This window comes from Nocardioides sp. Soil_C_8, assembly GCF_057656315.1.
Genome location: NZ_JBDGKQ010000001.1, coordinates 167,477 through 222,139, shown reverse-complemented (window position 1 = coordinate 222,139; position 54,663 = coordinate 167,477). Strand labels below are relative to the sequence as shown.

General features: G+C 71.3%; 58 protein-coding genes and 1 tRNA gene (2 of these 59 only partly in view). 27 read left to right on the top strand and 32 right to left on the bottom strand.

From position 1 onward, the window contains the following. Both AC3A3L_RS01125 and AC3A3L_RS01120 read right to left on the bottom strand, forming a co-directional pair. On the bottom strand, window positions 1-281 hold the 5' portion of the coding sequence (locus tag AC3A3L_RS01125) for a hypothetical protein (RefSeq protein WP_487638189.1). 379 nt of this gene lie to the left of the window's left edge; the window shows 281 of its 660 coding nt (coding positions 1-281); its start codon is at window positions 279-281; its stop codon lies beyond the left edge, outside the window. A gap of 25 nt (window positions 282-306) precedes the next feature. Next, a complete protein-coding gene (locus AC3A3L_RS01120) occupies window positions 307-1,494 on the bottom strand; it encodes a phospholipase D-like domain-containing protein (RefSeq protein WP_487638188.1) in 1,188 nt (395 codons plus the stop codon). A 19-nt stretch (window positions 1,495-1,513) separates the two neighbouring features. Here AC3A3L_RS01120 and AC3A3L_RS01115 point away from each other — a divergent pair, with 19 nt between their 5' ends. Continuing rightward, window positions 1,514-1,768, top strand: a complete 255-nt coding sequence (locus AC3A3L_RS01115) for an RNA-binding S4 domain-containing protein (RefSeq protein WP_487638187.1) — start codon at window positions 1,514-1,516, stop codon at window positions 1,766-1,768. Between the two features lie 33 nt (window positions 1,769-1,801). Here the strand turns inward: AC3A3L_RS01115 and AC3A3L_RS01110 are convergent, their stop codons facing one another. Continuing rightward, the gene (locus tag AC3A3L_RS01110; RefSeq protein WP_487638186.1) at window positions 1,802-2,614 is read right to left on the bottom strand and encodes a hypothetical protein; all 813 of its coding nucleotides are present in this window, start codon (window positions 2,612-2,614) and stop codon (window positions 1,802-1,804) included. Next, entirely contained in the window at window positions 2,611-3,507 is an 897-nt protein-coding gene (locus tag AC3A3L_RS01105; RefSeq protein WP_487638185.1) for an ABC transporter ATP-binding protein, read from the bottom strand. Before AC3A3L_RS01105 ends, AC3A3L_RS01110 begins: the two co-directional genes overlap by 4 nt. A 139-nt stretch (window positions 3,508-3,646) precedes the next feature. Between AC3A3L_RS01105 and AC3A3L_RS01100 the strand changes: the two genes are divergently transcribed. Next, window positions 3,647-4,810 carry a sensor histidine kinase gene (locus AC3A3L_RS01100; protein WP_487638184.1) on the top strand — a complete coding sequence of 388 codons (1,164 nt, stop codon included), beginning with the start codon at window positions 3,647-3,649 and terminating at the stop codon, window positions 4,808-4,810. Next, window positions 4,807-5,490, top strand: coding sequence for a response regulator transcription factor (locus tag AC3A3L_RS01095; protein ID WP_487638183.1), 684 nt, complete (start codon window positions 4,807-4,809; stop codon window positions 5,488-5,490). The genes AC3A3L_RS01100 and AC3A3L_RS01095 overlap by 4 nt, the downstream gene beginning before the upstream one ends. 15 nt (window positions 5,491-5,505) lie before the next feature. Here the strand turns inward: AC3A3L_RS01095 and AC3A3L_RS01090 are convergent, their stop codons facing one another. The 3 genes from AC3A3L_RS01090 to AC3A3L_RS01080 all read right to left on the bottom strand — a co-directional run bounded on the left by AC3A3L_RS01090 (window position 5,506) and on the right by AC3A3L_RS01080 (window position 7,307). Beyond that, window positions 5,506-5,847 (bottom strand): FKBP-type peptidyl-prolyl cis-trans isomerase, encoded by a 342-nt coding sequence (locus AC3A3L_RS01090; protein WP_268110693.1) that lies wholly within the window; start codon window positions 5,845-5,847, stop codon window positions 5,506-5,508. A 53-nt stretch (window positions 5,848-5,900) separates the two neighbouring features. Next, entirely contained in the window at window positions 5,901-6,332 is a 432-nt protein-coding gene (locus AC3A3L_RS01085) for a CBS domain-containing protein (protein WP_487638182.1), read from the bottom strand. Between the two features lie 84 nt (window positions 6,333-6,416). Next, window positions 6,417-7,307 (bottom strand): inositol monophosphatase family protein, encoded by an 891-nt coding sequence (locus AC3A3L_RS01080; RefSeq protein ID WP_487638181.1) that lies wholly within the window; start codon window positions 7,305-7,307, stop codon window positions 6,417-6,419. A 41-nt stretch (window positions 7,308-7,348) separates the two neighbouring features. Here AC3A3L_RS01080 and AC3A3L_RS01075 point away from each other — a divergent pair, with 41 nt between their 5' ends. Continuing rightward, window positions 7,349-7,810, top strand: coding sequence for a DUF2231 domain-containing protein (locus AC3A3L_RS01075; protein WP_487638180.1), 462 nt, complete (start codon window positions 7,349-7,351; stop codon window positions 7,808-7,810). A 13-nt stretch (window positions 7,811-7,823) separates the two neighbouring features. Here AC3A3L_RS01075 and rsgA read toward each other — a convergent pair whose 3' ends face one another. Genes rsgA through AC3A3L_RS01055 form a run of 4 tightly spaced genes read right to left on the bottom strand, consistent with a single transcriptional unit; the run spans window position 7,824 to window position 12,470 of the window. Further along, window positions 7,824-8,840 (bottom strand): ribosome small subunit-dependent GTPase A, encoded by a 1,017-nt coding sequence (rsgA, locus tag AC3A3L_RS01070; protein ID WP_487638179.1) that lies wholly within the window; start codon window positions 8,838-8,840, stop codon window positions 7,824-7,826. After that, window positions 8,837-10,126, bottom strand: coding sequence for a 3-phosphoshikimate 1-carboxyvinyltransferase (aroA, locus tag AC3A3L_RS01065; protein WP_487638178.1), 1,290 nt, complete (start codon window positions 10,124-10,126; stop codon window positions 8,837-8,839). The genes rsgA and aroA overlap by 4 nt, the downstream gene beginning before the upstream one ends. A gap of 18 nt (window positions 10,127-10,144) precedes the next feature. Then, window positions 10,145-10,675 (bottom strand): DoxX family membrane protein, encoded by a 531-nt coding sequence (locus AC3A3L_RS01060; protein ID WP_487638177.1) that lies wholly within the window; start codon window positions 10,673-10,675, stop codon window positions 10,145-10,147. 58 nt (window positions 10,676-10,733) lie between these two features. After that, window positions 10,734-12,470: a sigma-70 family RNA polymerase sigma factor gene (locus AC3A3L_RS01055; RefSeq protein ID WP_487638176.1), complete on the bottom strand. Its 1,737-nt coding sequence runs from the start codon at window positions 12,468-12,470 to the stop codon at window positions 10,734-10,736. A 259-nt stretch (window positions 12,471-12,729) separates the two neighbouring features. On the opposite strand from AC3A3L_RS01055, the gene AC3A3L_RS01050 reads away from it, so the two are divergent. The 6 genes from AC3A3L_RS01050 to AC3A3L_RS01025 all read left to right on the top strand — a co-directional run bounded on the left by AC3A3L_RS01050 (window position 12,730) and on the right by AC3A3L_RS01025 (window position 16,041). Then, window positions 12,730-13,434: a hypothetical protein gene (locus AC3A3L_RS01050; protein ID WP_487638175.1), complete on the top strand. Its 705-nt coding sequence runs from the start codon at window positions 12,730-12,732 to the stop codon at window positions 13,432-13,434. Window positions 13,435-13,473: 39 nt separating this feature from the next. Beyond that, window positions 13,474-14,226, top strand: coding sequence for an SOS response-associated peptidase (locus AC3A3L_RS01045; RefSeq protein ID WP_487638174.1), 753 nt, complete (start codon window positions 13,474-13,476; stop codon window positions 14,224-14,226). Then, complete coding sequence (locus tag AC3A3L_RS01040; protein ID WP_487638173.1) at window positions 14,223-14,885, top strand: alpha/beta hydrolase family protein; 663 nt, start codon at window positions 14,223-14,225, stop codon at window positions 14,883-14,885. Before AC3A3L_RS01045 ends, AC3A3L_RS01040 begins: the two co-directional genes overlap by 4 nt. 63 nt (window positions 14,886-14,948) lie before the next feature. After that, window positions 14,949-15,608, top strand: a complete 660-nt coding sequence (locus AC3A3L_RS01035) for a sigma-70 family RNA polymerase sigma factor (RefSeq protein ID WP_487638172.1) — start codon at window positions 14,949-14,951, stop codon at window positions 15,606-15,608. Then, window positions 15,605-15,889, top strand: a complete 285-nt coding sequence (rsrA, locus tag AC3A3L_RS01030; RefSeq protein WP_487638171.1) for a mycothiol system anti-sigma-R factor — start codon at window positions 15,605-15,607, stop codon at window positions 15,887-15,889. The genes AC3A3L_RS01035 and rsrA overlap by 4 nt, the downstream gene beginning before the upstream one ends. A 77-nt stretch (window positions 15,890-15,966) precedes the next feature. Then, on the top strand, window positions 15,967-16,041 hold the full coding sequence (locus tag AC3A3L_RS01025; RefSeq protein ID WP_369759046.1) for a 50S ribosomal protein bL37: 75 nt from the start codon (window positions 15,967-15,969) through the stop codon (window positions 16,039-16,041). Between the two features lie 69 nt (window positions 16,042-16,110). Here the strand turns inward: AC3A3L_RS01025 and AC3A3L_RS01020 are convergent, their stop codons facing one another. Next, window positions 16,111-17,385: a hypothetical protein gene (locus tag AC3A3L_RS01020; RefSeq protein WP_487638170.1), complete on the bottom strand. Its 1,275-nt coding sequence runs from the start codon at window positions 17,383-17,385 to the stop codon at window positions 16,111-16,113. A 531-nt stretch (window positions 17,386-17,916) separates the two neighbouring features. On the opposite strand from AC3A3L_RS01020, the gene AC3A3L_RS01015 reads away from it, so the two are divergent. Then, window positions 17,917-19,047, top strand: coding sequence for an AbiH family protein (locus AC3A3L_RS01015; RefSeq protein WP_487638169.1), 1,131 nt, complete (start codon window positions 17,917-17,919; stop codon window positions 19,045-19,047). Window positions 19,048-19,159: 112 nt separating this feature from the next. Here AC3A3L_RS01015 and AC3A3L_RS01010 read toward each other — a convergent pair whose 3' ends face one another. From AC3A3L_RS01010 to AC3A3L_RS01000, 3 genes are all read right to left on the bottom strand, one after another. Then, window positions 19,160-19,873: a hypothetical protein gene (locus tag AC3A3L_RS01010; RefSeq protein ID WP_487638168.1), complete on the bottom strand. Its 714-nt coding sequence runs from the start codon at window positions 19,871-19,873 to the stop codon at window positions 19,160-19,162. A gap of 150 nt (window positions 19,874-20,023) precedes the next feature. After that, a complete protein-coding gene (locus tag AC3A3L_RS01005; RefSeq protein ID WP_487638167.1) occupies window positions 20,024-21,472 on the bottom strand; it encodes a Fic family protein in 1,449 nt (482 codons plus the stop codon). Window positions 21,473-21,906: 434 nt separating this feature from the next. Further along, window positions 21,907-22,284, bottom strand: coding sequence for a thioesterase family protein (locus AC3A3L_RS01000; RefSeq protein ID WP_487638166.1), 378 nt, complete (start codon window positions 22,282-22,284; stop codon window positions 21,907-21,909). Window positions 22,285-22,396: 112 nt separating this feature from the next. On the opposite strand from AC3A3L_RS01000, the gene AC3A3L_RS00995 reads away from it, so the two are divergent. After that, window positions 22,397-22,897, top strand: a complete 501-nt coding sequence (locus AC3A3L_RS00995; protein WP_487638165.1) for a SigE family RNA polymerase sigma factor — start codon at window positions 22,397-22,399, stop codon at window positions 22,895-22,897. Continuing rightward, window positions 22,894-24,306, top strand: coding sequence for a hypothetical protein (locus tag AC3A3L_RS00990; RefSeq protein WP_487638164.1), 1,413 nt, complete (start codon window positions 22,894-22,896; stop codon window positions 24,304-24,306). Before AC3A3L_RS00995 ends, AC3A3L_RS00990 begins: the two co-directional genes overlap by 4 nt. Before the next feature lie 10 nt (window positions 24,307-24,316). Here the strand turns inward: AC3A3L_RS00990 and AC3A3L_RS00985 are convergent, their stop codons facing one another. From AC3A3L_RS00985 to AC3A3L_RS00975, 3 genes are read right to left on the bottom strand one after another with little or no spacing between them, the layout of a single operon-like run. Beyond that, a complete protein-coding gene (locus AC3A3L_RS00985) occupies window positions 24,317-24,796 on the bottom strand; it encodes a GNAT family N-acetyltransferase (protein WP_487638163.1) in 480 nt (159 codons plus the stop codon). Between the two features lie 11 nt (window positions 24,797-24,807). Beyond that, window positions 24,808-26,484: an acetolactate synthase gene (locus AC3A3L_RS00980; RefSeq protein WP_487638162.1), complete on the bottom strand. Its 1,677-nt coding sequence runs from the start codon at window positions 26,482-26,484 to the stop codon at window positions 24,808-24,810. A gap of 10 nt (window positions 26,485-26,494) precedes the next feature. Continuing rightward, complete coding sequence (locus AC3A3L_RS00975; RefSeq protein WP_487638161.1) at window positions 26,495-27,349, bottom strand: DUF2785 domain-containing protein; 855 nt, start codon at window positions 27,347-27,349, stop codon at window positions 26,495-26,497. Between the two features lie 69 nt (window positions 27,350-27,418). Here AC3A3L_RS00975 and AC3A3L_RS00970 point away from each other — a divergent pair, with 69 nt between their 5' ends. Next, the gene (locus AC3A3L_RS00970; protein ID WP_487638160.1) at window positions 27,419-28,897 is read left to right on the top strand and encodes a sensor histidine kinase; all 1,479 of its coding nucleotides are present in this window, start codon (window positions 27,419-27,421) and stop codon (window positions 28,895-28,897) included. Between the two features lie 2 nt (window positions 28,898-28,899). Here AC3A3L_RS00970 and AC3A3L_RS00965 read toward each other — a convergent pair whose 3' ends face one another. Further along, window positions 28,900-29,151: a WhiB family transcriptional regulator gene (locus tag AC3A3L_RS00965; protein WP_056601527.1), complete on the bottom strand. Its 252-nt coding sequence runs from the start codon at window positions 29,149-29,151 to the stop codon at window positions 28,900-28,902. 156 nt (window positions 29,152-29,307) lie between these two features. Between AC3A3L_RS00965 and AC3A3L_RS00960 the strand changes: the two genes are divergently transcribed. Further along, window positions 29,308-29,727 (top strand): hypothetical protein, encoded by a 420-nt coding sequence (locus tag AC3A3L_RS00960; protein WP_487638159.1) that lies wholly within the window; start codon window positions 29,308-29,310, stop codon window positions 29,725-29,727. On the opposite strand, the gene AC3A3L_RS00955 is transcribed toward AC3A3L_RS00960, so the two are convergent. The 4 genes from AC3A3L_RS00955 to sodN all read right to left on the bottom strand — a co-directional run bounded on the left by AC3A3L_RS00955 (window position 29,724) and on the right by sodN (window position 32,223). Continuing rightward, the gene (locus tag AC3A3L_RS00955; RefSeq protein WP_487638158.1) at window positions 29,724-30,542 is read right to left on the bottom strand and encodes an RNA polymerase sigma factor SigF; all 819 of its coding nucleotides are present in this window, start codon (window positions 30,540-30,542) and stop codon (window positions 29,724-29,726) included. The two genes, AC3A3L_RS00960 and AC3A3L_RS00955, sit on opposite strands and share 4 nt — an antisense overlap. 1 nt (window position 30,543) lies before the next feature. Further along, a complete protein-coding gene (locus tag AC3A3L_RS00950; protein ID WP_487638157.1) occupies window positions 30,544-30,960 on the bottom strand; it encodes an anti-sigma factor in 417 nt (138 codons plus the stop codon). A gap of 55 nt (window positions 30,961-31,015) precedes the next feature. Further along, window positions 31,016-31,648: an N-acetyltransferase family protein gene (locus AC3A3L_RS00945; protein WP_487638156.1), complete on the bottom strand. Its 633-nt coding sequence runs from the start codon at window positions 31,646-31,648 to the stop codon at window positions 31,016-31,018. A 173-nt stretch (window positions 31,649-31,821) separates the two neighbouring features. Continuing rightward, window positions 31,822-32,223 carry a superoxide dismutase, Ni gene (gene sodN / locus AC3A3L_RS00940; RefSeq protein WP_179620218.1) on the bottom strand — a complete coding sequence of 134 codons (402 nt, stop codon included), beginning with the start codon at window positions 32,221-32,223 and terminating at the stop codon, window positions 31,822-31,824. 50 nt (window positions 32,224-32,273) lie between these two features. On the opposite strand from sodN, the gene AC3A3L_RS00935 reads away from it, so the two are divergent. Together AC3A3L_RS00935 and AC3A3L_RS00930 are read left to right on the top strand one after the other, a co-directional pair. Then, entirely contained in the window at window positions 32,274-32,654 is a 381-nt protein-coding gene (locus AC3A3L_RS00935; protein ID WP_487638155.1) for a S24/S26 family peptidase, read from the top strand. 20 nt (window positions 32,655-32,674) lie between these two features. Then, window positions 32,675-33,847: an NAD(P)-dependent malic enzyme gene (locus tag AC3A3L_RS00930; protein ID WP_487638154.1), complete on the top strand. Its 1,173-nt coding sequence runs from the start codon at window positions 32,675-32,677 to the stop codon at window positions 33,845-33,847. Between the two features lie 21 nt (window positions 33,848-33,868). Here the strand turns inward: AC3A3L_RS00930 and AC3A3L_RS00925 are convergent, their stop codons facing one another. Next, window positions 33,869-35,080 carry a D-arabinono-1,4-lactone oxidase gene (locus AC3A3L_RS00925; RefSeq protein ID WP_487638153.1) on the bottom strand — a complete coding sequence of 404 codons (1,212 nt, stop codon included), beginning with the start codon at window positions 35,078-35,080 and terminating at the stop codon, window positions 33,869-33,871. A 43-nt stretch (window positions 35,081-35,123) separates the two neighbouring features. Continuing rightward, a complete protein-coding gene (locus AC3A3L_RS00920; protein ID WP_487638152.1) occupies window positions 35,124-36,365 on the bottom strand; it encodes a GNAT family N-acetyltransferase in 1,242 nt (413 codons plus the stop codon). A gap of 70 nt (window positions 36,366-36,435) precedes the next feature. On the opposite strand from AC3A3L_RS00920, the gene AC3A3L_RS00915 reads away from it, so the two are divergent. Together AC3A3L_RS00915 and AC3A3L_RS00910 are read left to right on the top strand one after the other, a co-directional pair. Continuing rightward, window positions 36,436-37,404 carry a zinc-binding dehydrogenase gene (locus AC3A3L_RS00915; protein WP_487638151.1) on the top strand — a complete coding sequence of 323 codons (969 nt, stop codon included), beginning with the start codon at window positions 36,436-36,438 and terminating at the stop codon, window positions 37,402-37,404. Further along, window positions 37,401-38,102 carry an SDR family oxidoreductase gene (locus AC3A3L_RS00910; protein WP_487638150.1) on the top strand — a complete coding sequence of 234 codons (702 nt, stop codon included), beginning with the start codon at window positions 37,401-37,403 and terminating at the stop codon, window positions 38,100-38,102. Before AC3A3L_RS00915 ends, AC3A3L_RS00910 begins: the two co-directional genes overlap by 4 nt. Here the strand turns inward: AC3A3L_RS00910 and AC3A3L_RS00905 are convergent. Genes AC3A3L_RS00905 through AC3A3L_RS00890 form a run of 4 tightly spaced genes read right to left on the bottom strand, consistent with a single transcriptional unit; the run spans window position 38,099 to window position 43,348 of the window. After that, window positions 38,099-38,623: a nitroreductase family deazaflavin-dependent oxidoreductase gene (locus AC3A3L_RS00905; protein WP_487638149.1), complete on the bottom strand. Its 525-nt coding sequence runs from the start codon at window positions 38,621-38,623 to the stop codon at window positions 38,099-38,101. The genes AC3A3L_RS00910 and AC3A3L_RS00905 overlap by 4 nt on opposite strands. 1 nt (window position 38,624) lies before the next feature. Continuing rightward, on the bottom strand, window positions 38,625-39,293 hold the full coding sequence (locus tag AC3A3L_RS00900) for a TetR family transcriptional regulator (RefSeq protein ID WP_487638148.1): 669 nt from the start codon (window positions 39,291-39,293) through the stop codon (window positions 38,625-38,627). A gap of 34 nt (window positions 39,294-39,327) precedes the next feature. Continuing rightward, on the bottom strand, window positions 39,328-39,504 hold the full coding sequence (locus tag AC3A3L_RS00895; protein ID WP_310245736.1) for a DUF6104 family protein: 177 nt from the start codon (window positions 39,502-39,504) through the stop codon (window positions 39,328-39,330). A gap of 22 nt (window positions 39,505-39,526) precedes the next feature. Then, window positions 39,527-43,348 (bottom strand): multifunctional oxoglutarate decarboxylase/oxoglutarate dehydrogenase thiamine pyrophosphate-binding subunit/dihydrolipoyllysine-residue succinyltransferase subunit, encoded by a 3,822-nt coding sequence (locus AC3A3L_RS00890; protein WP_487638147.1) that lies wholly within the window; start codon window positions 43,346-43,348, stop codon window positions 39,527-39,529. Between the two features lie 192 nt (window positions 43,349-43,540). Between AC3A3L_RS00890 and AC3A3L_RS00885 the strand changes: the two genes are divergently transcribed. Together AC3A3L_RS00885 and AC3A3L_RS00880 are read left to right on the top strand one after the other, a co-directional pair. Next, the gene (locus AC3A3L_RS00885; RefSeq protein ID WP_487638146.1) at window positions 43,541-44,155 is read left to right on the top strand and encodes a hypothetical protein; all 615 of its coding nucleotides are present in this window, start codon (window positions 43,541-43,543) and stop codon (window positions 44,153-44,155) included. Then, window positions 44,155-45,063: an LCP family protein gene (locus AC3A3L_RS00880; protein ID WP_487638145.1), complete on the top strand. Its 909-nt coding sequence runs from the start codon at window positions 44,155-44,157 to the stop codon at window positions 45,061-45,063. The genes AC3A3L_RS00885 and AC3A3L_RS00880 overlap by 1 nt, the downstream gene beginning before the upstream one ends. A 14-nt stretch (window positions 45,064-45,077) precedes the next feature. Here AC3A3L_RS00880 and AC3A3L_RS00875 read toward each other — a convergent pair whose 3' ends face one another. From AC3A3L_RS00875 to AC3A3L_RS00865, 3 genes are all read right to left on the bottom strand, one after another. Next, window positions 45,078-46,505, bottom strand: a complete 1,428-nt coding sequence (locus tag AC3A3L_RS00875) for a choice-of-anchor P family protein (protein ID WP_487638144.1) — start codon at window positions 46,503-46,505, stop codon at window positions 45,078-45,080. 168 nt (window positions 46,506-46,673) lie between these two features. Beyond that, a tRNA-Arg gene (locus tag AC3A3L_RS00870) sits at window positions 46,674-46,749 on the bottom strand. A gap of 75 nt (window positions 46,750-46,824) precedes the next feature. Next, window positions 46,825-47,322 (bottom strand): thioesterase family protein, encoded by a 498-nt coding sequence (locus AC3A3L_RS00865; RefSeq protein ID WP_487638143.1) that lies wholly within the window; start codon window positions 47,320-47,322, stop codon window positions 46,825-46,827. A gap of 94 nt (window positions 47,323-47,416) precedes the next feature. On the opposite strand from AC3A3L_RS00865, the gene argS reads away from it, so the two are divergent. The 6 genes from argS to rho all read left to right on the top strand — a co-directional run. Next, window positions 47,417-49,096, top strand: coding sequence for an arginine--tRNA ligase (gene argS / locus AC3A3L_RS00860; RefSeq protein ID WP_487638142.1), 1,680 nt, complete (start codon window positions 47,417-47,419; stop codon window positions 49,094-49,096). Between the two features lie 6 nt (window positions 49,097-49,102). Then, on the top strand, window positions 49,103-50,509 hold the full coding sequence (gene lysA, locus AC3A3L_RS00855; RefSeq protein ID WP_487638141.1) for a diaminopimelate decarboxylase: 1,407 nt from the start codon (window positions 49,103-49,105) through the stop codon (window positions 50,507-50,509). Further along, entirely contained in the window at window positions 50,506-51,822 is a 1,317-nt protein-coding gene (locus tag AC3A3L_RS00850) for a homoserine dehydrogenase (RefSeq protein ID WP_487638140.1), read from the top strand. The genes lysA and AC3A3L_RS00850 overlap by 4 nt, the downstream gene beginning before the upstream one ends. Further along, window positions 51,819-52,913, top strand: a complete 1,095-nt coding sequence (thrC, locus tag AC3A3L_RS00845; RefSeq protein ID WP_487638139.1) for a threonine synthase — start codon at window positions 51,819-51,821, stop codon at window positions 52,911-52,913. The genes AC3A3L_RS00850 and thrC overlap by 4 nt, the downstream gene beginning before the upstream one ends. Further along, window positions 52,913-53,809: a homoserine kinase gene (gene thrB, locus AC3A3L_RS00840; RefSeq protein WP_487638138.1), complete on the top strand. Its 897-nt coding sequence runs from the start codon at window positions 52,913-52,915 to the stop codon at window positions 53,807-53,809. The genes thrC and thrB overlap by 1 nt, the downstream gene beginning before the upstream one ends. Before the next feature lie 472 nt (window positions 53,810-54,281). Continuing rightward, a protein-coding gene (rho, locus tag AC3A3L_RS00835) for a transcription termination factor Rho (RefSeq protein WP_487638137.1) crosses the window boundary here: on the top strand, window positions 54,282-54,663 show its 5' end (the start). It continues 1,502 nt past the right edge of the window; only the first 382 of its 1,884 coding nucleotides appear in the window; it begins with the start codon at window positions 54,282-54,284; its stop codon lies beyond the right edge, outside the window.

Here is a 54,663-nt window from a genome sequence, read left to right as displayed (position 1 = left end):
ACTGCCCGGGGCCCGGGCGCCGGCGGGCCGGCCCGGGTGAGGACGAGCCACACCCTCGGGTCACCACCGGGCGACGGCGTGGGCGACGTGCTCGTCGGGTCCTGCCGCGCGTCGTGCCACCACCCGGTCGCTCCGCCGCCGCAGACCACACCGACGACGAAGGCAGCAAGGGCGGCGCCCCGGAGCCGGCCGGCGGACGTCGACCACACCCGGTGCGGCGGTCGAGCAGGCCCACCCTGCAGCGTCTCCGGCTGCGGGGGCAGGTGCTCTGACGGGCCCACCCGACGACGATACGTCCGGCGTGGGTCAGCGGCGACAGGGCTTCATCACGGGCATGACGCGCGAGCGGCTCTGGTGCGCGCGGGCGTACGCGTCGTCGAAGTGCGCGAGGTACTGGTCGTGGAGCCAGCGGTTGTCCACCACGCGGAGCATCACCTCGTCGTTGTAGAGGAGTCCGCCGCAGGTGGTGTTCGAGGTGCCGGTCACCACGAGGTGCGTCGCCTTCCCGCGGAGCTTCGCGTGCGCGACCAGCATCTTGTCGTGGGTCAGCACGGTGCGGACCCGGCCGTCGGGGATGTCGCCGCTGGGCAGCGGGCGCTGCACCCAGTTCTCCACGGTGTCGCGCGAGGTGACGATCCGCACGCGGCAGCCCCGGTCGGAGAGCCGCGCCAGCTGCGCGCGTACGTCGGCGCGCTGGATGACCGCGAACATGGCCGAGACGTCGCGTGCCCCGCGGCTGCAGGACATGTCCTTCAACGTCGAGAGCAGGAGGTCGTTGCGGTTGGGGTAGACGGCCGCCGTGACCGGCCCGTTCTTCCACACCTTGCGGCGGTCGTCCCACCGCTCGCCGCCGACGGCGAGGCTCTGCGCCTCCATCCGGGAGAAGTACTCCACCCCGAAGGCGTAGAGGCCCGGGTCGTCGATCTTGATGAACGAGTTGTACTGGCGGTACTGCCGGTCCTCGAGGTTGGCCGAGGACGTCATGAACGACTGCACGCCTCCGATGTCGGTGACGTAGAACTTCAGGTGCTGCACGTCCTGGCTGTCCGGGTACGGCCCGGGCGCGCGCCACGGCAGGCAGGCGCCGTCGCAGATCGTGACGTTGCGGCGCGTCGGGTCCTGCTCCTCGAGGGTGCTGATGAGCCGGCGCCCCTGCTTGTTGAGCCGGAGGTCGTCGTCACCGACCAGGAGGACCGTCGCCCCGCGACGCTGCGCCGCGAGGATCGCGTCGGTCGGCGGCTTGATGTCCCAGCGGAACATCGCGATGCGAATCGCGTCGCCCGGCCCGGCGGTGTCGAAGAGCCGGCTCGGGCGGTCGAGCACCGTCGGGTCACGCGGGACCGTGGGAGGGGAGGTGAAGCAGACCTCGATCCCGGCCCTCGCCTCGCACCCGGTCTTCGCCGGCACCCTGGCCGTCGCGGGGGTGGTGACGGCCAGCAGCGGCGCCGCGAGGCACAGCGACGCCGCGGCGAGGAGGAGGGTTCGGATGCGCACGGACACCTACCCTAGAGACATGCCAGCGACCAGCGAGCCCGTCGACGTCCCGATCCGTGACGAGTCGATCCGGCTGGGCCAGTTCCTCAAGCTCGCCAACCTCGTCGAGACCGGCGCTGAGGCGAAGCCGGTGATCGCGGACGGGGCGGTGCAGGTCAACGGGGAGGTCGAGACGCGACGGGGCCGCCAGCTCGTCCCGGGTGACGTCGTCACGCTGGGCGGGCTGGCGGCCCGGGTCGCCAACGGGGAGGTCGAGATCGACGTCCCCTGGTGAGGGTGGCGACGGCGAGAGGTGAAGCGCCCCCGGCTACTTCACCTCGCGGGTGAGGACTCGCCACGTGCCGATGGCCAGCGGCAGCAGGACCCACACGCCGCTCGCGGTCGCGAGCTGCGCCCAGTCCTGGCCGGCCATCTCGCCGGCGAACAGCGGCTGCATGACGGCGTCGAGGTTGAGCCACTTCCCGGCGTCCTCGAGGGCGGAGATCGCCATCGTGGCGATCGACCACACGGTCGGCAGGACCAGCACCGAGACGATCGCGACCGGGGTGTTGAGGAACAGCAGCCCGAACGCCACCCCCTGCAGGACGTAGACCAGCAGCGCGAGCACCAGCCCGCCGCCGACGGCGGCGGTGAGGTCCCACTCGCCGGTGCCACCGACGACGTTGGCCAGCGCCGACGCCACGATGGCGGCCGCGAGGACCACGACGGCCAGGGCCAGGGCGGCCAGCGCCTTGGCGAGCACCACGCGGCCGCGACGCGGCTCGAGGGTGAAGGTGACCAGGCCGGTGCGCTGGGTCCACTCGGCGGTCGAGGCCATGATGCCGAGGACCGGCAGGAGCATCGCGAGGGGGAGGGTGGACAGCTCGATCAGGCCGCGGAAGGAGGCGTCCTCCGCAGGTCCCCAGATGACGAACGCCGCCAGGATGATCGCGGCGGACGCGGCCATCACGATGACCATCCAGCGACCCGCCCGCGTGTCGACCATCTTGCGCAGCTCGGCCTGGAAGGTGCGGGCGAAGGGCACGCCCGGGCGACCCTCCAGCGCCACCGGGGCTGCCGGGCGTACGCCGTCGACGGTCCCGCCGACGGCAGGGGCAGTGGTGTCGCTCTGCGAGGTCATGCTGCGTCTCCTTCACGAGAGGTGGCGGCCGTGAGGCCGAGGAACATCTCCTCCAGGCCCTCCGAGCCGCCCGACCGCAGCTCGAGGAGGACGACGGACTCGCGGGCGGCGATCTCGCCGACCACGCGCGGCTCGGCCTCGACGACGAGGCCCGAGCCGGTGCGGGTGACGGGCACGTCGGCGGCCTGGAGGAGCTGGGCCAGGCGTGCGTCGTCGGTGGAGGACACCGAGGTGCCACCGCGGCTCAGGAGCTCCTCCTTGGAGCCCATGGCGACGATGCGTCCGCGCCCGATCATCACGAGGTCGTCGGCGACGATCTGCACCTCGTGCAGCAGGTGGCTCGACAGCAGGACGGTCCCGCCGCCGTCGGCGAAGCGCCGCAGCAGCCCGCGCATCCAGTGGATGCCCTGCGGGTCGAGGCCGTTGGCGGGCTCGTCCAGGACGAGCACCTGCGGCTCGCCGAGGAGCGCCGCAGCGATGCCGAGGCGCTGGCGCATCCCGAGGGAGTAGTTGCGGACCCGCCGACCGGCCTCCTCGTCGGTGAGGCCGACGAGCGCGAGCGCCTCCTCGACGCGGGCCTTCGAGACGCCGACCGACACTGCGGCCACCCGCAGCACCTCGCGGCCGGTGCGGCCGGGGTGCTGGGCGGACGCGTCGAGCATGACCCCGACCTGGCGGCCCGGGTTGTGCAGGTCGCGGTAGGGCTGACCGAGGATGGTCGCGCGGCCCGAGGTGGGTGGCGTCAGCCCGGTCATCATCCGCATGGCGGTGGACTTGCCCGCGCCGTTGGGTCCGAGGAAGCCGACGACGCTTCCGGGACGGACCTCGAAGGAGATGTCGTCGACGGCGGTGAACCCGCCGTAGCGCTTCGTGAGGTTCTCGACTCTGATCATGGCTCCAGCCTGCGTGGCGGCAGGGGTCCCGGACATCGGGCAGAAGGGTCCGGGAGGTCCGACCTCGGTATCGCTGAACGGCCGCGGACGACACCTTGGTCGGACGCGGGGGTCCCGGGGCTGCGCCTAGGGTCGGGGCATGGTGGAGACAGGTCGGCTCGCGGCGACCTGGCGCTACTCGCTCGCGGCCTTCATCAGCCTGGTCGCGTGGGGCGTCCCGCTGGTGACCGCGGCCGAGCGGGTGCCGGACGCCCGGCTGGCGTGGTTCCTGTGGGGGGACCCCATCCTCGGGCTGGCGTCGTTCGTGCTGATCCGGTGGCGCCACCGCCATCCCGCCGCGGTCGGTGTCACCCTCAACCTCTTCACGTTCGTCTCGTCGTCCAGCGCCGGACCTGCGTCGTGGGCCGTCGGCTCCATCGCCTCCCGCAGGCGCTGGCGGCTGCTGGCCGTCGTCGTACCGATCAGCGTGCTCGCCGGCGTGGTGCAGGAACGGATCGGCCTCAGCGACGACGTCCTGCCGCTGTGGGCCTCCATCCTGTTCGGCCTGCTCGTCGCGGGCATCCTCGTGGCCACGGGGTACGCGATGGGGTCGCAGCGCGAGCTCGTCGACTCCTACCGTGAGCGGGCGCTGACCGCCGAGCGCGAGCAGCAGGCGCGCGTGGCCCAGGCCCGCGCCGCCGAGCGCACCCGCATCGCGCGCGAGATGCACGACGTGCTCGCCCACCGGATCTCGCTGGTGGCGATGCACGCCGGAGCGCTCGGCTATCGCGCCGACCTGAGCGAGGAGGAGCGGGCGAGCGCCGCGAAGTCCATCGAGGAGAACGCCCACCGGGCGCTCTCCGACCTGCGGGCCGTGCTGGGTGTGCTCCGCGACCCGACGCAGCCTGCCGACGCCGTGCCCGAGCGGCCCCAGCCCGGTCTCGACGACATCGCGGCGCTGGTGTCGGAGGAGCAGTCCGGCGGGATGCGCGTACGCCTCTCCGACCGCGTCGATGGCGACGTGCCGGCCGCCACGGGACGCACCGCCTACCGGATCGTGCAGGAGGCCCTGACCAACGTGCGCAAGCACGCACCGGGCACCGCGGTCACGGTGGACGTGGCAGGCTCCCAGGACGACGGCCTCGTCATCGGGGTGCGCAACGCGGCGCCGGTCGGTCCGGCGGCGTCGCCCACCCTCCCGGCGTCCGGGCTGGGCCTGCTGGGCCTGGCCGAGCGGGCCGCGCTCGCGGGCGGTCGGATCAGCCACGGGGCGGACCCGGGCGGCGGCTACGCGGTGCGGGCGTGGATACCGTGGGACACGTGACGGGGGCGACCGACGGGGACGTGGTGCGGCTCGTCGTGGTCGACGACGACCCCATGGTGCGAGCAGCGCTGCGGATGATGCTCGGGGGAAACTCGGGCCTCGCCGTCGTCGCGGAGGCGAGCGACGGTGAGGAGGCCCTGCGGGTCGTGCCGTCGGCGCAGGCCGACGTCGTGCTGATGGACATCCGGATGCCCGTGCGCGACGGGCTCAGCGCCACCGAGGAGCTGCTGGCGTCCGACCCGGACCTCAAGGTCATCGTGCTGACGACCTTCGACACCGACGACATGGTGCTGCGGGCGCTCCGCCTCGGCGCAGCGGGCTTCCTGCTCAAGGACACCCCGCCCGCGCGGCTCGTCGAGGCGATCCGCACGGTGGCCTCCGGCCAGCCGATGCTCTCGCCCAGCGTGACCGCCCAGCTGATCGCGGCCGTCACCCGCGACGACCAGGACGCCGACGAGCAGGACCGCACCCGGTCCGCACGCGCCGCCCTCGACGGCCTCACCGAGCGCGAGCGGGACGTCGCCCACGCCGTCGCCCGCGGCCTGAGCAACGCCGACATCGCGGCCGAGCTCTACATGGGTGTGCCGACGGTGAAGACGCACGTCGGGAGGCTGTTCACCAAGCTGGGCGTCGAGAACCGGGTGCAGGTCGCGATCCTGGTCCACGACGCCCAGGCGTAGGTGATCGGCGGGCGGTCAGCGGACCTCGAGCAGGTCCACCACGAAGATCAGCGTCTCGCCCGGCTTGATGACGCCGCCGGCGCCGCGGTCGCCGTAGCCGAGGTGCGGCGGGATGACCAGCCGGCGACGGCCGCCGACCTTCATGCCCTGCACGCCGGTGTCCCAGCCGGAGATGACCTGGCCGATGCCGAGCCGGAACTGCAGGGGCGTGCCGCGGTTGTAGGACGCGTCGAACTCCTCGCCCGAGGAGTGGGCGACGCCGACGTAGTGGACCGAGACGGTGGAGCCGGACGTGGCCTCGGCGCCGTCTCCCTCGACGAGGTCGGTGACCTCGAGGTCGGCGGGCACGTCGCCCATGTGCGGGTCGACGTCAGGCTTCTCGCTCACAATTGCTCCAATCGATGGGTGTGTCAGGTCTGGTGCACGTAGCTGTCGAGCTGGTCGCGCTCGAACTCGAGCTCGCCGATCCGGTTCTTCACCACGTCACCGATGCTGATGATGCCGGTCAGCCGTCCGTCGGCCACCACCGGGACGTGCCGGATGCGGTGCTCGGTCATGGTCTGCATGAGCTCGGTGAGGCCGTCGTCGCCCGAGCAGGTCCGCACGTCGGCGGTCATGATGGCGCTGACGGCGTGGTCGAGCACCGCGGCGTCCTGGTGCAGGCGGCGTACGACGTCGCGCTCGCTCACGATCCCTGTCACGCTCTCGCCGTCCTCGCTCACCACCAGCGCGCCGACGTTGTGCTCCGCGAGCAGGGCGACCAGCTCGCGCACCGTGGCGTCCGGACCGATGGTCACGACCACCTGGCTGCCCTTGTGCTGGATGACGTCCTTGATCTTCATGATCCCCGCCTCTCGTCGCGCAGAACTGGTGAGAGGTCACCGTAGCCAAGCGCGCGACCGAGGGACAGGGGCGAACGACCCGCCTCAGTCCGGCACGGGAGGAGCCTGCCGGGCCCGGAGGCTGCTCACCGAGCCGGGTCCGCGGCGCGGCACGTCGGGGTCGTCGTCATCGTCGTGCGTCGCGCCGAGGAAGGACAGCGCCGCGTCGTGGAGGTGGCCGTTGGAGGCAAGTGCGTTGCCGCCCCACGGGCCGTCGGTGCCGTCGAGCGAGGTGAACCGGCCGCCGGCCTCGCGCACGATGACGTCGAGCGCTGCCATGTCGTAGAGCTCGAGCTCGGGCTCGGCGGCGATGTCGACGGCACCCTCGGCGAGCAGCATGTAGGACCAGAAGTCGCCGTAGGCGCGGGTGCGCCAGCAGCGGCGCTGCAGCGAGATGAAGTCGTCGAGGCGGTCGCGCTCGTCCCAGCCCGAGAGCGAGGAGTAGCTCAGCGACGCGTCCTCGAGGCGGCGTACGTCGGACACCTCGCACTTGGTGGCCTTGAGCAGCGAGCGGCCCGTCCAGGCGCCGTTGCCCACCGACGCCCACCACCGGCGCTGCAGCTGCGGCGCGGACACCACCCCGAGCACCACCTCGTCCTCGACGGCGAGCGCGATGAGGGTCGCCCAGACCGGGACCCCTCGCACGAAGTTCTTGGTGCCGTCGATCGGGTCGACGATCCACCGTCGCTGGCTGTGCCCGGTCGTGCCCTGCTCCTCGCCGATGACCGCGTCGCGGGAGCGGACGCGTGACAGCGTGCGGCGGATGCCCTCCTCGACGGCCTTGTCGGCGTCGGTGACCGGGGTCAGGTCGGGCTTGCTCATGACGTGCAGGTCGAGCGCCTTGAAGCGGGCCTGGGTCAGCGAGTCCGCGTCGTCGGCCAGGACGTGGGCCAGACGCAGGTCGTCGGTGTAGTCGGTGGAGCCGGTGATGGGCATGTCCACAGGCTATTCCCAGCATCGCCCCCTAACCTGCACGCATGGAGCTCAACGGTGTGCCGCTGCACCCCCTCGTCGTGCACGCAGTCGTCGTCCTCGGCCCGCTGGCAGCACTGACCGGCCTCGTCTATGCCGCCGTGCCGAAGTGGCGGTGGCTGCTGCGGTGGCCGCTCGTGGTGCTCGCCGCGGTGACTGCCGCCGCGGCGCTGCTCGCGGTCGCGGCGGGCGAGGACCTGCTGGCCTCGCGACCCGAGCTCGCGCCGATCGTCGAGGACCACGAGGAGGCGGGCGAGAACCTGCGGAGCGTCTCGCTGGTCTACGTCGTCGTCGCCGGCCTCGGCGCCTGGGCGCTCGGCGGCGCCTCAGCGCTGGCGTCCGGCAGGGGAGCGCGGGACACGCGCTTCGGGATCCCGGTCGCCGTCCTCCTCGCTGTGACCGCCGTCGGCCTGCTCGTCACCCTGTTCCTCGCCGGCGACTCGGGCTCGCGGGCTGTGTGGGGCTGACGGCGGTTCGGACCTACCAGTCGCTCGCGCCCTCGCGGGCGGCGAGCAGGCGGCGGAAGGACTCGACCCGGTCCGGGTCGGCCTCGCCCGCCTCGACCGCCTCGTCGAGCCCGCACTCGGGCTCGTCGCTGCCGTGGGTGCAGCCGCGCGGGCAGCTCTCGGTCATCTCGTCGAGGTCGGGGAACGCCTCGATGAGGTTCTCCGGCTGCACGTGGGCGAGCCCGAACGACCGGATGCCGGGGGTGTCGATGATCCAGCCGTCGCCGCGACCGTCCTCCCCGGGCAGCTCGAGGAGGTACGCGCTCGTGGAGGTGTGCCGGCCCCGGCCCGTCACGGCGTTGACGATGCCGACCTCGCGTCCCGCGTCGGGGACGAGGGCGTTGACGAGGGTCGACTTGCCGACGCCGCTGTGGCCCACGAGCACGCTCGTACGGCCCTGCAGCCGCTCGCGCAGCTCCGCGAGGTCGCCGGCACCCTCGCCCTTGAGCTGGGTCACCACCCAGGGCACGCCGAGCGAGCGGTAGGTCGAGAGCAGCGTCTCGGGGTCGGCCAGGTCGGCCTTCGTCAGGCACAGCAGCGGCGCCATCCCGGCGTCGTACGCCGCCACCAGCGCGCGGTCGATCAGCCGCGGACGCGGCTCGGGGTCGGCGAGCGCCGTGACCACGACCAGCTGGTCGGCGTTGGAGACGATGACCCGCTCGACCGGGTCGTCGTCGTCGGCGGTGCGCCGCAGCGTGGTCGTGCGCTCGACGACCTCCACGATGCGGGCCAGCGACCCGTCGGCGCCGCTGGTGTCCCCGACGACCCGGACGTGGTCGCCGACGACGACGCCCTTGCGGCCGAGGGGGCGGGACTTCATCGCCATCACCCGGTGGCCATCGACGAGCAGCGTGAAGCGTCCGCGGTCGACGGTGACGACGCGCCCGTCGACGGCGTCGTCGTAGGTGGGCCGGTCCTTGGTGCGCGGCCGGGTGCGGCGGCGCGGTCGCTCGTAGTGCTCGTGGTCGTGCTCGGAGTAGCGACCCGTCACGGGGACGTCCCCAGGACGGCCCGGCTCCACGCGGCGGCGAAGTCGGGGAAGGTCTTGGAGGTGGTGGCGACGTCCTCGACCAGCACGTCGTCGACCGCGAGGCCGAGGATGACGCCGGCGTGGGCCATGCGGTGGTCGGCGTAGGTGTGGAACGTGCCGCCGTGCAGGGTCGCCGGCCGGATCGCGAGGCCGTCCTCACGCTCGGTGACGTCGGCCCCGAGCCGGCCGAGCTCGGTCGCCAGCGCGGTGATCCGGTCGGTCTCGTGGCCGCGGATGTGCGCGACCCCCCGGAGGTGGGAGGGGGAGTCGGCGAGGGCGCAGAGGGCGGCGACCGCCGGCGTCAGCTCGCCCACGTCGTGGAGGTCGAGGTCGACGCCGCTGAGTCGCTCCGGACCGACCACCGTGAGGTCGCCGTCGGCCAGCGTCACCTCGCACCCCATGAGGGTGAGGATCTCGCGCAGCTCGTCGCCCGGCTGCGTGGTGGCGGCCGGCCAGTCGGTGACGGTGACCCGGCCGCCGGTGGCGGCCGCGAGCGCCAGGAACGGCGCCGCGTTGGAGAGGTCGGGCTCGATGTCGTGGTCGACGGCGCGGACCGGACCGGCCGCAACCGCCCACCTGTTGGCGTCGCCGTCGTCGACCTCGACGCCGTGCTGCCGCAGCATCTGCACGGTCATCTCGATGTGGGGGAGCGATGGCACCGGCTTGCCGACGTGGCGCACGTCGACGCCGTGGTCGTAGCGGGCACCCGCGAGCAGCAGGGCCGAGACGAACTGCGACGAGGCGCTCGCGTCGATGGTCACCGTGCCGCCCGGCACGGACCCCGTGCCGTGCACCGCGAACGGAAGCGCGCCCCGGCCGCCGTCGTCGACCTGCACGCCGAGCGCCCCGAGGGCGGTCAGCATCTGGCCGACGGGGCGCAGCCGCATGTGGGGGTCGCCGTCGAACCGGACCGTGCCCTGCGCCAGCCCGACGACGGGTGGGACGAACCGCATCACCGTGCCGGCGAGACCGCAGTCGACGTCCGCGTCGCGGTCCCAGGCGGCGGGCGTGACGAGCCAGTCGCCGGCTCCGGGGCCGCCGGTGTCCTCGATCGCCGTGCCGAGCGAGGTGAGCGCGGCAGCCATGAGGAGGGTGTCGCGCGAGCGCAGCGGACGGCGTACGACGCTGGACCCCTCGGCGACCGCGGCGAGCACGAGCGCGCGGTTGGTCAGGGACTTGCTGCCGGGCAGGGCGATGACCCGCTGGACGGGGTCGGTGGGGCGCGGGGCCGGCCAGAGGTCGCTCACCCGCGCACCCTATCGAGGTCAGGTCAGCTGGGCCTTGGCGAGCTTTGCCTCGCGGCGGGCGTCCTTGGCGACCTGCCTGGCCTCGCGACGCACGTCGGCGGCGGCGCGGCGGGCGCGCCAGGCCAGTCCGGGCTTGCCCTCGGTGTCGACCGCGGCCAGCAGGAGGCCGCCGAGGACGGAGGTGTTCTTGTAGAACTGCAGGCGCTGGGCGTTCCTGGCCTGGGGGTCGGATTCGTTCCAGAAGGCGTGGCCGGCGAGGGTCGTCGGGACGAGCGAGGCCGCCAGCACGCTCGCGCTGAGCCGCGGCGCGCGCCCGGTGGCCAGCGCGGCAGCGGCGAGGATCTGGGCGCCGGCGTTGATCCGGACCAGCGTGGCGGGGTCGGTGGGGATCGGCGCCTTCGGCACGGCCTGCTGCGCGACCGGTACCACCTTGTCGGTCAGCTTCTTCGCCTTGGCCGCATGGCCCTCGGTGTTGCGGAGGGCGTTGATGCCGCCGGCGACGAAGATCGTGGCCAGCATGGGACGTGCGAGCAACCGGGTGATCGTCATGGCTCCCTGTCTACACGATGCGTGTGGAGGACGCTCCGTCCGCAGGGGTGCGCATACGTCAGCCGAGCGACGCGCGCCAGGTGTTGTTGCCGGCGTCGGGATCGCTCCCGGACGGGGTCACCGTCGCTACCACGGAGCCGCCCTGCGGCACCACGATCTCGACGGCGACGGACGTGTCGCCGGAGACCTGGCACGTGGCCACGATCTTGACCGCGGTGCACCGTCCGTCGCCCGTGCGGACCACCTGCGCGTCGATGCCCTCGATCCGCAGCTGCGCGGTCCCTCCGCCGAGCCCGGCCACCCGCACCACGACGGTGTACGTCGGCATGGCCCCGCCGACGCTGCCGGACACCGACGCGTCGGCGGGCGGCGGCTGCGTGGTCGGCTCCTGGGTCGGGGAAGGGTTGGTGGTCGGGTTGGTGGTCGGGTTCGTGGTCGGGTTGGACGTGGGGTTGTTGGTGGGGTTGGACGTGGGGTTGGACGTCGGGTTCGAGGTCGGGTTGTTCGTGGGGTTGTCGGTCGGGTCCGACGTGGGGTTGTTCGTGGGGTTCGACGTCGGGTCGGTCGTCGGGTTGGTCGTCGGGTCGGTCGTCTGGCCCGGAGTGGTGTCCTGCGGGTCGGTGCTGCCCTGCGTCGGGTCGGTGTCCTGCGCGGGGTCGGACCCCGGAACGACGTCGGTGCCGGGCACCGAGCCGGGTGTGACGTCGGTGTCGCCGGGCGGGGAGACGCGCGCCGGCGGGCCGGAGCGGAGGCGCAGGCTCTGCGGCGACCGGTCACCGGTGGCGGGGGAGTCGCCGTCACGGGTCGTCACCAGCGAGCTCTCGGAGGTCGCGTCGCGGGTCGGCGCCGAGACCGGTGCGTCGGGTCCGCGCAGGCTGAGCGCGACGCCGCCCGCGACGACGACGGTGCTCACCGCCACGCCGGCGACCGCGGCAGTGCCGGCGTTGCCGGTCAGGACGTCGCGAACCCGGCCCAGCACCGCCCCGAATCCGACTGGGGCCGCGGCGGTCACCGCGGTGGTGCCGAGGTAGGCGGTCGCGACGCCGCCGAGGAGCAGGGGAGCGAGCAGAGCGCCGAGGTTCGAGTTGACCTCCGTCAGCTCGAGGTAGATCGCCATGCACGAGCGGCACTCGTCGAGGTGGTGCTCCACCCTCGTCGCGTCGCGTCGGGAGGACGCGCCGCGGACGTAGGCACCGAGCTGTCCGTGGGTCCAGCGGCAGGCATCCTCGTCGAGCTCCGCGGCGTGCTGGGTCAGGAAGGCCTGGCGTAGTCCCTCGCGGGCGCGGTAGGCGAGCGCCGAGACCGAGTTGGCGCTCATCCCGAGCATCGGCGCGATGTCGGCGGGCTTGTCGCCCTCCACCTCCATGTGCCAGAGCACGAGCTGCCAGCGCTCGGGGAGGCTGGCGAACGCTGCCGCGGCGGCGGCGCTCTCGAAGCCCTCGACCGCCGTGTCGCGGAACGGCACCCCCGGGTCGAAGGCCTCCATGTCGTCGGTGGTGTGGAGCCGGGCCCCGGCCCGGAAGCGGTCGACCTGGAGCCGACGTACGGAGGTGAGGAGATAGGCACGGAAGGCGAGGTCGGGGCCGCCGCCGCGCTGCAGCACCCCGAGCACCTTGACGAACGCCTCGGACACCAGGTCCTCGGCGTCGCCTGCGGGGACGAGCTGGCGCGCGAGCCGACGGGCCGCGTCGACATGGCGCTCGAACAGCGTGCCGTAGGCATCGAGGTCCCCGCCGCGGACGGCCGAGATCAGCTCGGCGTCGCTGGGCGCCTCGACGCTGGTGGCCACGCTCATGGTTCGACGCTTCCGGTTGGACGCTTCCGGGGACCCGCCCGGCGGTCGCCGGGCCTTCCGACTGTAGCCCCGCCGGGGCGTCGCCGACCCGGGAAAGTGAAGAAACGAGAAAATCGGCCCAGACCGCGTCATACGCCCTCATGAGGACCGTCACACCCACAGAACGGAACAGGAACGTCACTGCTGGGGGACCCGGAGGGGGTATGCCGTGAAGATCTTCGCCACTCGGGGGCGGCGAGTCGCGGCTGCCGATCCTGGGGTGAGCGAGCCGGACACCACCACCGTCGAGCGGTCGGGGTTGCCGCACCGGTTCGAGGCTGTCGGGGAGGCGCTCACCTCAGGATCGGACATCATCGGTGTCTGCTCCGTCGCGGGCCAGGAGCTGGCCCGCGACGGGGCGTCCGTCGAGGAGACGCTCGCGGGGCTGCGCGCCACGTGGCAGGTGCTGACCGGCGACGACCCGTCGTACGACGTCGTCACAGCGCTCCTCACCGCCTGGAGCGAGACCACGCTGGGCTACCTCAACCAGCTCTCCTGCGAGGACCCGCTCACGGGGCTGTCCAGCCAGGCCCACCTGCGCAGCCGGCTGTCGGAGGTCTACCGCCTCGGCGGCGCCGGGACGGAGGCCGGCATCGGCGGCTACGCCCTCGTCGTGTTCGAGATGCCGTCCGGCGACGACCCGTCGGACGAGCCCGGCGACCACTTCACCCGTGCGATGCGCCTGGCGCGCTCCGGGGAGCTCGCCCGAACGGCGTTCGCCCGCGACGAGACCGTCGCCCGCCTGGGCCTGCACCGGGTGGGGATCCTGACCCGGCGCGACGCCCACCTCGGCCGTCGCGTCCGGGTCCTGCGCACCCTGCTCGACGGGGCCGAGCCGCACACACCTGTCCGCGTCTGGATCGAGGGGCTCCCGTCCACCGACGCCGTGGCGGGGATGCTGCTCGACGAGCTGGCCCGCGGCTGAGACGACCCGCTTGCGCGGTGCTCCCCTAGGGTGTGTCCCGTGTGCGGTCGCTACGCCTCGTCCCGGACCCCGGACGACCTCGTCGAGGAGTTCGAGGTCGTCGAGACGCGCATCGCTGCGCCGCTGGCGGCCGACTACAACGTGGCGCCGACCAAGGAGGTCTACGCCGTGGTCGAGCGGCCACCCTCGCGGGAGTCGGGGCAGGCCGGGGAGGAGCCGCAGCGCCAGCTGCGGGTCCTGACGTGGGGTCTCGTCCCGTCCTGGGCCAAGGACCCCTCGATCGGCAACCGGATGATCAACGCCCGGATGGAGACCGTGGCGGAGAAGCCCGCCTACCGCAAGGCCTTCGCCACCCGGCGGGCGCTGCTGCCGGCCGACGGCTACTTCGAGTGGTACCCGACGTCGCGCACCAACGCGAAGGGCAAGCCGGTCAAGCAGCCCTTCTTCATCCGGCCCAAGGACGGCGGCGTGCTCGCCATGGCCGGGCTCTACGAGATCTGGCGCGATCCCACGAAGGCCGAGGACGACCCGGCCCGGTTCCGCTGGACGTGCACGGTGCTCACCACGCAGGCCGAGGACTCGCTGGGCCACATCCACGACCGGATGCCGCTGATGGTGGAGCGGGAGCGCTGGCACGAGTGGCTCGACCCGACCCACCCCGGTGACACCTCGCTGCTGCTGCCCGCGGCCCCCGGCCGCCTGGAGGCCTTCCCCGTGCCGACCCTGGTGAGCAACGTGCGCAACAACGGACCCGAGCTCGTCGAGCCGCTGCCCCTGGAGGACGTCGAGTGAAGAAGCCCTCCGTCCGGACGGTCGACACCCCTCACGGTGAGGGCCGCCTGCACACGCGCCGCGCCACGAGTCCGATGGCGACGCTGCTGCTGAGCCACGGGGCCGGCGGGGGCGTCGACGCCCGTGACCTGTGGGCGCTCGCGGACGCCCTGCCCGCGCAGGGCGTCTCCGTGGTCCTGTTCGAGCAGCCGTGGCGGGTCGCGGGCCGCAAGATCGCGACCGCGCCGCCGACCCTCGACGCGGCGCTCCGCTGCGCCGCCGACGTGATGCGGGTGCGTACCCCCCTCGTCGTGGGCGGTCGGTCGGCGGGCGCACGGTCCGCGGCTCGTACGGCGCGCGCGCTGGGGGCCACGGGATGCCTGGCCCTGTCCTTCCCCCTGCACGCGCCGGGGAAGACCGAGCCGACCCGGCTGCCGGAGCTGGAGGCGGTCGGCCTGCCCACGCTCGTGGTGCAGGGGGAGCGCGACCCGATGGGGCGGCCCGAGGAGTTCCCCGGCGACCTCGACGGCCTCGACCTGGTCGTCGTACCGGGCGCCGACCACGCCCTCAAGGTCCCGGCGCGCGGGGAGATCGACCAGGACGAGGCCATGGGGATCGTGGTCGAGTCGACGCTCGAGTGGCTGGTGCGCGAGGTGGTCGGGAATCCCCGGCGGGGGTGAGGTGTTCTGGTCATCGTGACTGCAATGACCCTCGATCGACCCACGGCGGTACTGTGGGAGGCGATGACTGAATCGCTCCGGGACGAGATGTCCCCACCTGCAGAGGTCGCCGTCGAGGACGAGTCTCCCGACCAGCGCTCCGCGCGCTTCGAGCGCGACGCCCTGCCGTACCTCGACCAGCTCTACGGCGCGGCGATGCGGATGACCCGCAACCCCGCCGACGCCGAGGACCTGGTGCAGGAGACCTTCGCCAAGGCCTACAGCGCCTTCCACCAGTTCAAGCCCGGCACCAACCTCAAGGCCTGGCTCTACCGCATCCTCACCAACACCTACATCAACTCCTACCGCAAGAAGCAGCGCCAGCCGCAGCAGTCGATGTCGGAGGACGTCGAGGACTGGCAGCTCGCCCGGGCGGAGTCGCACTCATCCACCGGCCTCCGGTCCGCCGAGATGGAGGCGCTCGAGCACCTGCCCGACTCGGAGGTCAAGGACGCGCTCCAGCGCCTGCCCGAGGAGTTCCGCCTCGCGGTCTACCTCGCCGACGTCGAGGGGTTCCCCTACAAGGAGATCGCCGAGATCATGGACACCCCGATCGGCACCGTGATGTCCCGTCTGCACCGCGGCCGGCGACAGCTGCGCGACATGCTGGCCGACTACGTGCGGGCCAACGACCTGCTGCCGGCGTCCACCGTGCCCGGACCGGGAGAGGGGAGCGAGTCGTGAGCAGCCACGAGCACGACATGGGAGGCGAGAAGGAGGACTGCGTCGACTACATCGAGCGCATCGTCTACCTGATCGACAACGAGCTCGACCAGGCCGACTGCGCCGTCGTGGAGATGCACCTGCGCGAGTGCGGCCCGTGCCTCGAGCGCTACGACCTGCAGCGTGCGGTCAAGCAGCTCGTCGCGCGATCCTGCTCCGAGCACGCACCGGAGTCACTGCGCGACCGCGTACGCCTGCAGCTGCGCGAGGTCCGGGTCCAGATCACCGAGGGCAACGCCTGAGCCTCGGGCACACCCGATTCGCCGCCTCCGGGTGGATTTGAGACACTGCTCCGAGCACCGATTCCAGGAGGACCACCATGGGCAAGACCGGACGCAAGCGCCGCGCTCGCAAGAAGAAGGGCGCGAACCACGGCAAGCGCCCCAACGCCTGACGCGCACCCGCGCCGTCAACTCGTAGAAGTCCCCGCCCCGGCGGGGACTTCTGCATGTCCGGGGTCGACCTACGTGAAGTAGAGCTCGACGCCGTCGTCGATGGCCTCGGCCATCGCTCTGCCCTGCTGCTCGGTCAGCCGGGTCGTGCCGGTGTGGTCGACGAGGAACGCGCGGCCGTGCGGCGTGCGCCAGAGGTGGCGGCCGGGGCCGACGACGCGGGTCGTGAAGCCGCCGTGGGTCTTGGTGCGGTGGTGGCTGCGGCGGAGGGGGCCGGAGTTGTGGGGGCCGGTCTGGTCGGGTGGGCCGGTGTCGTCGTAGGGGATGGCGTGGTCGTAGTCGACGCCGTCGCGGGTGGCGGTGCGTGGGGTGTAGGGGAAGCAGTCGCCGCCGGTCTGGGTCCAGACGTGGTCCTTGACCGTCTCGGGGTGCTCGTAGGCGTCGACGCGGCGGCGCTGCTGGAGGTCGAGGACGGGGGTGAGGGTGATGTCGCCGTGGCCGAGGATTTCGTGGAGCTGGTGTACGTCGATGGGGCCGACGCCTTCGATCCGGGCGACTCCCTGCCCGGTGCGGAGGGCGTGGTCGGTGAGGTGGACGAAGAGGCGTCCGCGGCCGCGAAGCATGGCCAGCTTGCGGGCGGGGAGGGAACACAGGCGGTCCACGGTGTGGGCCAGGTGGTCGGGTGCCCACGCCGGCTGCTCGGGCGCACCGGTCGCCTCGCCGGACTCGGCGTCGGTGTCGGTGTCGACGCCAGTGCGGGTGTGGTCGAGGAGGAGCTTGAGGAGGTCGACGGGTCGGGCGAGCCAGCCCATGGCGAGGGAGCGGAGTTCGTCGTGGTTGTGGTCGTGGCCCATCGTCTGGGCGAGGATCTGGGCCACGCGCTCGACCATGGCGTCGATCCAGGCGGCGTCGCCGGCGGTGACGCGGGCGATGACATGGCGGTAGCCGAGCTCGTCGGCGCGGGAGAGGCGGACGTAGCGCTCGTGGCGGGACCGTTCGCGCTCGGCGCGGTGGGTCTCCGGGTCGGCCTCGATCACCTTGGCACGGGCGATCTCGAGGACGGTCGAGGGCGCGTGCCCGCGGATGGCCTTCGCGATGGCTCGGTCGACGCGGCCGACGTGCTCGGAGAGCAGGGCGCGGGAGAGCACGGCGACCTTGCGGGCGACCCAGGGCTCGCAGTCGCCGGCTTCGACGACGGCCCAGGTGAGCGGCAGCCGGTGGACGAGGTCGAGCCCGTCGGCGATCAATGCGCGCGTGGTGGCGGGGTGGGTCTCGCGGACCATCGCGAGCTCGGGCACCGCGTGCTCGCGCAGCGGGGGAGTCCCGTCACCTCCGGGAGTGACCATCGGGTCACGATCGTCGTGCGGGTGTCCGTGGACGATCGCCCACTGGATTGCCAGCTGGAGCTCGGCGACCTCAGCCAGTCGGCGATTGCGAAGGGCTCGCGTGGCGCACTCCAGCAGCTCCCTCGCCGACGCCTCATCGGCCGCCAAAGGCGGCTCGGGGTCAGGGAGTGGGCGGCGCATGCCTGATACTATCGAACAAATGTTCGACCGGCAATGCTTCGCCGATACATGAGTCCGAGGGCCAGGCGTCGCTCGTTAGCGGCGGAAAGACTCACCTCGAGACGCACTCGCGGCCGCTGCGTCCGATGATCCGCGGCCGCCTATCTCTGGTACGCCGTCATTCGACTGCATACGCACCCTCGATCAGTGAAACCCATCTACCATGTCCTCCGCAGTCCGACGTGAGGAGTTTGAATGTCATGGGTTCACAACGCCCAAATCGACGACCCGAGGCAGAACGGCTCTGGCCCTGGATTCGTCCGTTACACGCGAGATGAATTCGACAGACTCCGTCGGCAACACAATGTAATGGTGCTCGTCGGCAACGGATTCGATATACAAACCGTGAAGGACTACGGGCATCCGATTGACTCGCGATACGAAACGTTCTACTACTACCTGCTGATGCGGGGGTTCGACCACGAAAATGTTCTCTTTCAGCATATGAAGAACGAGTTGCTGCTCCACGAGCAAACTGGTGGCCATAGCAACTGGAGCGACATCGAGGCGGCCGTGGGCGCGATGATTGCAAAACCCCACGCTCCGGGACAGATTCTCAGTGACCTACGCGCCGTGCAGGCCGAGTTCGCCCAATTTCTCCAAGGCGTTGCGCCGAGCAGCCTCCTAGACCAGGTCGGGTCGGATGCTGCTAACAACAACTGGAGTCTTCGAACCTTGTCCGAGTTCCTCGGTGACATCGTCTCACGTGAAGACTTCCTGTCACTGAATTTCCCCCGGCGGGTTGGCCACTACGACCTCTTTAACTTCCAATTCGTCAACTTCAACTACACGACGCTACTGGACGACTACGTCTACCTCGATCAGATTCAATTTGACCCCCTCAAGCACAGTACAGTCGACACCAACTTCCTGTTTAAGAATGATCCACTCAGCCACTGGAATCCGGGAGCCCAGCCCGACGCGGGTTATTCGGGCTATGTCGTGACCAACGTCATCCACCCGCACGGTGTCCTCAGTACTCCACGCTCGCTCTTGTTTGGCGTAGATGCTAAAGACAACTACAAACAGCAAGCCAGGAGCGATGCGCGACGCCTCGAGAAACCGTACTGGTCGCAGGCGCACACCCTCTACCGGAACCACTTCCTGCAGGCCGACCTGTTTGTGATTTTTGGCTGCTCGTTAGGCGACAGTGACGGCTGGTGGTGGCGCAACATTGTTCGCGGCCTCCGAAGCACAAAGAGGCAGACGCTGCCCTCTGACGGAGGAAACAGCCCAGGTCAGGTTGAGGAAGAGAAGGCCGAGCTGATCATTTACCGCCGGCAGCACGCAGGCCTTGAGAACGTCAGCTCGGTCAAGGAGCGATTTCTCGACGCTGCCCAGGTTTCAGGGGAGGACCCAGACCGAGGGGCGCTGGCTGAACAGGTTCACGTTGTTCTCTACGACGACACGACCCCTCGTGCTTTTCTCAACACCCGCCAGTAGCAGACGCGGACAGTAGTCCCGAGTGTCGGCGGCGGCTTCTCCAAGGGCGGAATGGGTCAGCCTCGCAACAGTGCGGAGGTTCGCATCGCCACGAGCACAGCCCGGCCGGAAGCTACGGTCCAGTCCTGGCATGGAGCGTGCGGATCAGACGGTTTGCTGCAGCAACATCCTCGCCATGCAAGGTCTCGAACTGGTCGTAGAGCCATCGATACAGACCCTCGATGACGGTGGCGTACTCGTCGACAACGGCTTGTAGCGCGATCTGGGTGTCCTGAGACTCCAAGTAGCTTCGTGCCGCTTGTGGCCAGTCGCGCCACTCGAGGGCTTGATCCCTGTCGATGAATGTCGTAGAGCTCTCGGCTCCATCCTGAAATTTGTGGGAGACGCCAATCGCTGGGATCCCAACGTGGAGAACGTAATTCCTCAACTTCGAGACGAATGGTACGACCTCATTCGAGACCATCGCCCCTTGGCGCAACTGATACTCAGCGTACGTATCCGTTTCCTGATATCGACGCACAAGATTCCGAGTATGGTCAACCAGCGTCCCAGCGCTCGCGACGTAGTTATGGAGGAGTCGTATCAGCTCGCGGAACAAGTCCCTTCTAGGCTCCTCTGGACCCACATTGCTCACCATCGTTACCGCGAGACCGTCAGGACGCTCGACTTCGCTAATGAAGCGCAGCAGTTCACCTTGGTTTGTCATCATCACAACGTGGATGTCCATCAGCGAGTCCCAAGCGCGACGAGCCAGGGTGCCGGGGTGAGTCTGAATTTGGTCCATCAGTTCTGATAGGGAGTCAGCTTCATAGGATTCTTCAGACATGACACTCAGTATCCCAGATCATCGATCGTTTGGCTTCGAGACCCTGCGGGGTATGGCACCGCCGTCCGAGCTCCTCGACCGCGCGGGTGGCTGCATGGCAGTCCGGCAGCTCGGGCTCACACAGTTAAAGTCCGGCCAGTGGCGGCCGAGCTAAGGTCGCATGCGCTGAACCCAGTTCGGAATAGGCTGGCTAGCGATCGCCTCCGCTAGTCGCGTCGCGATCTCGTCGGTGCCGTCGTCGATCCCGCCCTGACGGAGACGCTCGCCACGAGCGTCGTCGTCGACGAGAATATAGACCCTCGTCGGAACTGCAGGGATGATCGCAATTTCTTTGAGACCGCCTGCCTCGAACGCCCTAGCTCGTCGATAGCGCTGAAGACTCCAACTAGGGCCAGGGACCGAAATATAGATCGACGGGCTAAGAAGACTCTTGCCCATGCGCTGTCTCATGGTTTGCGATGGGTAGCCGAACCACATCAACACCTCGCGATCTACTGAGTCTTGGACGACTTCGAGCCAAGCATTTCCGTCTGGACGGAGCTGCTGAATCTGGCGGAAAGACTCGAAGTCGATACGACCCGACCTGATAGGGCGCAGACGCCGTAGACCCAACTCGGCGTTGAGTGATTCGAGGAAGTCTTCGAACTCTCGGCTCCACCAGTCATAGAAGCTCGCTCCACGACGCCGCAATTCATCCTGGAAGACCTCCTGAAGGAAGCGGGGGCGCTCGACCTCTTTGATGTAGCGCTTTAACGTGTTGAGGAAGAGTCCGCCGAGCGGCAGAATGTCTCCACCATCATCCGAGTGACGGAGAGCGTCGAGGTATGGCCCTCGCTGGCTGGAACTCTTGACGATGGCCGGCGGAAGGCCAGCCTGCGCTAGAGCTATGTTGGCGAGCAATCGCGCGAGGCGGCCGTTCCCGTCTTCGAATGGGTGAATGTGCGTGAGCCATGCGTGAGCCGCGGCCGCGCGTAAGATCCCAGATCCCCCTTGCGACTCACGAAACCACTCCGCCAACTGGTACATCGATGCGCCAACATCCACGGGTAGATGAGGTTCGTGGGGGTTTTCGCCGCCGATCTGGACGTGCCACCTCTTGTACTGGCCCTCGTGTCCCTCCCCGGCGCAGATGATCGAGTGGAGTCCCCGAAGGTCGGCCTCCGTGAGCGGCCGTCCCTTGGCAATGTCCTCTTGGACCTGACGGGCCAGTAAGCGAGCGCCATGGAGCGAAAGGACCGCACGCATGTCACGGTCCCCGGCAATCGAGCGCGTCATGAGTTCGTGGTCAACATTGGCTGCCATGTCACCAGCAGTCGGACTCTGTAGAACCTCCCATGTGCCACTCAGATCGGGACCAAGCCCCTCAATCTGATTGCTCTCAAAAATCTCACGAGTGGACTGGACAGCAGAGGTATCGTCTCGGAGCTTCACTTTCGCGAGCTCGCCTCTTACCTTCTTTAGCCGCTCAGCGATCTCGGCCTCGGTCTTACCAAGCAGGCCGATGGTCTTGGACGAGGCAACGTCCTCAGGCAGCAGGTAGGGGGTTCCGATGAGGGAATCGGCAGGAAGGCCTGCGACCGGCTGCGCATCAGAGCTCACGGGACCACGAAACCATGCGAACTGCCTTTTCGCCGTGCGACCGCTCCGAATTTCGTCGCCGTCCGCATGAGTCCACGATCTCGTTGCGTGGAGCGCGTCCATCACGACTGGGGCGCGCCGAGTGACGTCGACTCCGTCGGTGAGCGGGTCCTGGCGGCCATCGCGACTGGTCGTGTCGCGTCCAACAGTCGCGGAGCGGCCATCGATCAGGCCACGATCAGAAGGCTGCACCTGTTCGGAAGGACAGCTTCGCTGCCGGACGAGACTCGAGGTGGCAACTTGCTACGCACCGACCGAGCCTCCATCGAACGGGCGCGAGGCATGTCATTCTGGGCGCTTCGCAGCGCCTGCGAGACACCCTTGGGTCTGGGGCGGGGTGACCAGGTTCCCCGTGCGCAACCCATGACCCCGTAGCGCCCCGGAACCCCGAGACCTCAGCCCAGGCGCGACATGAACCGCTCGGCGTCGACGACCACGCGGGTGATCTCCCCGGCGGCGAGGACCTTGCCGCTGGCAGTGTCGCGGGCGCTCACCGTGAAGCGGTGGAGCCGGCCGTCCTCGTAGGCGCTGGACGCGCTGACCTCGACCTCGGCGCCGATCGGGCTCGCTGCGAGGTGCTCGACCTGGACCCGGGTGCCGACGCTGGTCGATCCGTCGGGGAGTGCCGGCGCGACGGACGCGCACGTCGCGGCCTCGAGCCACGCCAGCAGCCGCGGGGTGCCGAGCACGGGCAGCGAGCCGCTGCCGACGGCCGCGGCGGTGTCGTCGTCGGTGACGACGAACGTCAGCGTGGCGGGTTCGAGCTGCGGCATGGGCAGGCCTTCCGGGAAATGTGCGATCGATGGGGCAACCTGAGGGACTCACACACGTCTACCAGACATGAGCGCGGGGGCAGCAGGGGTGGGGATCGGGACGGAGCCCGCGGTGGACATCACCGAGCTCTACGCCGCCCACCGGCTCCCGCTGGTGCGGCTGGCCGTGCTGCTGGTCGACGACTTCGCCTCGGCGGAGGACGTCGTCCAGGACGCGTTCGCGGCGCTCGCCCGTCGCCCGGACGCGGTGAAGGACCCGTCGAAGGCACTGGCCTACCTGCGGGTCTCGGTGGTCAACACGGCCCGCTCCGCGCTGCGGAGGCGTCGTACGGCGCGGGCGTACTCCCCACCCCACGACCTGTCGCCATTCTCGCCCGAGGACAGCGCGGTGCTGGCGGAGGAGCACCGGGAAGTCATCGCGGCGCTGCAGCAGCTCGCTCCCCGGCAGCGGGAGGTCCTGGTGCTGCGCTACTGGTCGAACCTGTCCGAGGCCGAGATCGCCCGGACCCTCGACATCAGCCAGGGGACCGTGAAGTCGACGGCGAGCCGCGCGCTCGTCGCGCTGGAGAAGGCCATGAAGTCCACGGCGACCTCGGGAGAGGGGGAGCGATGAGCACGCCTGAGACCGTCTCGGAGATGGAGGAGCGGCTCCGCGCCGCCCTGAGCGCCCGGGCCGAGCTGGTCCGGCCCGAGGACCTTCGACCGCTGACGCCCGTGGTGGACGTGGGCCCGCGCTGGCAGTCGCCGTGGGTGCTGCTGGCGACTGCCGCCGTGGTCCTCCTGGTCCTCGGGGTCGTCGTCCAGGGCCTCGCCCGCGACCCGCGCTCCGACGACGTCGCCCCGAAGCCCGACGAGCGGGTTGAGCTCGAGCTGCCTGCGGACGTCGGGCGCGACTGGGGCGCCGGTCCCGAGTCGACCCCCGCCCGGGTGGACCTCGACGGCGACGGGAGGAAGGAGAGGGTCGAGTTCCTGGCCGAGAAGACCAAGGACTACGACGGCAGGATACGCCTGCAGACGACCCTCACCGGCACGGGGGAGGAGGCCTACGGCGTGGTCCAGGTGACGTCGACGACCATCGGGGTGACGGCCGAGGGGGTCGTCGACGCCGACGGGGACGGCGACCAGGAGCTGGTCGTCTTCGACCCCGACTTCGAGTCCGGGATCGGCGACGGCGGAGCGCCGCTCGTCTTCGACCTGCGCGACGGCCTGCTGGTGCAGGTCGTGCCGGAGGTCCCCGACCTGCTGCTGCGCGGCAGCGTGCAGGTCCCGGGCAGCCAGACCGAGCTCTACGACCGCTACCGCGTCCACCAGTACTGGATCGAGGACGGCAGCCTGTTCTCCGGCCGGTCGGAGGAGTCCTTCGCACGCGCCGGCATGACCTCGACGCAGTCTCCGGGGGTGGTGCTCGACACGTGGGAGTGGCGCCTCGACGAGGACGGCGTGCTGCGCCCCGAGCCGGCCGGCTGCAAGGAGCAGGTGTTCGACATCCGCGACTGTCGTCCGGGCTCGGGTGACCAGGTCCCGGACCTGTCGCCCGCCTCCGGGACGGTGGGCGTCGGGGAGAGCGCCCAGGTGACCGGCGGCTACCCGTTCTCGATGCGTGTCGAGACCGGTGACCCGCCGCAGCTCGTGGTCACCGGGTCGGACGGGCGCACCGTGCGGCGCGAGCTCGACGTCCCGGACCCGCGGGTCGCGACGGTGCAGCCCTCAGGGGTCTTCTCCGACGGCGCGTCCGTGCTCGTGTCGTCCGCCTCCGACTCCGCGCTGGTCCGGCTGCTGGTGCAGCGTGGCGACCGGATCGTCGCCCTGGAGCCGGTCGGCGAGGTGCCGCTGGAGGACACCGACGACGTACGCACCTGGTTGACGCAGGACGGCTCGGTGGTCTCGGCCGTCACCGCGGACGACGGCACCTGGCAGCTGTGGACCTGGCAGATGACCTCGAACAACCGGGCGTTCGCCCTGCCGGGCGCCGCGGTGTGCTTCGACGACGTCGAGGACCCCTCGACGGTGCGGAGCTGCTGACGGCGGCGGGTCAGAAGCGCTTGGCGAAGGCCAGGAGGTCCACGCCGGGCACCGGTGACCAGTCGCGGTCGGGGTCGCGCCCGTAGCCGAGGCGCCCGTACACCGTGTGCGCGGCGGTCATGGTGGCCAGCGACGACAGCGCCATCCCGGTCGCGCCGTGCTCGCGCGCCCGCTCCTCGCACAGGCGAGCCAGGGCCGTCCCGGCTCCACCACCCTGCGCGGCCGGGTCGACCGCGAGCATCCGGAACTCGCCCTCGTCGGCACGCCCGATCTCCCGCCACGGCGAGCCCGGCGGGCAGTAGGTGACGACGCCGACGACCCGGTCCTGCACCACGGCCACCCACACCTCGGCCTGGGCGTCACGCGTGGCCACGTCGTGCAGCCGCTCGCGGTAGTCGTCCTCGGCGCCGGTGAGCAGGGGGTCGTAGGCCGCCACGCACACGTCGCCGGCAGCAGCGTGCTCGTCGGGGCGGATCCGGCGCAGCTCCACGACCGAGGACCTCAGATGCCGAAGGTGTTGCGGGGGTAGGCCGCCTCGACGTCGGTGATGACGTTGACGAGGTAGGGCACCCCGGCGGCGTAGGCCCGGTCGAGCGCCGGGCCGATCTGCCTCGGGTCGGTCACCGTCTCGCCCGCGCCGCCGAGCGCCTTGACCACGTCGTCGTACGGCGTGCGCTGCGCGAGGTCGGCGACGACGTCGTAGCCGTAGAGCATCTGCATCGGGCCCTTCTCCAGGCCCCACGCGGAGTTGTTGCCCATGACCATGACGACCGGCAGGTCGTGGCGTACCAGGGTGTCGACGTCCATCAGGGAGAACCCGGCCGCGCCGTCGCCGAGGAGGAGGGTGACCTGGGCGCTCGGGCGCGCGATGCGGGCCGCGATCGCCGCACCGAGACCGGCGCCGAGGCACCCGTAGGGACCGGGGTCGAGCCAGCCCCCCGGCCGCTTCGGCTCGACGTACTTGCCGGCGAAGGAGACGAAGTCGCCGCCGTCGCCGATCACGACCGAGTCGTCCGCGAGGCGGGGGACCAGCTCACCGTAGATGCGGGCGGGGTGGATCGGGTCGGCCTCGGCGGTGAGGAGCTGCGCGTCCCGCTCCGCGGCCGCCCGCACCTGGTCGCGCAGCTGGTCGGCCCACGCCTGCCAGTCGGGCTTGTCGCCTCCCTCGATCGCCTTCTGCAAGCCGTCGAGGACCGTGGTGAGGTCGCCCGCGACGGACGCGGCGAGCTCGGCGTGGCCGGAGACCTGGCCGGGGGAGTCGGCGATGTGGACCACCCGGGCGAACTCGCCGGTCGGGTTCTTGTCGGGGCCGCCGAAGGCGCCGTAGCCGAGACGGAAGTCGAGGGGGGTGCCGACCACGACGACCAGGTCCGCGCCGGACAGGGCGGCGCCACGGGCTTTGGTGACGAGCGAGCGGTGGCCGCCGGGGATGACGCCCCGGCCCATCCCGTTGGTGAGGGTCGGGATGCCGAGGTCCTCCACGAAGCGCAGCGCGGCCTCCTCGGCGTGGTCGGCCCACACGTCGGTGCCGAGGATGAGGACGGGGCGCTGCGACCGCGCCAGCAGGCCGGCGATCGTGGCGATCGCCTCCCCGTCGGGCTCGATGCGGGTGCCCTCGCCCGAACCGACGGTGCCCGAGGCCGAGTTGAAGAACTCGTCCATCGGCACGTCGACGAACACGGGGCCGCGGTGGCTCGAGCGCGCCAGGGTGAACGCCTCGTCGACGCCGGCAGCGACGTCGCCCGCGGTCATGAGGGTCCTCGCGGCCTTCGCGACCGGCGCGACGATCGGCGGCTGGTCGAGCTCCTGGAGCGACCCGGTGCCCCAGCGGTTCTGGGGGGCGCGGCCACCGACCACGACCATCGGGGAGCCGGCGAACTGGGCCTGGGCGATCGCGCTGATGCCGTTGGTGACACCGGGGCCGGCCGTGAGCACCGCCAGCCCGGGCACTCGGGTGAGCTTGCCGGTCGCCTCCGCCGCGAAGGCGGCGGTCTGCTCGTGGCGTACGTCGAGCAGCCGCATCTGCGGCGCCTCGCCCTCCTGGTTGACCTTGACCGCGCCGTCGTACATCGGGAACACGTGGGCGCCGGAGAGGGTGAACATCGTCTCCACCCCGTGGGCGCGGGCGACGTGCACGGCCAGCTCGCCGCTGTGACCGGAGATCTCGCTGCTGCTCATGTCCCGCAGGTTAGCGGGTGTCTACTCGCAGGTAGGGAGCGTTGGTCATCCGCAGTGCGTCGATCACCACGAGGAGCAGGTCGGGCCGCACGGCGGGCTGGTCGTGACCCAGGGAGAGGTGCAGGAAGAGGGCGCGGAGGAAGTCCTGCGGGGCCGCGGTGGCGGCGTAGGGGTCGTGGTCGACCGGGCCGCGGTAGGGGTTGGCCGCGGCACCGATGCGGTGCACCCACGGCTCGAGGGCGTCGACGCCGAGGGTGTCGCGTCGCAGGATCTGCATCACCGCGGCGGCGATGCGGTCCGGCTCGCCCGAGGCCAGGGGAGCATCGGCCGGCTGCTCGAGCAGCCGCTCGGCCACGATGTCGAGGAGCACCGCGTGCTCGGCACCGGTGAGGTGGTGCGACTCCCCGAGGGCGCCGAGCGTGTCGGCGCCGTGGGCGATCGTGTGTGCCCAGCCCTTGTCGAGGACGTAGCCGCGGGTGTCGCGCTCGGTGAGGAACCAGGTCGCGGCCCGGTCGCCCCACTCGAGGATCTTCGCCCCCGGCAGCAGGTGGCGGTCGTTGTCACGCTCGATGCACGCGCCCAGGATCAGCGCGCTGAAGCTGCGGCGGAAGACGCTGTCGGTGCCGTCCTCGCCGAGCCCGACCGCGAGCCCGGCGACCATCCCGTCCCCGAGCCCCGCGAGCAGGTCGTCGTAGACGCCGTTGCCGATCCAGGTGGCGAGGGCGGGGAAGGCGGTGCCGTCGCGGACCTCGGGACGGGTCGACCCGAGCATCGAGGTGAGCTCGGCCGTGAGCTCGTCGAGCGGACGGTCCGAGGGGACCTCGAACCCGGCGGCTTGCACCTGGTCCCAGTACCCGAGCGACATGGGGGCCATCCTGCCAGCCGCCCCGGACACCGCTCCAGTCCGGTCGCCGGATGCCCCTAGGCTGATCGCGTGCCGTCCCTCCACGAGCTCGTGCGAGCCCACACCGACCTCGTCGAGGACGACGTCGCGTGGCTCCAGCTCCTCATGGCGGACTGGCAGATCCTCGCCGACCTGTCCTTCGCCGACCTGGTGCTGTGGCTGCCGGACCGCGAGGGGAAGGGCTACTGGGCGGGCGGCCAGATGCGCCCCACGACCGGTCCGACGGCGCTGGTGGACGACGTCCTGGGCACCTTCATTCCCGCCGGGCGGCGTCGGATGCTCGACGAGGCCTTCACGACGGGGCGCCTCGTCCGTGAGGGTGACCCCGAGTGGCGCGACGACGTGCCGGTGCGCGTGGAGGTGATCCCGGTGCGCCGGTCCGGCCGCGTCATCGCGACCATCGCCCGCAACACCAACCTGCTCGGCGTACGCACCCCCAGTCGGCTCGAGCTCAGCTATCTCCAGACCGCCGCGGACCTGACCCAGATGATCGCCGGCGGGTACTTCCCGCTCAGCGAGCAGCGCGGCGACCACGCCGACTCACCCCGCGTGGGCGACGGCTTCGTGCGGCTGGACCCGGCGGGGAGGGTGGTGTACGCCAGTCCCAACGGGCTCTCGGCCTATCGCCGCCTCGGCCTGCAGGGCGACCTCGCCGGCCTGGTCCTCACCGACCTCACCCGCGAGCTGGTGCCGGCCCGCAGGCGTCCCGACGAGGAGACGCTCAGCGCGGTGCTCGGCGGCCGCGACGGGCGCGCGACCGAGGTCGGCACCGACGAGGTCACCCTCATCGTGCGCAGCATCCCGCTGCGTCCGCAGGGGGAGCGCAACGGGGCGCTGCTGCTGGTGCGCGACGTCACCGAGCTGCGCAGCCGCGACCGCGAGCTCGTCACCAAGGACGTCACCATCCGCGAGATCCACCACCGGGTGAAGAACAACCTGCAGACCGTCGCCGCGCTGCTGCGCCTGCAGGCGCGTCGTACGGGGGCCGAGGACGCCAAGGCCGCGCTCGAGGAGGCCGTGCGCCGGGTGGGCTCCATCGCGATCGTGCACGAGACGCTCAGCCACGCCGTCGAGGAGACCGTCGACTTCGACGAGATCGCCGACCGGCTGGGCGCGATGGTCGTGGACGTCACCGGCGTCGACGTGCAGGTCCGCGTCGTGCGGGAGGGCTCCTTCGGCAAGCTGCCGTCGGAGGCCGCGACCCCGCTCGCGATGGTGCTGACCGAGCTCCTGCAGAACGCCGTCGAGCACGGCTACGCGGACCAGGAGGCCCGTGCGGACGGGCGGTCGGGGCGGGTGGTGGTCACTGCTCGGCGCATCGTGGGACGGCTCCACGTCGTGGTGGAGGACGACGGGCGCGGCCTGCCCGACGACTTCGACCTGGACTCCTCGACCCAGCTGGGCCTGTCGATCGTGCGCACGCTCGTGGAGTCCGAGCTGGGCGGGCTGCTCGAGGTCGGCCCCGGCAGCCGGGGCACGCGGGTGCAGGCGGACCTGCCGGTCGACTGACGTCAGGCGGTGCGGATGCGGGCGCGGGCGTTGCGGCGCTTGAGCGCGCGGCGCTCGTCCTCGCTGAGGCCACCCCACACGCCGTGGTCCTGCCCGGCCTCGAGGGCCCAGGCGAGGCACTGCTCGCGCACCTCGCAGCGACGGCAGACCTGCTTGGCCTCCTCGATCTGGAGGATCGCGGGACCGGTGTTGCCGATGGGGAAGAACAGCTCAGGGTCCTCGTCGAGGCATGCAGAGCGGCTGCGCCAATCCATGGGTGGGGGAATCCCTCTTTCACATCACGTCGGGTTGCTGTTTGCGGACGTTCAGCTCGGCCCGGGCGCCACAAAGCGCAGCGACCAGACTTGCAATCTTTGAACGTTCACACAACCCCCCGTGCTGGTCGTGTCCGTCACAACTACTGTTGTGCGGTGCCCGTTACGCCCCCGGCTGATACCCCGTCCCCGGACCCCGTCGTCCCACCCCCGTTGCAGGTGGCCGCCGCGCTCGTGGCGCTCGAGGCCCTGGTGCTCGTCGTGCTCGCCGTCCTCGAGCTGGCCAACCTCCGCTCGATCCGGCTCACCATGGGCGTCACCACCACGTTGTTCTTCCTCGCCGCCGCGGCCGGACTGGCGTGGTGCGCCTGGTCGCTGTGGAGGGCCCGGCGCTGGGCTCGCGGGCCGGTGGTGATGGCCCAGCTCATCCAGCTCGGCCTGGCATGGAACTTCCGCGACGCCCCGACGACGCTGGTCGCGATCGGACTCGCGGTCGCCGGCGTCGTGGTCATCGCGGGGCTGCTCCACCCGGCGACCACCCACGTGCTGGAGGAGGACGCCCGACTCGGGAGCTAGTCGGCCTCGAGCGACGTACGCAGCTGGGTGAGGGTGCGGGTCAGCAGCCGCGAGACGTGCATCTGCGAGACGCCGATCTCCTCGGCGATCTGCGACTGCGTCATGTTCTTGAAGAAACGCAGCAGGAGGATCCGCTTCTCCCGCTCCCCGAGGCCCTCGAGCAGCGGCTTGATGGACTCGCGGACCTCGACGTGCTCGATGTTGGCGTCCTCCACGCCGAGCGTGGCGAGCATCGCCGGGGGACCCTCGTCGTCGTCGTCGGACGCGTCGAGCGACAGGGTCGCGTAGGCGTGGGAGGACTCGATGCCCTCCATGATCTCCTCGACGGTGCAGCCGATGACCTCGGCGAGCTCCCGCGGGGTGGGGGAGCGGCCGAGCCTTTGGGTGAGCTCGCCGGTGGCGCTCCCGATCTGCATCCGGAGCTCCTGCAGTCGGCGCGGCACCCGGATCGCCCAGCCCTTGTCGCGGAAGTGGCGCTTGATCTCGCCGATGACCGTGGGCGTCGCGTAGGTGGAGAACTCGACCCCGCGGTCGGTCTCGAACCGGTCGACGGCCTTGATCAGACCGATCGTGCCGACCTGCACGAGGTCCTCGAACGGCTCGCCGCGGTTGCGGAACCGGCGGGCGCAGTGCTCCACCAGCGACAGGTGGAGGTGCACCAGGTCGTCGCGCGCGACGGCGCGCTCGGTGCTGCTCGCCTCGTCGTCGCGCAGCACGCTGAACAGCTCGGCGCTGCGCGCTCGTACGTGGTCGAGACCCGCGAGCGCAGCCTCGACCGCCGTGTCGTCCCCCGTGTCCCCCGTGGCTGTGCTCATGTCAGAGCTCGGCACCTGTCATTCCCGCAGCGACGGCCGACGTGACCGTGAAGCGGACGCGGAACCGTCCACCCTCGGATCCTGCCGACGCGTCCTGCGCCATCGTGTCGAGCACCTGCCAGGCGAAGCTCTCGGTGTCGAGCGGGGGGTCGTCGACGGCCTCGGCCTGCAGCTCGACGGTCATCGACCCCCGGCCGAACCAGAAGCTCGCCACCAGGTCGACGCCCGGGTCGGCCTCGGGGATCACGAGTGCGCTCGCCTCCCCGATCGCGATGCGGAGGTCCTCGATGTCGTCGATCGTGAAGTCGAGCCGGGCGGCGAGCCCGGCAGCCGTGGTGCGGACGATCGTCGCGTAGGCCCCCTCGGCAGGAAGCCGGAGCTCGACGTCGGCGCGAGACGCCCCCGTGTTGTCTGCCATCTGCGTCAATGTCCCGTCCTCGAGGCCGATGCTCCGCACACACTAGCCGTCCCGATCAGGTGAACCACGGACACACCTGGTCGCGCGTGCGCAGCTCGTGGCGGTGCCGTGGGTCGTGCAGCAACGGCGCCGACCTGCCCTCGCTCCTCTGCGCCGGCGCCCCGACGGGGGTCAGCGGCTCGAGCTCGACGACGACGCCGTACACCCCGTTGCCGTCGTCCTCGAGCGACACCGCGCCGAGGCGACGCAGCATCGCGAGCGACGCGGGGTTGTCCTGGAGGACCTCCGTGACGACGCGGTCGACGCCCGGCGGGCGCCTCCGCACCAGCACCTCGAGCAGCACGGTGGCCACACCCCGGCCCTGCCACTCGTCCTTGACCGTGACGGCGAGGTCGGCCGCATCGGCGACGTCGGCGTAGCGCACCAGCCGGGCCAGGGCGACGGGGTCGTAGACGCCGGGCCTCGTCTCCACGCACAGCACGAGCGCGATGTGGTCGACGCCGTCCACGTCGTCGACGAGGTGCTCGAGCATGGCGTCGCTCAGGTGCCTGACCGGTGTGAGGAACCGTCGGCGCTGGGACTCGGGGGAGAGGGTCTCGTACTCCGCGGCGAGCGCCGCCCGGTCGGTGCGCAGCAACGGCACGACGTACGCGTCCGTGCCGTCCCGCAGCGTGACCTGCTCGATCATCGACCCTCCCGTCCGCTGGTCCGGAGCCTAGCCAGCGCAGGTGATGCGGACGCACGAACGCCGCACCGACCGGATGGTCGGTGCGGCGTTCGTTTCGTTCGCTCAGGCCTTCTTCAGCGGTCGCGACCTCGCGGGCTCGGTCGCGCTTCATGACTCGAAGGCCTTCACTTCGTTCAGGCCTTCTTCGTCTCCCAGAAGATCTCGGCGATCTCGTCGATCTTGGCGAGCAGCTCGTCGGCCTTGCCGGCGTCGAGCTCACCCTTGGTGCCGGAGGCGCCGGCCAGCTTGGTGGCCTCGTTGACCAGGGTGTGCAGCTGGGGGTACTTCTCGAAGTGCGGGGGCTTGAAGTAGTCGGTCCAGAGCACCCACAGGTGGTGCTTGACCAGTTCGGAGCGCTGCTCCTTGATCAGGATGGCGCGGGTGCGGAAGTCGGGGTCGTCGTTGTCGGCGACCTTGGCGATGATCGCCTTGATCGACTCGGCCTCGATGCGGGCCTGGGCGGGGTCGTAGACCCCGCAGGGGAGGTCGCAGTGGGCGGAGACCTCGACGGTGGGGGCGAGCAGGTGGCGAAGCATCGGGTTCCTCTCGATCGGGAAGATGTGCGTCTGCTGCGACACTACTCCGCGTGAAGTGGCGTCGGCAGCGGGGTCCCGCCCCTCGGGGTGGCCGCCCCGGCCCGCCGTTCGGGACCGCACGCGTCCGGGGTCGGTCGATGCTCCCGACGCTGCGCGAGGGCGACCTGCTGCTCGTCCGTCACGACGTCGCACCGCGGTCGGGCGACCTCGTCGTCGCCCGCTTCCCCGACGGCACGGTGGCGGTCAAGCGCGCGGTCGAGGAGCGTCGTACGCGCTCGGGCGCAGCCGGCTGGTGGCTGCTGAGCGACAACCCCGACGAAGGGGTCGACTCGCGGCACCGCGGACCGGTCGCGGAGGTCGACGTGCTGGCGGTCGTGCGCCTGCGGGTGTGGCCTTCGCCACGCATGGGACGCCGGTTCCGGGGCCGTTGAGCTGTGCGAGTATCGCCGGCATGGCTTCGCACCCGCACGCCGGCGACCCCGTGTTCGACCTGCACGTCGGCGGCAAGATGGAGATCGTGTCGACGGCCGCGCTGACCGGCCCCGACGAGCTGTCCCTCGCCTACACCCCGGGTGTGGCGCGCGTGTGCGAGGCCATCGCCGCCGACCCGTCGCTCACCCAGCACTACACGTGGGTGCCCAACACGGTCGCCGTCGTCACCGACGGCACCGCGGTCCTCGGTCTCGGTGACATCGGGCCGGCCGCCGCGATGCCGGTGATGGAGGGCAAGGCGGTGCTCTTCAAGCAGTTCGGCGGCGTGGACGCGGTGCCGATCTGCCTCGACACCACCGACGTCGAGGAGATCATCGAGACCGTCGTGCGCCTCGCGCCCAGCTTCGGCGGGATCAACCTCGAGGACATCTCGGCCCCGCGCTGCTTCGAGATCGAGGCGCGGCTCAAGGAGCGCCTCGACATCCCGGTCTTCCACGACGACCAGCACGGCACGGCCGTCGTAGCGCTCGCCGCCCTGACCAACGCGCTCCGCCTCACGGGTCGCGACCCGGCCACCGCCCGCGTCGTGGTGCAGGGCGCCGGCGCCGCGGGTGTCGCGGTGGCGCGGATCCTGCTCGAGGCCGGCATCAGGGACATCGCGGTCCTCGACCGGCAGGGCGTGCTCAGCTCGTCGCGCTCCGACCTCACCCAGGTCAAGGCCGCCCTCGCCCGCGACACCGCCGACCACTTCGACCGGCGCGGCACGCTGGCCGACGTGATGGCCGGCGCCGACGTCTACATCGGCGTGTCCGGCGGGCAGGTGCCGGAGGACATCGTGGCCTCGATGGCCGACGACGCCATCATCTTCGGACTGGCCAACCCGACGCCCGAGGTGCACCCCGACCTGGCGCACAAGTACGCCCGCGTCGTCGCCACCGGCCGCTCCGACTTCCCCAACCAGATCAACAACGTCCTCGCGTTCCCCGGCATCTTCCGCGGCGCCTTCGACGTCCACGCCACCGCGATCACCGAGGGCATGAAGGTGGCCGCGGCCACCGCCCTGGCGTCGCTGGTGGGGGACGACCTGCGCGAGGACCTGGTCATCCCGTCGCCGTTCGACCCGCGCGTGCCGGGCGCCGTGCGCGAGGCGGTGGCCGACGCCGCCCGGCGCGACGGGGTCGCCCGGCGCTGATCGGACCGGACGTCGACCGTGCTACTCGAACAGCGGCCGCAGGTGGTCGTTCAGGAACATGCCCTGCGGGTCCAGCTCGCGGCGGATCGCGATGAAGTCGTGGGCCCGCGGGTAGAGCTCGTGGAGCCGCTCGGGGGTCATGAAGTGGAGCTTGCCCCAGTGGACGCGGGCGTCGTACCCGGCGAGGAGCGCGTCGACCGAGCGGAGGTAGGCCCAGTAGTCGGTGCCCGGCGTGCCGGAGACGGAGATGACGACCGTCGGGGTCCGGTACTGGGGGGAGAGGAAGGCCTCGTCCGGTCCGACGGTGCGCACCTCGAGCGGGTAGACGGAGTCGGGGAGGCTGCGCTGCATCAGCTCGCGCATCGCGTGGAGGGCCTCGGGGGCGCGGTCGAGGGCGACGAAGTACTCCAGCTCGTGGAAGTTGGGGTCGTAGACCATCGGGAAGATGCGGTAGCACCGGTCGACGCGGCGGCCCACGGTGTCGTCGTCCGGTACCTCCGGGCCGACCTCGTCGTAGACCTTGACGTAGCACTGGTCGGCCAGGCGCTCACCGTGGCCATCGAGGTTGTAGAGCGCGCCCGACTCCTCGGTCGGCAGCCAGAACATCCCGAAGTGGCGGTGCTCCTCGACCAGCTGGTCCCAGTGCTCCATCACGTCTTCCCAGGGCCGGAGGCTCACGTGCTCGCGCAACCGGTAGGCGTCGGTGACCTCGAGCTCGAGCTGCGTCACGACGCCGAGCATCCCGACCGAGACCTGCGCGGCGTGCAGCAGGTCGGGCTCGTCCTCGCCGATCTCGCGCACGTCACCGCTCGCCGTCACGAGGCGCACGCCACGCACGACGCCTGACAGGCTGGTGTAGCGGGTGCCGGAGCCGTGCGTCCCGGTCGCCACCGCGCCCGCGATCTGCTGGGTGTCGATGTCGCCCTGGTTGCGCAGCGCCAGCCCGTCGCGCCACAGCGGCTCGTAGAAGTCGCGGATCAGCGTCCCGGGAAGCGCGGTGGCGCGCTTGGCGGCCGCGTCGGTCCCGACGACGCCTCGCATCTCCGAGAGGTCGAGCAGCAGGCCGTCGGTCTGGACGACCGGTGTGAACGAGTGCCCGGCGCCGGCGACCCGGACGCCGCGCCGGTGGTCGGCTGCCACCTTCACGAGCGCGGCGACCTCCTCCTCGTCGCGCGGGGAGGCCGAGGTGACGGGGGAGAAGGACTGGTTGCCCACCCAGTTGGTCCAGGTCATGCCGGTCAGCCTGACCAGCGGCGGACCGGCCGTCAACGGTCGGTCAGAAACCGATCGACGGCTCCGGTGCGACCGTGGTGCGCATGGCGCGCGCCAGCTCGGCGTACGCCCCCAAACGGTGCTCCTGCACCAGTCCTGCGCGCAGCAGGCCGCCGATCCCGTGGCCGAGGAAGCCGGCGGCCAGCGCGGCCACGTCGAGGGTGACGTCGGCGGGGGAGTCGGCGCGCGAGGCGGCGCCGGTGCCGGACGCGGCGGTGAGCCGCCAGCGCCCGGCGTTCCAGGGCGCGTAGCGGTCCTGCACCTCGACCACCACGTCGCAGTCGGACTCGTAGGCGCGCAGCGGCCAGGCCGCCTCGACGTCGACGAGGCGGACCCACGTGCTGTCCCAGGTCTTCAGGTCGCCGGCCCCGCGGGGCCCGCCGACCCAGCCGAGCAGCGGGTCGTCGACTCCGACGTTCTCGAGCTTGGTCGTGCCCATCAGGTCGAGGTCGACGACGCGGCGGGCGAGGGCGAGCCGGGCGGCCGGTCCACCGCAGAAGGTGCCGACCACGACGGTGCCGGATGGCCGGGCGCTCTCCCACTTGTGCTCCCGGCGCAGGCCGGTGAACCCGACGTCCCGGCCGTCGCGCCGGGCGAAGATGATGCGGCGCGGCTCCTTGTCGCGCAGCTGCTCGGCCGTCTCGTGCGCCATCAGCGTGAAGAAGTCCGGCAGGCCGACGATGGTGCCGGGGAAGTCGGGCGCCGCGGCGAGCTGGCAGGCGCGCATCCGCTCGGTCACGCCCGGAGCGGCCATGTCGAGGAGGTGGGTGGTGATGCCGGCGACCTCGTCCTCGAGGTGCGGGGCGGTGAACGTCGTCCCGCGGCCGAGCGAGACCTGGTGCGTGAGCACCGCGTTGCCGTAGCCGAAGCGGCCGTAGATCGCGGCCTCGCTCGCGTGCAGGGCGGACACAGCGGTGCCGGCCTCATGGGTGCGGGCGAGGTGGTCGGACATCATCGCTGACAGCACGCCCCGCCGGCGGGCGTCGGGGTGGACGCCGACCCAGGTGAGGCCCGCGATGGCTACGACGGCTCCGCCGGGCAGCGACATCTCCATCGGGCGCACGCCGTAGATGCCGCTGTGCAGGTCGTCGGGACCGTCAGGGAGGTCGACGACGAAGCGCTGGTCCTCCGGCAACCCCAGCCGCAGGTGGTCGGCGTCGGCATCGGTGACCTCGCCGAACCAGACGAGCTGGTCGGTGGCCAGGAACGTCGCGGGGTCCTCCGAGGGACGTACGTCGATGCTCACCGTCGCAACCCAACCGGTCGGCGTGCGGACCTGCAACCGGATAAGGAGAGCCACTCGCTAGGGTCGAGGAATGTTCGCCGTCTACGCCGAGTCCTTCTCCTCCGACGACCCGCTGAGCGGCCTGGTGGTGGGGGAGCGACCGGCTCCCGAGGCCCCGGACGGGTGGGCGACGGTGACGGTGAGGGCCGCCAGCCTCAACCACCACGACCTGTGGTCGCTGCGCGGGGTGGGCCTGCGTCAGGAGGCCCTGCCGATGATCCTCGGCTGCGACGCCGCAGGCGTCGACGAGGACGGCAACGAGGTCGTCGTGCACGGCGTCATCAGCGACCCCCGGTGGACCGGCGACGAGGCCGACGACCCGGGTCGGTCGCTGCTCTCCGAGCGCCACCAGGGCACCTTCGCCGACCAGGTCGTCGTACCGCGACGCAACCTCGTCCCCAAGCCGGACTCGCTCTCCTTCGAGGAGGCGGCGTGCCTGCCCACCGCCTGGCTCACGGCCTACCGGATGCTCTTCGTCCAGGGCGGCTGCAAGCCCGGTGAGACCGTGCTCGTCCAGGGCGCCGGCGGCGGCGTCGCCACCGCGCTCATCACCCTGGGTCGCGCAGCCGGCCTCACGATCCTCGCCACCAGCCGCGACGAGGCCAAGCGCACGCGGGCCCGTGAGCTCGGCGCCCACGAGGTGTTCGAGTCCGGCGAGCGCCTGCCGGTGAAGGTCGACGCGGTGATGGAGACGGTCGGCAAGGCCACCTGGACGCACTCGATCCGCTCGCTGCGGCCCGGCGGCCGCATCGTCATCAGCGGCACCACCTCGGGCCCGGACGTCGACGACGCCGGCCTGACGCACGTGTTCTTCAAGCAGCTCTCGATCATCGGCTCCACGATGGGCACCCGCGGCGAGCTCGACCTGCTCGTGAAGTTCCTGCACGCCACGGGCGCGCGGCCGCTCGTCGACCGGGCCATCCCGATGGAGCAGGCTCGCGACGGCTTCGCTGCGATGGCTGAGGGCGACGTCTTCGGCAAGATCGTCTTCACCCGATGACCCGCACGCACCTCCTCACCGGGGCGGGCTCCGGCATCGGGCTGGCGCTGGGTCGCCGACTGGCCCAGCGCGGCGACCGCCTCGTCCTGCTCGCGCGCAGCGACGCGCGCGCGGCGGAGCTCGCCCGAACCTTCCCGGACGCCCAGCTCCTGGTGGCCGACCTCGCCGACCCCGGCACCCTCAACGGGCTCGGCCGACAGGTCGACGGCCCCGTCGACTCGGTGCTGCACGTCGCCGGTGTTGTCGACCTCGGGCCGGTGGAGCGGCTGCGGCTCGCCGAGTGGGAGGAGCAGGTGGCGGTGAACCTCACGGCACCCGCGGTGCTGACGCGCGAGCTGCTGCCCCACGTGCGTGCCGCCCGCGGCACGTTCGTGTTCGTGAACTCGTCCGCCGGGCTGAGCGCCAGTGCCGGGTGGTCGGCGTACGCCGCCTCGAAGTTCGGCCTGCGTGCCTTCGCGGACGCGCTGCGGGCCGAGGAGCTCGAGCACGGGGTGCGGGTCAGCACCGTCTACCCCAGCCGCACCGCCACCCCGATGCAGGAGAAGGTCCACGAGCAGGAGGGCCGCACCTACGACGCCACGCGCTGGATCAGCCCCGAGACGGTCGCCGACACGATCCTCCACGTCGTCGACCTGCCCGCCGACGCCACCATCCCCGACGTGACCGTGCGCCCGGTCGTCCCGCGCCCCGGCGCCTAGGCCGGCTCCAGGACGAACACCCGGATCCGCCGGCGCTCACCGACCCGTTGCCGGTAGCGGGCATAGCCCGGGTAGGAGCGCGCCGCCAGCGAGAAGACCTCGTCCGCCTCGGCGGGCGTCGCCGGCCGGGCCACCACCTCGCGGGAGGTGCCGCGGTAGGTGAGGGTCGCCCGCGGATCGGCCTCGAGGTTGAGCGCCCACGCCGGTGTCGCGGCCTGGCCGAAGTTGGTCCCGAGCAGCGCGAGCCCGCCGTCGTACGGCGTCGCGATGAGGTGGCTGGTCCGCCGCCGACCCGAGCGGCGTCCGGTCGTCGTCACGTCGAGCACCTCCAGTCCGGCGAGCAGGCCCGGCGCGCTGCGTTGCCCACGCGTGAGGCGCCCGACGGCGTCGTCGAGGTGGCGGAGCACGTGGGAGAAGACCCATCCACCGGCGCGCGTGCCTGCGCCCCAGCGCACCGCGCGGTGCAGCGGGTTGCCCGTGGCGTGGGAGTAGCCGAGGTCGGCGGCGAGGTCGCGGCCCACGTCAGGCGCCCTCGCGCGAGCGCCAGTTGACCGCGCCGACGAGCAGCATCCGCAGCTGGGTGTGGGCCTGCGCGAGCGTGCGCTCCTCCGAGTCCGGGTCGTCGACAAGCCGCTCGGCCATCGTCACCACGAAGGAGACGATCAGGTCGGCCAGCAGCCTGATGTCGGCGCTCGAGTAGTGCTCGGCGGCGCCGCTGCGAGCCACGTCGGTGGCGAGCTCGCGGGTGATCAGGTCGATCTCGTGCGCGATCGCCTCACGCACCCGCGGCGGCCCGGCGACGCGCTCCCGGGCGATGAAGGCGTAGTGGGACCTGTTGTCCCGCACGTGCTCGGCGACGATCGGGAGCGACCCGTCGATGAAGTCGCGGTACTCCGGGGCGTGGCGCCACACGTCCACGAGCATCGACCGGAGCGAGCGGAAGCTCTCGTCCACCAGTGCGAGCCCGAGCAGCTCCAGGGAGTCGAAGTGGCGGTAGAACGCCGTGGGGACCACCCCGACCTGCCTGGCCACCTGGCGGAGCGAGATCGCCGCGAGGTTGGAGTCGGCCGCGAGGGCGAGAGCGGCGTCGAGGATGGCCCGCCGGGTGCGCTCCTTGCGCTCGGCCCGGGTCTCGCCCGCGCCCGCGCCACGCGGCTGCGCGACGACGAGCGGCTCGGGCTCGGGGGTCATGCCGCGAGCCTAGGGCAGCCGTGGAGTCGCCGCCCTAGTCCTCGGGGTCGTCGAGCCGCGCCAGCCAGGTGGCCAGCCGCTCGACCGGCACCTCGAAGTCGGGGTGGGCGTCGACGAAGGCCTGCAGCTGCTCGGCCAGCCACGCCAGGGTGACCTCCTCGTCACCCCGGCGCTTCTCCAGCTCCTCGATCCCGCGATCGGTGAAGTACACCGCGTGCTCCCTCGGCCCCGGCTCAGTAGTCGTGGCCGGCCGCGCGCGGCGACTCGAAGGCCGCGTCGAGCAGCGTCTTCTGCTCCTCGACGTGGCGCTTCACCGTGCCGACCGACGGCGAGGCGGACGACGGACGGGTGACCGGCTCGACCGTCATGTCGAGCTGCGGCCAGACGTTGAGCTGGTAGTGCGGCCACGGGCCCATGTTGCGCGGCTCGTCCTGCACCCACCGGATGGCCTTGAGGTTGGGGTACTTCGCCACCTCGGCCTTGATCTCCTCGACGGGGTTCGGGTAGAGCCGCTCCACGCGACCGATGGCGAACTCGTCGCCGTTGTCGCGCTTCGACCGCTCGACCATCAGGTCCCACGTCACCCGGCCCGAGCACATGATCAGCGTCTCGACCTTGTCGCGGTCGGCGCTGTCGTCGCCGATGAACGCGCGGAAGGTGGTGTCGCCGACGAAGTCGGCCGGCTGCGAGGCCGCCTCCTTGCGCTTGAGCATCGACTTCGGCGTGAAGACGATCAACGGGCGGTGCTCCTCGCCGAGCGAGTGCCGGCGCAGGAGGTGGAAGTAGGACGCAGGGGTCGAGGGCTGCGCGACGACCATCGCGTCCTCGGCCGACATCGTCAGGAAGCGCTCGATGCGCGCCGACGAGTGGTCGGGACCCTGGCCCTCGTAGCCGTGGGGGAGCAGCAGGACCACGCCCGACTGCTGGCGCCACTTGGTCTCGCCGGCGGAGATGAACTCGTCGATGACGGTCTGGGCGCCGTTGACGAAGTCGCCGAACTGCGCCTCCCACAGCACCAGCGCCTCGGGCCGCGCCACGGAGTAGCCGTACTCGAAGCCGAGGGCGGCGTACTCCGACAGCAGCGAGTCGTAGACGTGGAACTTCGCCTGGTCCTCGGTGAGGTTGGTCAGCGGGGTCCACTCGTCGGCGTTGGTGCGGTCGATGATCGTCGCGAAGCGCTGCACGAACGTGCCGCGGCGCGAGTCCTGACCGGCGAGGCGGACCGGGCGGCCGTCCATGAGGAGCGAGCCGAAGGCGAGGATCTCGCCCGTCCCCCAGTCGATCGGGCCGTCGGTGATCGCGGCGGAACGACGCTGCAGCTGCGGCATCACCTTGGGGTGGACGGTGAAGTCCTCCGGCGGCGTGACGTAGCTGTCGGCGATCCGCTTGAGCACCTCGGGCGTGACGGCCGTGGAGAAGTCGCCGGCCGGCTTGTCCGGGTAGTCCGGGACGGTCGTCCACTCGGTCGGCGCCTCGGAGCTCGCCTCCCGTACCTCGGTGAACACCCGCTCGAGCTGCTGCTGGTAGTCCTTGAGGACCTGCTCGGCCTCCTCGATCGTGATGTCACCACGGCCGATGAGCGACTCGGTGTAGAGCTTGCGCACCGACCGCTTCTGCTCGATGAGGTCGTACATCAGCGGCTGCGTGTAGGACGGGTCGTCGCCCTCGTTGTGGCCGCGACGGCGGTAGCAGACGAGGTCGATGACGACGTCCTTGTTGAACGCCTGGCGGTAGTCGAAGGCGAGCCGGGCGACGCGGATGCACGCCTCCGGGTCGTCGCCGTTGACATGGAAGATCGGCGCCTGGACCATCCGCGCCACGTCGGTGGCGTAGAGGGAGGAGCGCGAGGAGCCCGGCGCGGTGGTGAACCCGACCTGGTTGTTGATCACCACGTGCACCGTGCCGCCGGTGCGGTAGCCGCGCAGCTGCGACAGGTTGAGGGTCTCGGCCACGACGCCCTGTCCGGCGAACGCGGCGTCACCGTGGACGAGCAGCGGGAGGACCGGGAACTTCTCGCCCTGGTCGAGGAGGTCCTGCTTGGCGCGGGCGATGCCCTCGAGGACGGGGTTGACCGCCTCGAGGTGCGACGGGTTCGCCGCGACGGACACCTTGATCTTGTCGCCCGAGCCGGCGACGAACTCGCCCTCGGCGCCGAGGTGGTACTTCACGTCGCCGGAGCCCTGGACCGTGCGCGGGTCGATGTTGCCCTCGAACTCACGGAAGATCTGGCTGTACTTCTTGCCGACGATGTTGGCGAGCATGTTGAGCCGGCCGCGGTGGGCCATGCCGATGCAGACCTCGTCGAGCCCGGTCTCGGCGGCCGCCTCGCAGATCTCGTCGACCAGCGGGATGGTCGTCTCGCCGCCCTCGAGGCTGAAGCGCTTCTGCCCGACGAACTTCGTCTGCAGGAACGTCTCGAACGCCTCGGCCTGGTTGAGCTTGAGCAGGATGCGCAGCTGCTCCTCGCGGGGCGGCTTCACGTGCGGCTGCTCCACGCGCTCCTGGATCCACTTGCGCTGCTCGGGATCCATGATGTGCATGTACTCGATGCCGGTGGTGCGGCAGTAGGAGTCGCGCAGGATGCCGAGGATGTTGCGCAGCTTCATGAAGCGCCGGCCCTCGCCACCGAAGGACCCGGTCGCGAACTCGCGGTCGAGGTCCCACAGGGTGAGGCCGTGCGACTCCACCTCGAGGTCGGGGTGGCTGCGCTGGCGGTACTCCAGCGGGTCGGTGTCGGCCATCAGGTGGCCGCGGACCCGGTAGGCGTGGATCAGCTCGAGGATCCGGGCCTGCTTGACGATGTCGTCGTCGTGGCTGGCGACCACGTCGCGGGCCCAGCGGATCGGCTCGTAGGGAATGCGCAGCGAGCGGAAGATCTCGTCGTAGAAGTCGTTCTCGCCCAGCAGCAGGCCGTGCACGCGCTTGAGGAACTCGCCGGACTGCGCGCCCTGGATGACGCGGTGGTCGTAGGTCGAGGTCAGCGTCATCGCCTTGCTGATGGCGTTGCGGTTGATCGCCTCCTCGGAGGCGCCCTGCCACTCCGGCGGGTACTCCATCGCGCCGACGCCGATGATCGCGCCCTGCCCGGCCATGAGCCGCGGCACGGAGTGGACCGTGCCGATGCCGCCCGGGTTGGTCAGGGACATCGTGGTGCCCTGGAAGTCGGCGACGGCGAGCTTGCCGTCGCGGGCCTTGCGCACCATGTCCTCGTAGGCCGTCCAGAAGGCGGCGAAGTCCATCGCCTCGGCGCCCTTGATGTTGGGCACGAGGAGCTGGCGGGTGCCGTCGGGCTTCTGCATGTCGATCGCGAGGCCGAGGTTGATGTGGGCCGGCGTGATGAGGTTGGGCTTGCCGTCACGGACCTCGTAGCCGACGTTCATCTCCGGCATCGAGCGCAGCGCCTTCACGAGGGCGTAGCCGATGATGTGGGTGAACGACACCTTGCCGCCGCGGGCGCGGGCCAGGTGGTTGTTGATGACCGTGCGGTTGTCCCACAGCAGCTTCACCGGGACCGAGCGGACCGACGTGGCGGTCGGGACCGACAGCGAGGCGTCCATGTTGGCCGCCGTGCGGGCCGGAGCGCCGCGCAGCACCGTGTAGGTCGGCTCGTCGCCGGCCGGGGAGGGGGCGGCGGGCTTGGGGTCCTTGGCGACCGGGGTGATGGAGCCCTTCGCGGGCTCGTCGGCCGCGGCCTTCGGGCGGGGCGTCGAGGTGGCGGGCTTCGCCGGTGCCTTCGCAGTGGTGTTCTCGGGTGCCTTCTCCGGGGCCTTCTCGGGGGCCTTGGCCGGAGCCTGGGACGTCGTCGGGGCCTTGGTCTGGGTCTGGGTCTGCGCCGCGGCCGGAGCCTGGGTGCGCTGCGCGGCGGGGGCCGTGCTGGAGGGGGCCGGGGCGGCACTGCCGTTCCCGAAGTAGGACGCCCACTCCGGTCCCACGCTCCCGGGATCCTTGTCGTACTGCTCCTTCATCTCCTCCACGAGCCACTCGTTGGCTCCCAGGTCAGATGACGGTGCAACCGAGGACTGGTTGCCGGACTGCCCGTTCGGGGACTGCGCCACGCTTGTTTCGCCTCTTCCAATGTGATCGCGCGAGGTATGGACCAAGTCGACGACAAGGCTAGTCGCACACGCACGCAAATGCAGGGCCGGGTTCGCCTGGTGAGGCATGGTGTCGACCACACCCGTAGTCACTCACTAGTTCTTGTCGTCTTTCACCCCCGTCGTCCGTTCCACACCTGCCTGGAGCTCCTCATGCCCCGCCCCTCACCAGGCCGCGCCCACCGGGTCCCCCGCCTCGTGGGACTCGCGCTCGTCCTGCTCGTCCCGCTCACCTCCGCCTGCCAGTCCACCGCCGAGCCGTCGGCCTCGCCGGAGCGGCTCAGCCGGTCCGACTCGCAGGCCACCCTGGCCTCGCACCCCGTACCCACGAAGGTCAGGATCCACCGGGTCCACGGCCGGCTCCCGGTCGCCCGCCGCAAGGCCGTGCGCAAGCAGGTCGGTGCCGTCGTCGACCGGTGGTGGGAGGCGGCCTACCTGGGTGGCACCTACCCCCGCAGCAGCTTCCCCGCGGCGTTCCCCGGCTTCACCGCGGCCGCCGAACAGCGTGCGCGGGCCGACAAGGCGCTGCTGACCAACCAGACCGCAGGCCCGCGCATCGACTCGGTCACCGCACGGCACCGCAAGGTCACCCTCGACATCCTCGCCAGCCGGCGGCAGGCGCAAGCCGTGACCGCGCAGTTCGTCCTGGCGTTCGACACGACCGGCCAGAAGACCGGCACCACCACCGTGCGCGGACGGCTCTTCCTCACCCGCAAGCACGGCGCGTGGCGGGTCTTCGGGTACGACGTCGCGAAGGGAGCCCGGTGATGGTGCGGACCACGAAGATCCTGCGCACGGTCGCGCTCATGGCGGTGCTGGCCGTCACCGCGCTCGTCGTACCCACGTCTGCGGTGCAGCCGACGGACGTCAGCCTGGTGAAGATCCGCCACGCCGAGGGCGTGGCCGTCGGCGGCAAGGACGTCATCTGGATCCTGGCCGTCGGTTCCGACGCCCGGCCAGGGCAGGTGATGACGCGCGCGCGGGGCGACGCGCTGCAGATGGTCGGCATCAACACCCGCACGGGCGCGGCCACCGCCATCGGCGTGCCTCGCGACTCGTGGGTGGCGATCCCCGGCCACGGTCGCGAGAAGATCAACTCCGCGCTCTACTTCGCCGGTCCGCGGGGCATGGCCGGGGCGATGCGCAACCTGACCGGCATCGAGCCCGACTACGTCATGGTCACCCGGTTCCCGTTCTTCGAGGACATGGTCGACGACATCGGCGGCATCATCGTGACGAATCCGAGGCGCTTCCAGGACCCCTACCTGAAGAAGGAGGGCTTCAAGCAGGGCCGCATCCACCTCGACGGCTACAACGCCATGGCCTTCTCCCGGATCCGCAAGGGCCTCGCCGGAGGGGACTTCGACCGCTCGGCCAACCAGCAGCGCACGCTGCGCGGCATCCACGCGAGGATCCGCTCGCAGGCCGACCGGCCCGGGTTCATCGAGCGAGGCGTGATGACGGTCATGGCCCACACCGACACCAACGCCTCGCCCGGCGAGCTCTTCGAGATCGCCCAGGCCGTCGCCCAGGTCGACCCGCGCCGGATCACGACGTGCGTGGTGCGGGGACGGGTCGGGTTCGTGGGTGCCGCGAGCGTGGTGTTCCCCGACGTGTCGCAGGCGCGGCGCCTGGGGCGCGAGGCCCGGCAGGACGCCGCCCTGCGGCACTGCTGACAGGTCGCCTGGGGTCAGGAGCCGTAGATCCGGCCCGCCGTGCGGGCCAGGTCGATGACGACCGCGTCGGAGTACAGCTTGATGCGGAGCCCGATCACCTGCGACCCGCGGTAGCCGGTGTCGACCAGCTGGCGCTGGATCTCACCGGCGCCGCCCGGCAGCTCGACGACCTCGCCGGGTGCCGGGACCGGCACCGGCTGCCCGGCGACGGTGATCGACCCGACGCCCGTCGAGACCTTGGAGCCCACCCGCTTGCCCGCCTTCTGGCGCATGGCCGCGCGTGAGCTGACGTCGGTGATCACCAGCTGGGCGGTGGGGATGGAGACCGACCTGATCGCGGTGCGTGACCAGCCCTTGGCGACCTTGCCGCGCTTCTTGCCGCTCTTCGAGCGGAACTGGTCGCCGTTGACCTGGTAGGTCACGCCCTCGAGCATCACCGGCACGGGGACGAGCTGGGTGGCGTGGGGGACCTGGTAGGTCTGCGTCCGGCCACGGGTGCCCTGGCAGGGGAGCGCCTTGTGCTCGACGTTGCCGAACTTCAAGGCGCCCTGGAGCGCCTGGTAGTCCATCGCCGTGCCACCCGACCGGAAGACGCCGACCGGCGCCGGCCCGCCCATCCGGACCCGGGCGGTGCCGAGCTCGACGAGCTGTCGGCGGTCGCCGGCGGTGACCTCGATCCGCAGCGCCGAGGCCTGCGACTGGGCGTTGTGGCTGTTCGCCCGGCCGTTCTCGTAGCCGAGCGCGATCGTGCCGAGACCGGGGATGACGATGGGCTTGGTGACGTCGCTCAGCACCTGGAAGACCTGCTGGGCGACCTGCTGGGTCCCGGTGAAGACGGTGTCGGTGACCTGGTCGAGCGGAGCGAGGAGCTGCTGGAGCTCCGGCGGCAGCTGCTGCACGACGGTGTTGTCGAGGAGCTCGAGGGTGATGCTGGCGAACGTGAAGCCCTCGTCGTGGCCGTAGCCCCGCGGGGTGTGGAACGCGTTCGCCGTCGTCTGCAGGCCCTTGATGACCAGGCGGGGCGTGGTCAGGGGGCCGACGGTGCCGCCGATGCTGATGTCGCCGATGGTGTTGGTGCCACGCACGCCGTGCGTCTCGCCGTCGACGTACGTCTCGGTGCGGCTCGTGCTGGCCGAGACGCGGATGAGCGGGTTGTCCGGCACCGACACGGCGCTCTGCTGCTCGACGACCTTGCCGGCCGAGCGGGTGCAGAGCTGCTGCGCGTGGGCGTCCTTGAGGTTGAGCGCCTCGACGCTGTCGGTCACCAGCTTCACGCCGTAGACGTCGCCGCGGTAGCCGAAGCCGGTGAGCTGGTCGGCCCTCGCTGCGCGCGCGTCCGACGAGGTGCCGGCCTGCGCCGGAACGGCAGCGGTGGACAGCGCCAGTGCCGCGCTCAGGCCGAGACCGACGGCGGCGGCGAGCCGTCGCTGGGTTGTCTTCATGTCCCCTCCCAGGGTCCGCGGGAGCGACACCTGGCACGTCCCTTGTGACCGCCCAGTAGCTCCCTGGACCGCTCAACGACGCCGGCCCGGATTGGTGACGGCCGTCACGACCGGATCGCCGAGGGAACGGCGAAGGCCCGGACCTCGCGGGTCCGGGCCTTGTGCTGGTGGCGCCTCCGGCAGGATTCGAACCTGCGGCACCTGGTACCGGAAACCAGTGCTCTATCCCCTGAGCTACGGAGGCCTGCGCCGCCCGGATCGCTCCGGGGCTGGTGCGCGGTGAAGACTACCGGTCGCCCGGCGCCGTGGTGAAACCGCCTCAGCGCAGGGCCAGCGACCCGGACGTGTCGGCCGGGAAGGGCAGGCCCTGGTGCTCGGCGATCCGGGCATCCAGCTTGCCCGCGACGTCCTCGGGCCAGGGCGCGGTGCGCCGGGTCTCGAGGTCGATGTGCAGGAAGATCTCCTCGACGACGCACGCCACCTGCCGGTGCGTCTCGTCGAGCAGGTAGACGAGCACGTGGGCGGCCCGCTCCGAGCGTCCGAGCAGGCGCACCCGCGCCGACATCGTGTCGCCGGTGCGCAGCTCGTTGAGGTAGGTGACGTGGTGCTCGGCGGTGAAGCACGCGTGACCGTGGGTCAGCGGCCACATCTGCGGGATGCCGACCTCGACGAGCGACTCGTCGAGCCCCTCGCTGGCGATGCCGATGTAGTGGCGGACGTTGAGATGGCCGTTGATGTCCTCGAAGGGCATCGGCACGGGCTGCTCGACGTAGGCGAGGAGGTCGATCAGCTGGTCGTAGGTGGGGTGCGTCGTCACGCCCCGAACCCTAGGGCAGGACGCGCAGCGGGTCCGCGGGCCACGGCGTGAAACCGGTTCGGCCCACGCCACGACCCGCCGATAGGCTTGTCCGGTGAATCCCGATCAGCTCTCCGAGACCATCGTCGACGTGCTGGGGGCCCTCGTGGCCGACGGCGCGATCACGCTGCCCGACGGCGTGCCGGCCCAGGTCACGGTGGAGCGACCCCGGCAGAAGGGGCACGGCGACTACGCCACCAACGTGGCGCTGCAGCTGGCCAAGAAGGCCGGGACCAACCCACGCGCCTTCGCCGACCTCGTGGCCGAGCGCCTCCGGGCCGCCGACGGCGTCGCCGAGGTCGAGGTCGCCGGTCCGGGCTTCCTCAACGTGACGGTCGAGGCCGGCGCGCAGGGCCAGGTCGCCGCCGACGTCGTCGCGGCAGGAACGGCGTACGGCCGCTCGGCGACGCTGGCCGGCCAGTCGGTCAACATCGAGTTCATCTCCGCCAACCCGACCGGTCCGCTCCATCTCGGTCACACGCGGTGGGCCGTGCTCGGTGACGCCATCGGGCGCGTGCTCGAGGCGGCGGGCGCATCGGTAGCGCGGGAGTTCTACATCAACGACCGCGGCAACCAGATGAACCTCTTCGGCGCCTCCCTCGAGGCCCGCGCGCTCGGCAACCCGGTACCGGAGGACGGCTACCAGGGGGCCTACGTCGCCGACCTGGCGGCGGAGATCGTCCGCCGGCAGCCGGACATCGTCGACCTGCCCGAGGGCGAGCGGCTCGAGGCCTTCCGCGAGGCGGGCTATGCGTTGCAGCTGAAGGAGCAGCAGGACCAGCTCGACGGCTTCAACACACACTTCGACGTGTGGTTCTCCGAGCGCGACCTCCACGCCGACGAGTCCCACGGCTCGGTGGCCGACACCCTGCGGAGTCTCAAGGACAACGGTCACCTCTTCGAGGCCGACGGCGCACTGTGGATGCGCACCACGGACTTCGGCGACGACAAGGACCGGGTGCTCATCCGGTCCAACGGCGAGCTCACCTACTTCGCCTCGGACACCGCCTACTACCTCAACAAGCGCGCACGCGGCTTCGACCACTGCATCTACCTGCTCGGTGCCGACCACCACGGCTACGTCGGTCGGCTCCGGGCGATGGCCGCGTGCGTCGGGGACGACCCGGCGCAGACGCTGGACGTGATGATCGGTCAGCTGGTCAAGATCATGCGCGACGGTGAGGAGGTGCGCCTGTCCAAGCGGGCCGGGACCATCGTCACCCTCAACGAGCTGATGGAGGAGATCGGCGTCGACGCGCTGCGCTACTCCCTGGCCCGCTACCCGGCCGACAGCCCGCTGACGCTCGACGTCGCGGAGATCACCAAGGCCTCCAGCGAGAACCCGGTCTACTACGTGCAGTACGCGCACGCGCGCTCCTGCCGGATGATGGAGAACGCCGCCGCCATCGGCATGGTGTCGCCCGGTTCCGCGTTCGACCCGGCGCTGCTCTCCCACGAGCTCGACGGACGGCTGCTCCGCGCGCTGGCGGAGTTCCCGCGGGTCGTCGCGAGTGCTGCTGAGCTCCGTGAGCCGCACCGCGTCGCCCGCTACCTCGAGGACACCGCGGCGGTGTTCAACAAGTGGTACGACACCAAGGAGTGCCGGATGCTCCCGATGGGCGACGAGCCCGTCACGCCCGCCAACGAGGCGCGCCTGGTCCTGGTGCAGGCGGTCCGCACGGTGCTCGCCAACGGCCTCGACCTGCTCGGCGTCTCCGCTCCCGAGAGGATGTGATCGGGCGTGCCCACCGCACACCCGTCCGGTTGGGCCCATGCGGACGGTGCGCTGCGCGGGCCGCACTGGCTGCGTGAGCCGAGCGACCCCGACGCACTGGTCCCGCTGCTCTGGTCGCGGACGGCGACGAAGTCCGACGGCGTCCTGAGCGTCGGCGGGGTTCCGCTGCCCGAGCTGGTGCGCGAGCACGGCTCGCCGGCGTACGTCCTCGACGAGGCCGACTTCCGTGGCCGCGCCGCCGCCTTCCGGGACGCCTTCGCCGAGTACGACGTCTACTACGCGGGCAAGGCGTTCCTCTGCACGACCGTCGCCCGGTGGCTCGCGGAGGAGGGGCTCTCGCTCGACGTCTGCTCGGGCGGGGAGCTGGCTGTCGCAGAGCGGGCCGGGTTCCCCATGGAGCGGGTCGGCTTCCACGGCAACAACAAGACCCTTGGCGAGCTCGAACGCGCCGTCGAGCTCGGAGTCGGCCGGGTCATCGTGGACTCCTTCCACGAGATCGAGCGCCTGACCGGCGTCGCCGACCAGCTCGGCCGGACGGTCGGGGTGATGGTGCGGGTGACCGCCGGCGTCGAGGCCCACACGCACGAGTACATCGCAACAGCCCACGAGGACCAGAAGTTCGGCTTCTCGATCGCCAGCGGCGATGCGCTCGAGGCCGTCCGCCGCGTGCACGCGGCCCCCGGCCTGCGGTTGCTCGGCCTGCACTCCCACATCGGCAGCCAGATCTTCGACACGTCCGGCTTCGAGGTGGCCGCCCGGCGCGTGCTCGCGCTGCACGCCCGGGTCATCGAGGAGGTGGGCGTCGTGATGCCCGAGATGGACCTCGGCGGTGGCTTCGGCATCGCCTACACGACCCAGGACGACCCCTCCGACCCCGCCCAGCTGGCGACCGAGATCACCAAGATCGTCGAGCACGAGTGCCGCGCCCTCGACGTCGCGCTGCCGCGCCTGTCGATCGAGCCCGGGCGCGCGATCGTCGGCCCGTCGATGTGCACGGTCTACGAGGTCGGCACGGTCAAGGAGGTCGCGCTCGACGGCGGGCTCGTGCGCACCTACGTCTCCGTGGACGGCGGGATGAGCGACAACATCCGCACCGCCCTCTACGACGCCGACTACTCCGCGACGATCGCCTCCCGCCCCTCCGGAGGCCAGTCCGCGCTGTCACGGGTCGTGGGCAAGCACTGTGAGGCCGGCGACATCGTGGTCAAGGACGAGTTCCTGCCCGCCGACGTGCGCCCCGGTGACCTCGTCGCCGTGCCCGGGACGGGCGCCTACTGCAGATCCATGGCGTCCAACTACAACCATGCCCTGCGTCCTCCGGTGATCGGAGTTCGGGACGGGAAGACTTTCACCGTCCTGCGACGAGAGACTGTCGCCGACCTGTTGGCGACCGATGTGGGTGTTTCTTCATGAGCGAGGGTGACAAGCGCACCTTGAAGGTGGCCGTGCTCGGCTGCGGTGCGGTCGGCTCCCAGGTGGTGCGGCTGCTGTCGGAGCAGCACGACGACCTGGCCGCCCGGGTGGGCGCGCCCGTCGAGCTCGTCGGGGTCGCCGTACGACGCCTCGACGCGCAGCGCGACGTCGACGTGCCCGTGGGCCTGCTGACGACCGACGCCCACGGTCTGGTGGCACGCGACGACGTCGACCTCGTGGTCGAGGTCATCGGCGGCATCGAGCCCGCCCGGTCGCTGATCCTCTCCGCGCTCGACAACGGCGCGAGCGTGGTCACCGCCAACAAGGCGCTGCTCGCCGAGGACGGCCCGACCCTGTTCGAGGCGGCCGCCAAGGCCGAGCGCGACCTCTACTACGAGGCGGCCGTCGCGGGTGCCATCCCGATCCTGAGGCCGCTGCGCGAGTCGCTCGCCGGTGACCGCGTCACCCGGGTGCTGGGCATCGTCAACGGCACCACCAACTTCATCCTCGACAAGATGGACACCTCGGGCGCCGGCTTCTCCGAGGCGCTCGAGGAGGCCCAGGAGCTCGGCTACGCCGAGGCCGACCCGACCGCCGACGTCGAGGGCTTCGACGCGGCGGCCAAGGCGGCGATCCTCGCCAGCCTCGCCTTCCACTCGCGGGTGACCGCCGCCGACGTCCACCGCGAGGGCATCTCGGAGGTCACCGCCGCCGACGTGGCCAGCGCCCGCGACATGGACTCGGTCGTGAAGCTGCTCGCCATCTGCGAGCTCCGCCCCGGCCCCGACGGCCAGGAGCAGGTGGCCGCTCGCGTGCACCCGGCGATGATCCCGCGGTCCCACCCGCTGGCCAGCGTCCGCGAGGCCTACAACGCGGTCTTCGTCGAGTCGGAGGCTGCCGGGCAGCTCATGTTCTACGGTCCCGGAGCCGGCGGCGCGCCCACGGCCAGCGCCGTGCTCGGCGACCTCGTCACGGTCGCCCGCAACCGCCTCGCCGAGACGCGAGGAGCCGGTGAGTCGGCCTACGCCGACCGCGCGGTGCTCCCGATGGGGGAGACGCGGACCCGCTACCACGTGGCGATCGACGTCGACGACCGCGCCGGCGTGCTCGCCGCGGTGGCCAACGCCTTCGCCGACCACGACGTGTCGATCCAGACCGTGCGCCAGGAGGGCCGCGGGGCCGACGCCCAGCTCGTGGTCGTCTCGCACGCGGCGCCTGACTCGGCGCTGAGCGCGACGGTCGACCAGCTGCGCAACATGGACATCGTCCGCGAGGTCACCTCGGTGATGCGCGTCGAGGGAGGGGACGAATGACCGCCAGCGGCATGGCCGACCGGGTCGGCACCCACCAGTGGCGCGGCGTGATCGAGGAGTACCGCGACCTCCTCGACCTCCCCGAGGGGATGGCCGCCGTGACGCTCCGCGAGGGCGGCACCCCGCTCGTCCACTCCGAGTGGCTCTCCGGCCTCACCGGGGGAGAGGTGTGGCTCAAGGTCGAGGGCGACAACCCGACCGGCTCCTTCAAGGACCGCGGCATGACGGCCGCGATCTCCCATGCCTTGCACCTCGGCGCCGAGGCTGTGGTCTGCGCCTCGACGGGCAACACGTCGGCGTCGATGGCGGCGTACGCCGCGAAGGCAGGCCTCAAGCCGCTCGTGCTCATCCCCGAGGGCAAGATCGCCGCCGGCAAGCTCGCCCAGGCGGTGGTGCACGGCGCCCAGGTCATCATGGTCCGGGGCAACTTCGACGACTGCCTGTCGATGGCCATCGGCCTGTCGAAGGGCTACGCGGTCGAGCTGGTCAACTCGGTCAACCCGGTCCGCCTCCAGGGACAGAAGACGGCGTCGTTCGAGATCGTCGACTTCCTCGGCGACGCCCCCGACGTCCACCTGCTCCCGGTCGGCAACGCCGGCAACATCTCCGCCTACTGGCTCGGCTACCAGCAGTACGCCGACCTCGGTCGCGCGACGAGGCGCCCGAGGATGCTCGGCTTCCAGGCCGAGGGCGCGGCACCGCTCGTGACCGGTGAGCCGTTCCCCGACCCGGAGACCAAGGCGACCGCCATCCGGGTCGGCAACCCCGCGTCCTGGCACCTCGCCGAGCAGGCGGCCAAGGAGTCCGACGGCGGCTTCGCGGCGCTCTCGGACGCCCAGATCCTCGCCGCCCAGATCGAGCTCGCCCGCAACGACGGCGTCTTCGTCGAGCCCGCGTCCGCCGCCGGTGTCGCCGGCCTGCTGGCCGCGCTCGAGTCCGGGCAGGTCTTCTCCGGCGCCACGGTGGCGATCACCGTCACTGGCCACGGCCTCAAGGACACCGCCACCGCGCTCGAGTCCTGCGGGGACATCGTCGACACGGTCGTCGACGCCGACGTCGACGCGGCGGCAGCCGCAGCCGGCCTCTCCTGATGGCCCAGTTCGTCGACGGTCCGGTGCGGGTCTCCGTCCCGGCGACCTCGGCCAACCTCGGCCCGGGCTTCGACAGCCTCGGCCTCGCGCTGTCGCTGCGCGACGAGCTCGAGGCGGAGGTGCTGCCCGACGGGCTCGTCGTCGAGGTCGAGGGCGCCGGCGCCGACGGTGTGCCCCGCGACGAGACGCACCTGGTGGTCCGCTCGATGCGCGCCGCCTTCGAGCTGATGGGGGAGCAGCCTCCCGGCCTGCGCCTGACGTGCCGCAACGTCATCCCGCACGCCCGCGGGCTCGGGTCGTCGTCCGCCGCCATCGTCGCGGGGGTCGTCCTGGCGCGGGCGCTCGTGGCGGGCGGTCAGCTTCTCGCCTCCGACGAGGCGCTGTTCGACCTCGCCGCCGACCTCGAGGGCCACCCCGACAACGTCGCGCCAGCGTTCTACGGCGGGTTCGTGATCTCCGGTCGCGAGGACGGACGCTGGTACGCCGTCCGGGCCGGGGTCGACCCCCGTGTCTCCGCCGTCGTGTTCGTGCCGCCCACGGGGGTCGAGACGAAGGTCGCACGCGGCCTGCTGCCCGACGCCGTGCCCCACGCCGACGCGGCGGCCAACTCCGGCCGCGCCGCGCTGCTGGTCGCCGCCCTCAACGGGCAGCCCGAGCACCTCCTGGCTGCCACCCGCGACTGGCTCCACCAGGACCAGCGCGAGCCCGCGATGCCCGAGACGCTGGCGCTCGTACGACACCTCCGCGCCGAGGGCGTGCCCGCCGTCGTCTCCGGCGCCGGCCCGACCGTCCTGGCCTTCGGCCCCGCCGACGCCGCCGGCCTCCTGGCCCGCTGCCCGAACGGCTGGACGCCGCACCAGCTCTCGATCGACGTGGACGGCGCGCGGGTCACCTGACAGCCGCCCGTCGGCTCGGCCCCTGGTGAGGTCGTACGCCGTCGCCCACGCACGCGCAGGGCTGGGGGTGGCGGCCCGCGACAATCCCGCGGCGTCATCTGATGTCGTACGCCGCCACCTTGGCGGAGGCCCGGCTGAGGGTGGCGGCTCGCGACAGTTCCGCGGCCGCATCTGATGTCGTACGCCGCCACCTTGGTAGCCGCCCGGCCGGGGGTGGCGGCAGCTCGCACGCGCGGTAGTCGAATGCTTGGGATGTGCCGCCACCCCCCGGGGGCGCGCGACGCACTCCAGCAGTTCGGCACCGAGGTGCCTTCCGACGGCCGGGTGCCTGCTAGCCTGACCGCGCGCCGATCGGCGTACCTGCCCGTCCCCGTCCTCGCGATGTCTCGAGGTCCGCGTGGACGGGACCCACCATCCGCCTCACCGGCCGTTCGACCGGTCCGGGAGGCGACGCGACGTGCGAAGGATCCACGTGACCGAGACCCCCGCTGCTCCCGCGGAGAACGCTGCCACCAAGCCTGCGAAGAAGTCGGGTGGCCTCAGCTCCATGCTGCTGGCCGACCTGAAGTCGATGGCCGCGGGCCTCGGCATCGCCGGCGCGGGCTCGATGAAGAAGGCGCAGCTCGTCGACGCCATCCGGGCCAGCCAGTCCGGCGGCTCGACCGGCACGACCGCCGCCCAGCCCGCCGCCCAGCCCGCCGCCCAGCCCGCCGCCCAGCCCGCCGCCCAGCCCGCCGCGGAGCCGGCGTCAGACGCGGACGCGCCCCAGGCGGCCGCCGAGCCCGCACCCCAGACCACGGTGCGCACTCGCACCCGCAAGCAGCGCCAGGCCGAGCAGCAGGCCGAGCGGACCG

Coding starts and splice junctions, on each gene's coding strand:
- AC3A3L_RS01115 (WP_487638187.1), top strand. CDS start 1,514: ATGCCAGCGACCAGCGAGCCCGTCGACGTCCCGATCCGTGACGAGTCG.
- AC3A3L_RS01110 (WP_487638186.1), bottom strand. CDS start 2,614: ATGACCTCGCAGAGCGACACCACTGCCCCTGCCGTCGGCGGGACCGTC.
- AC3A3L_RS01105 (WP_487638185.1), bottom strand. CDS start 3,507: ATGATCAGAGTCGAGAACCTCACGAAGCGCTACGGCGGGTTCACCGCC.
- AC3A3L_RS01100 (WP_487638184.1), top strand. CDS start 3,647: ATGGTGGAGACAGGTCGGCTCGCGGCGACCTGGCGCTACTCGCTCGCG.
- AC3A3L_RS01090 (WP_268110693.1), bottom strand. CDS start 5,847: ATGGGCGACGTGCCCGCCGACCTCGAGGTCACCGACCTCGTCGAGGGA.
- AC3A3L_RS01085 (WP_487638182.1), bottom strand. CDS start 6,332: ATGAAGATCAAGGACGTCATCCAGCACAAGGGCAGCCAGGTGGTCGTG.
- AC3A3L_RS01080 (WP_487638181.1), bottom strand. CDS start 7,307: ATGCCCATCACCGGCTCCACCGACTACACCGACGACCTGCGTCTGGCC.
- AC3A3L_RS01075 (WP_487638180.1), top strand. CDS start 7,349: ATGGAGCTCAACGGTGTGCCGCTGCACCCCCTCGTCGTGCACGCAGTC.
- AC3A3L_RS01060 (WP_487638177.1), bottom strand. CDS start 10,675: ATGACGATCACCCGGTTGCTCGCACGTCCCATGCTGGCCACGATCTTC.
- AC3A3L_RS01055 (WP_487638176.1), bottom strand. CDS start 12,470: ATGAGCGTGGCCACCAGCGTCGAGGCGCCCAGCGACGCCGAGCTGATC.
- AC3A3L_RS01035 (WP_487638172.1), top strand. CDS start 14,949: ATGACTGAATCGCTCCGGGACGAGATGTCCCCACCTGCAGAGGTCGCC.
- AC3A3L_RS01020 (WP_487638170.1), bottom strand. CDS start 17,385: ATGGTCACTCCCGGAGGTGACGGGACTCCCCCGCTGCGCGAGCACGCG.
- AC3A3L_RS01010 (WP_487638168.1), bottom strand. CDS start 19,873: ATGTCTGAAGAATCCTATGAAGCTGACTCCCTATCAGAACTGATGGAC.
- AC3A3L_RS01000 (WP_487638166.1), bottom strand. CDS start 22,284: ATGCCGCAGCTCGAACCCGCCACGCTGACGTTCGTCGTCACCGACGAC.
- AC3A3L_RS00990 (WP_487638164.1), top strand. CDS start 22,894: ATGAGCACGCCTGAGACCGTCTCGGAGATGGAGGAGCGGCTCCGCGCC.
- AC3A3L_RS00980 (WP_487638162.1), bottom strand. CDS start 26,484: ATGAGCAGCAGCGAGATCTCCGGTCACAGCGGCGAGCTGGCCGTGCAC.
- AC3A3L_RS00975 (WP_487638161.1), bottom strand. CDS start 27,349: ATGTCGCTCGGGTACTGGGACCAGGTGCAAGCCGCCGGGTTCGAGGTC.
- AC3A3L_RS00965 (WP_056601527.1), bottom strand. CDS start 29,151: ATGGATTGGCGCAGCCGCTCTGCATGCCTCGACGAGGACCCTGAGCTG.
- AC3A3L_RS00955 (WP_487638158.1), bottom strand. CDS start 30,542: ATGAGCACAGCCACGGGGGACACGGGGGACGACACGGCGGTCGAGGCT.
- AC3A3L_RS00950 (WP_487638157.1), bottom strand. CDS start 30,960: ATGGCAGACAACACGGGGGCGTCTCGCGCCGACGTCGAGCTCCGGCTT.
- AC3A3L_RS00945 (WP_487638156.1), bottom strand. CDS start 31,648: ATGATCGAGCAGGTCACGCTGCGGGACGGCACGGACGCGTACGTCGTG.
- sodN (WP_179620218.1), bottom strand. CDS start 32,223: ATGCTTCGCCACCTGCTCGCCCCCACCGTCGAGGTCTCCGCCCACTGC.
- AC3A3L_RS00930 (WP_487638154.1), top strand. CDS start 32,675: ATGGCTTCGCACCCGCACGCCGGCGACCCCGTGTTCGACCTGCACGTC.
- AC3A3L_RS00925 (WP_487638153.1), bottom strand. CDS start 35,080: ATGACCTGGACCAACTGGGTGGGCAACCAGTCCTTCTCCCCCGTCACC.
- AC3A3L_RS00915 (WP_487638151.1), top strand. CDS start 36,436: ATGTTCGCCGTCTACGCCGAGTCCTTCTCCTCCGACGACCCGCTGAGC.
- AC3A3L_RS00910 (WP_487638150.1), top strand. CDS start 37,401: ATGACCCGCACGCACCTCCTCACCGGGGCGGGCTCCGGCATCGGGCTG.
- AC3A3L_RS00900 (WP_487638148.1), bottom strand. CDS start 39,293: ATGACCCCCGAGCCCGAGCCGCTCGTCGTCGCGCAGCCGCGTGGCGCG.
- AC3A3L_RS00885 (WP_487638146.1), top strand. CDS start 43,541: ATGCCCCGCCCCTCACCAGGCCGCGCCCACCGGGTCCCCCGCCTCGTG.
- AC3A3L_RS00880 (WP_487638145.1), top strand. CDS start 44,155: ATGGTGCGGACCACGAAGATCCTGCGCACGGTCGCGCTCATGGCGGTG.
- AC3A3L_RS00875 (WP_487638144.1), bottom strand. CDS start 46,505: ATGAAGACAACCCAGCGACGGCTCGCCGCCGCCGTCGGTCTCGGCCTG.
- AC3A3L_RS00850 (WP_487638140.1), top strand. CDS start 50,506: ATGAGCGAGGGTGACAAGCGCACCTTGAAGGTGGCCGTGCTCGGCTGC.
- thrC (WP_487638139.1), top strand. CDS start 51,819: ATGACCGCCAGCGGCATGGCCGACCGGGTCGGCACCCACCAGTGGCGC.
- thrB (WP_487638138.1), top strand. CDS start 52,913: ATGGCCCAGTTCGTCGACGGTCCGGTGCGGGTCTCCGTCCCGGCGACC.